Origin of the sequence: Streptomyces sp. NRRL S-244 (assembly GCF_000717915.1) — a bacterium.
GTDB lineage: Bacteria > Actinomycetota > Actinomycetes > Streptomycetales > Streptomycetaceae > Streptomyces.
Genome location: NZ_JOCX01000015.1, coordinates 1 through 56,613 on the forward strand (window position 1 = coordinate 1; position 56,613 = coordinate 56,613).

The 56,613-nt window shown below is 71.8% G+C and carries 50 protein-coding genes (1 of these 50 only partly in view); 26 read left to right on the plus strand and 24 right to left on the minus strand.

What is annotated here, in order from left to right:
- From IF02_RS0119580 to IF02_RS0119590, 3 genes are all read right to left on the minus strand, one after another.
- Positions 1–691, minus strand: a 691-nt coding sequence (locus IF02_RS0119580) for a response regulator (RefSeq protein ID WP_234318277.1), incomplete at its 3' end; no start/stop codon positions are given.
- 29 nt (positions 692–720) lie between these two features.
- Positions 721–2,241 carry a sensor histidine kinase gene (locus tag IF02_RS0119585; protein WP_078622214.1) on the minus strand — a complete coding sequence of 507 codons (1,521 nt, stop codon included), beginning with the start codon at positions 2,239–2,241 and terminating at the stop codon, positions 721–723.
- 100 nt (positions 2,242–2,341) lie between these two features.
- The gene (locus IF02_RS0119590; protein ID WP_030158701.1) at positions 2,342–3,880 is read right to left on the minus strand and encodes a hypothetical protein; all 1,539 of its coding nucleotides are present in this window, start codon (positions 3,878–3,880) and stop codon (positions 2,342–2,344) included.
- A gap of 283 nt (positions 3,881–4,163) precedes the next feature.
- Between IF02_RS0119590 and IF02_RS0119595 the strand changes: the two genes are divergently transcribed.
- A complete protein-coding gene (locus IF02_RS0119595) occupies positions 4,164–5,531 on the plus strand; it encodes a hypothetical protein (RefSeq protein WP_051696359.1) in 1,368 nt (455 codons plus the stop codon).
- Here IF02_RS0119595 and IF02_RS0119600 read toward each other — a convergent pair.
- Positions 5,528–7,639: a PIG-L family deacetylase gene (locus IF02_RS0119600; RefSeq protein WP_030158705.1), complete on the minus strand. Its 2,112-nt coding sequence runs from the start codon at positions 7,637–7,639 to the stop codon at positions 5,528–5,530. The genes IF02_RS0119595 and IF02_RS0119600 overlap by 4 nt on opposite strands.
- Before the next feature lie 213 nt (positions 7,640–7,852).
- Entirely contained in the window at positions 7,853–9,775 is a 1,923-nt protein-coding gene (locus tag IF02_RS0119610; RefSeq protein ID WP_030158707.1) for a serine/threonine-protein kinase, read from the minus strand.
- A gap of 694 nt (positions 9,776–10,469) precedes the next feature.
- Here IF02_RS0119610 and IF02_RS0119620 point away from each other — a divergent pair.
- From IF02_RS0119620 to IF02_RS0119635, 4 genes are all read left to right on the plus strand, one after another.
- On the plus strand, positions 10,470–10,976 hold the full coding sequence (locus tag IF02_RS0119620; RefSeq protein ID WP_030158711.1) for a DinB family protein: 507 nt from the start codon (positions 10,470–10,472) through the stop codon (positions 10,974–10,976).
- Between the two features lie 506 nt (positions 10,977–11,482).
- Positions 11,483–12,193 carry a hypothetical protein gene (locus tag IF02_RS0119625; RefSeq protein WP_030158713.1) on the plus strand — a complete coding sequence of 237 codons (711 nt, stop codon included), beginning with the start codon at positions 11,483–11,485 and terminating at the stop codon, positions 12,191–12,193.
- A gap of 226 nt (positions 12,194–12,419) precedes the next feature.
- Complete coding sequence (locus IF02_RS0119630; RefSeq protein WP_030158715.1) at positions 12,420–13,034, plus strand: phosphatase PAP2 family protein; 615 nt, start codon at positions 12,420–12,422, stop codon at positions 13,032–13,034.
- A 98-nt stretch (positions 13,035–13,132) separates the two neighbouring features.
- Positions 13,133–13,465 carry a MazG-like family protein gene (locus tag IF02_RS0119635; protein ID WP_030158717.1) on the plus strand — a complete coding sequence of 111 codons (333 nt, stop codon included), beginning with the start codon at positions 13,133–13,135 and terminating at the stop codon, positions 13,463–13,465.
- Between the two features lie 105 nt (positions 13,466–13,570).
- Here IF02_RS0119635 and IF02_RS0119640 read toward each other — a convergent pair whose 3' ends face one another.
- Positions 13,571–15,640, minus strand: a complete 2,070-nt coding sequence (locus tag IF02_RS0119640; protein ID WP_030158719.1) for a phosphocholine-specific phospholipase C — start codon at positions 15,638–15,640, stop codon at positions 13,571–13,573.
- Between the two features lie 279 nt (positions 15,641–15,919).
- Here IF02_RS0119640 and IF02_RS0119645 point away from each other — a divergent pair, with 279 nt between their 5' ends.
- The 4 genes from IF02_RS0119645 to IF02_RS0119660 all read left to right on the plus strand — a co-directional run bounded on the left by IF02_RS0119645 (position 15,920) and on the right by IF02_RS0119660 (position 19,072).
- A complete protein-coding gene (locus IF02_RS0119645) occupies positions 15,920–16,600 on the plus strand; it encodes a DNA alkylation repair protein (protein ID WP_030158721.1) in 681 nt (226 codons plus the stop codon).
- A 214-nt stretch (positions 16,601–16,814) separates the two neighbouring features.
- Positions 16,815–17,489 carry a GNAT family N-acetyltransferase gene (locus IF02_RS0119650; protein ID WP_078622190.1) on the plus strand — a complete coding sequence of 225 codons (675 nt, stop codon included), beginning with the start codon at positions 16,815–16,817 and terminating at the stop codon, positions 17,487–17,489.
- Positions 17,490–17,666: 177 nt separating this feature from the next.
- Positions 17,667–18,092 carry an ester cyclase gene (locus tag IF02_RS0119655; protein ID WP_030158724.1) on the plus strand — a complete coding sequence of 142 codons (426 nt, stop codon included), beginning with the start codon at positions 17,667–17,669 and terminating at the stop codon, positions 18,090–18,092.
- Between the two features lie 83 nt (positions 18,093–18,175).
- Positions 18,176–19,072 (plus strand): aminoglycoside phosphotransferase family protein, encoded by an 897-nt coding sequence (locus tag IF02_RS0119660; protein ID WP_030158726.1) that lies wholly within the window; start codon positions 18,176–18,178, stop codon positions 19,070–19,072.
- A gap of 369 nt (positions 19,073–19,441) precedes the next feature.
- On the opposite strand, the gene IF02_RS0119665 is transcribed toward IF02_RS0119660, so the two are convergent.
- On the minus strand, positions 19,442–20,344 hold the full coding sequence (locus tag IF02_RS0119665) for an AraC family transcriptional regulator (protein ID WP_324603776.1): 903 nt from the start codon (positions 20,342–20,344) through the stop codon (positions 19,442–19,444).
- An 80-nt stretch (positions 20,345–20,424) separates the two neighbouring features.
- Here IF02_RS0119665 and IF02_RS0119670 point away from each other — a divergent pair, with 80 nt between their 5' ends.
- Entirely contained in the window at positions 20,425–21,174 is a 750-nt protein-coding gene (locus IF02_RS0119670) for a dienelactone hydrolase family protein (protein ID WP_030158730.1), read from the plus strand.
- A 37-nt stretch (positions 21,175–21,211) separates the two neighbouring features.
- Here IF02_RS0119670 and IF02_RS0119675 read toward each other — a convergent pair whose 3' ends face one another.
- The 3 genes from IF02_RS0119675 to IF02_RS0119690 all read right to left on the minus strand — a co-directional run bounded on the left by IF02_RS0119675 (position 21,212) and on the right by IF02_RS0119690 (position 24,230).
- Complete coding sequence (locus IF02_RS0119675) at positions 21,212–21,409, minus strand: antitoxin (protein ID WP_030158732.1); 198 nt, start codon at positions 21,407–21,409, stop codon at positions 21,212–21,214.
- Between the two features lie 194 nt (positions 21,410–21,603).
- Positions 21,604–23,151: an AMP-binding protein gene (locus IF02_RS0119685; protein ID WP_030158734.1), complete on the minus strand. Its 1,548-nt coding sequence runs from the start codon at positions 23,149–23,151 to the stop codon at positions 21,604–21,606.
- 125 nt (positions 23,152–23,276) lie between these two features.
- The gene (locus tag IF02_RS0119690) at positions 23,277–24,230 is read right to left on the minus strand and encodes a hypothetical protein (RefSeq protein ID WP_030158736.1); all 954 of its coding nucleotides are present in this window, start codon (positions 24,228–24,230) and stop codon (positions 23,277–23,279) included.
- Positions 24,231–24,455: 225 nt separating this feature from the next.
- On the opposite strand from IF02_RS0119690, the gene IF02_RS0119695 reads away from it, so the two are divergent.
- Positions 24,456–25,541 (plus strand): hypothetical protein, encoded by a 1,086-nt coding sequence (locus IF02_RS0119695; RefSeq protein WP_234318278.1) that lies wholly within the window; start codon positions 24,456–24,458, stop codon positions 25,539–25,541.
- 47 nt (positions 25,542–25,588) lie between these two features.
- Here IF02_RS0119695 and IF02_RS0119700 read toward each other — a convergent pair whose 3' ends face one another.
- Both IF02_RS0119700 and IF02_RS0119705 read right to left on the minus strand, forming a co-directional pair.
- Positions 25,589–25,825 carry a hypothetical protein gene (locus tag IF02_RS0119700; protein WP_030158739.1) on the minus strand — a complete coding sequence of 79 codons (237 nt, stop codon included), beginning with the start codon at positions 25,823–25,825 and terminating at the stop codon, positions 25,589–25,591.
- Positions 25,826–25,967: 142 nt separating this feature from the next.
- Positions 25,968–26,582: a TetR/AcrR family transcriptional regulator gene (locus tag IF02_RS0119705; RefSeq protein WP_030158742.1), complete on the minus strand. Its 615-nt coding sequence runs from the start codon at positions 26,580–26,582 to the stop codon at positions 25,968–25,970.
- A 177-nt stretch (positions 26,583–26,759) separates the two neighbouring features.
- On the opposite strand from IF02_RS0119705, the gene IF02_RS0119710 reads away from it, so the two are divergent.
- A complete protein-coding gene (locus IF02_RS0119710) occupies positions 26,760–27,218 on the plus strand; it encodes a cupin domain-containing protein (RefSeq protein WP_030158744.1) in 459 nt (152 codons plus the stop codon).
- Between the two features lie 63 nt (positions 27,219–27,281).
- Positions 27,282–28,148 (plus strand): alpha/beta fold hydrolase, encoded by an 867-nt coding sequence (locus IF02_RS0119715; protein WP_051696361.1) that lies wholly within the window; start codon positions 27,282–27,284, stop codon positions 28,146–28,148.
- Positions 28,149–28,156: 8 nt separating this feature from the next.
- Here the strand turns inward: IF02_RS0119715 and IF02_RS0119720 are convergent, their stop codons facing one another.
- Entirely contained in the window at positions 28,157–28,393 is a 237-nt protein-coding gene (locus IF02_RS0119720; protein ID WP_158708514.1) for a hypothetical protein, read from the minus strand.
- A 420-nt stretch (positions 28,394–28,813) separates the two neighbouring features.
- On the opposite strand from IF02_RS0119720, the gene IF02_RS0119725 reads away from it, so the two are divergent.
- A complete protein-coding gene (locus tag IF02_RS0119725; RefSeq protein ID WP_051696362.1) occupies positions 28,814–30,661 on the plus strand; it encodes a multicopper oxidase family protein in 1,848 nt (615 codons plus the stop codon).
- 55 nt (positions 30,662–30,716) lie between these two features.
- On the opposite strand, the gene IF02_RS33840 is transcribed toward IF02_RS0119725, so the two are convergent.
- Both IF02_RS33840 and IF02_RS0119735 read right to left on the minus strand, forming a co-directional pair.
- Positions 30,717–31,247 carry a WhiB family transcriptional regulator gene (locus IF02_RS33840; RefSeq protein WP_234318264.1) on the minus strand — a complete coding sequence of 177 codons (531 nt, stop codon included), beginning with the start codon at positions 31,245–31,247 and terminating at the stop codon, positions 30,717–30,719.
- 112 nt (positions 31,248–31,359) lie between these two features.
- Complete coding sequence (locus IF02_RS0119735; protein WP_051696363.1) at positions 31,360–32,595, minus strand: MFS transporter; 1,236 nt, start codon at positions 32,593–32,595, stop codon at positions 31,360–31,362.
- A 203-nt stretch (positions 32,596–32,798) separates the two neighbouring features.
- Between IF02_RS0119735 and IF02_RS0119740 the strand changes: the two genes are divergently transcribed.
- Complete coding sequence (locus IF02_RS0119740) at positions 32,799–33,572, plus strand: maleylpyruvate isomerase family mycothiol-dependent enzyme (RefSeq protein ID WP_030158756.1); 774 nt, start codon at positions 32,799–32,801, stop codon at positions 33,570–33,572.
- A gap of 123 nt (positions 33,573–33,695) precedes the next feature.
- Here IF02_RS0119740 and IF02_RS0119745 read toward each other — a convergent pair whose 3' ends face one another.
- Positions 33,696–34,223, minus strand: a complete 528-nt coding sequence (locus tag IF02_RS0119745) for a GNAT family N-acetyltransferase (protein ID WP_030158758.1) — start codon at positions 34,221–34,223, stop codon at positions 33,696–33,698.
- A gap of 371 nt (positions 34,224–34,594) precedes the next feature.
- On the opposite strand from IF02_RS0119745, the gene IF02_RS0119750 reads away from it, so the two are divergent.
- The 4 genes from IF02_RS0119750 to IF02_RS0119765 all read left to right on the plus strand — a co-directional run bounded on the left by IF02_RS0119750 (position 34,595) and on the right by IF02_RS0119765 (position 39,608).
- Positions 34,595–36,532, plus strand: coding sequence for an ATP-binding cassette domain-containing protein (locus IF02_RS0119750; RefSeq protein WP_078622192.1), 1,938 nt, complete (start codon positions 34,595–34,597; stop codon positions 36,530–36,532).
- A gap of 225 nt (positions 36,533–36,757) precedes the next feature.
- The gene (locus tag IF02_RS32485) at positions 36,758–37,153 is read left to right on the plus strand and encodes a hypothetical protein (RefSeq protein ID WP_051696364.1); all 396 of its coding nucleotides are present in this window, start codon (positions 36,758–36,760) and stop codon (positions 37,151–37,153) included.
- Positions 37,154–37,309: 156 nt separating this feature from the next.
- Positions 37,310–38,230, plus strand: coding sequence for a hypothetical protein (locus IF02_RS0119760; protein WP_234318265.1), 921 nt, complete (start codon positions 37,310–37,312; stop codon positions 38,228–38,230).
- 121 nt (positions 38,231–38,351) lie between these two features.
- On the plus strand, positions 38,352–39,608 hold the full coding sequence (locus IF02_RS0119765) for a serine hydrolase domain-containing protein (RefSeq protein WP_030158766.1): 1,257 nt from the start codon (positions 38,352–38,354) through the stop codon (positions 39,606–39,608).
- 72 nt (positions 39,609–39,680) lie between these two features.
- Here IF02_RS0119765 and IF02_RS32490 read toward each other — a convergent pair whose 3' ends face one another.
- The 3 genes from IF02_RS32490 to IF02_RS0119780 all read right to left on the minus strand — a co-directional run bounded on the left by IF02_RS32490 (position 39,681) and on the right by IF02_RS0119780 (position 43,188).
- Complete coding sequence (locus tag IF02_RS32490; RefSeq protein WP_324603774.1) at positions 39,681–40,811, minus strand: carotenoid oxygenase family protein; 1,131 nt, start codon at positions 40,809–40,811, stop codon at positions 39,681–39,683.
- 165 nt (positions 40,812–40,976) lie between these two features.
- Entirely contained in the window at positions 40,977–42,488 is a 1,512-nt protein-coding gene (locus tag IF02_RS0119775; RefSeq protein ID WP_051696365.1) for an MFS transporter, read from the minus strand.
- A gap of 133 nt (positions 42,489–42,621) precedes the next feature.
- Positions 42,622–43,188, minus strand: coding sequence for a TetR/AcrR family transcriptional regulator (locus tag IF02_RS0119780; protein ID WP_030158770.1), 567 nt, complete (start codon positions 43,186–43,188; stop codon positions 42,622–42,624).
- 185 nt (positions 43,189–43,373) lie between these two features.
- Here IF02_RS0119780 and IF02_RS33200 point away from each other — a divergent pair, with 185 nt between their 5' ends.
- Together IF02_RS33200 and helR are read left to right on the plus strand one after the other, a co-directional pair.
- The gene (locus IF02_RS33200) at positions 43,374–44,738 is read left to right on the plus strand and encodes a ricin-type beta-trefoil lectin domain protein (RefSeq protein ID WP_030158772.1); all 1,365 of its coding nucleotides are present in this window, start codon (positions 43,374–43,376) and stop codon (positions 44,736–44,738) included.
- A gap of 242 nt (positions 44,739–44,980) precedes the next feature.
- Entirely contained in the window at positions 44,981–47,152 is a 2,172-nt protein-coding gene (gene helR, locus IF02_RS0119790; protein ID WP_106977314.1) for an RNA polymerase recycling motor ATPase HelR, read from the plus strand.
- Between the two features lie 70 nt (positions 47,153–47,222).
- Here the strand turns inward: helR and IF02_RS33845 are convergent, their stop codons facing one another.
- From IF02_RS33845 to IF02_RS0119810, 4 genes are all read right to left on the minus strand, one after another.
- Positions 47,223–48,836, minus strand: coding sequence for a PKD domain-containing protein (locus tag IF02_RS33845; protein ID WP_078622195.1), 1,614 nt, complete (start codon positions 48,834–48,836; stop codon positions 47,223–47,225).
- Between the two features lie 124 nt (positions 48,837–48,960).
- A complete protein-coding gene (locus IF02_RS0119800) occupies positions 48,961–49,758 on the minus strand; it encodes an ATP-grasp domain-containing protein (RefSeq protein WP_030158778.1) in 798 nt (265 codons plus the stop codon).
- Between the two features lie 63 nt (positions 49,759–49,821).
- Positions 49,822–50,943, minus strand: a complete 1,122-nt coding sequence (locus IF02_RS0119805; protein ID WP_051696366.1) for a CU044_5270 family protein — start codon at positions 50,941–50,943, stop codon at positions 49,822–49,824.
- A complete protein-coding gene (locus IF02_RS0119810) occupies positions 50,940–51,572 on the minus strand; it encodes an RNA polymerase sigma factor (RefSeq protein WP_037836672.1) in 633 nt (210 codons plus the stop codon). The genes IF02_RS0119805 and IF02_RS0119810 overlap by 4 nt, the downstream gene beginning before the upstream one ends.
- 221 nt (positions 51,573–51,793) lie before the next feature.
- Here IF02_RS0119810 and IF02_RS0119815 point away from each other — a divergent pair, with 221 nt between their 5' ends.
- The 4 genes from IF02_RS0119815 (at position 51,794) to IF02_RS0119830 (ending at position 55,050) form a co-directional block, all read left to right on the plus strand.
- Positions 51,794–52,189, plus strand: coding sequence for a hypothetical protein (locus IF02_RS0119815; protein ID WP_106977315.1), 396 nt, complete (start codon positions 51,794–51,796; stop codon positions 52,187–52,189).
- Between the two features lie 122 nt (positions 52,190–52,311).
- Positions 52,312–52,668 (plus strand): VOC family protein, encoded by a 357-nt coding sequence (locus IF02_RS0119820; RefSeq protein WP_030158786.1) that lies wholly within the window; start codon positions 52,312–52,314, stop codon positions 52,666–52,668.
- A gap of 118 nt (positions 52,669–52,786) precedes the next feature.
- Entirely contained in the window at positions 52,787–54,223 is a 1,437-nt protein-coding gene (locus tag IF02_RS0119825) for an MFS transporter (protein ID WP_158708515.1), read from the plus strand.
- A gap of 338 nt (positions 54,224–54,561) precedes the next feature.
- A complete protein-coding gene (locus IF02_RS0119830) occupies positions 54,562–55,050 on the plus strand; it encodes a lamin tail domain-containing protein (RefSeq protein ID WP_030158789.1) in 489 nt (162 codons plus the stop codon).
- Between the two features lie 110 nt (positions 55,051–55,160).
- Here IF02_RS0119830 and IF02_RS33205 read toward each other — a convergent pair whose 3' ends face one another.
- On the minus strand, positions 55,161–55,775 hold the full coding sequence (locus IF02_RS33205; protein WP_030158791.1) for a hypothetical protein: 615 nt from the start codon (positions 55,773–55,775) through the stop codon (positions 55,161–55,163).
- Between the two features lie 266 nt (positions 55,776–56,041).
- Here IF02_RS33205 and IF02_RS0119840 point away from each other — a divergent pair, with 266 nt between their 5' ends.
- Positions 56,042–56,613, plus strand: the beginning of a protein-coding gene (locus IF02_RS0119840; RefSeq protein ID WP_030158793.1) for an efflux RND transporter periplasmic adaptor subunit. The gene runs 772 nt beyond the window's last position; only the first 572 of its 1,344 coding nucleotides appear in the window; its start codon is at positions 56,042–56,044; its stop codon lies beyond the right edge, outside the window.

Below are 56,613 nucleotides of genomic sequence, written 5' to 3' on the forward strand. Positions count from 1 at the left end.
GGCTGCTTGGCCCGGCCGCGGGGGTGGGCGGGGTCGCGGGGGTGGCCGGATTCGCGGGAGAGACCGGGACGATGCCCGCCTCGTGCGCCACGACGGCGGCCGCGGCCCGGTTCTCCACGCCCAGCCGGGCCAGGATCGAACTGACGTGGGCCTTCACCGTCCCCTCCGCCAGGTGCAGCCGACGGGCGATGCGGGCGTTGGACAACCCGCCGCCGAGGAAGGCCAGTACGTCACGCTCACGGACGGTCAGCGCCTCGACCCGGGCGCGGGCGGCGCTGCGGCGGTCGGCCCCCGGGCCGGCCGCGCCGGCCGCGAGGTGGGCGACGACGCGGGCCGCGACCTTCGGTGAGAGGTAGGCGGCACCGTCGGCGACCGCGTGCACGCCCGCGATCAGTTCCTCGGGCTCCCCGGACTTGACGAGGAAGCCGGCGGCGCCGCCGCCGAGGGCGCGCAGGATGTAGTCGTCCTCGCCGAAGGTGGTCAGCATGAGCACGCCGGTTTCGGGGGTGGTACGGCGGATCTCCGCCAGGGCCTCGATGCCGCCGAGGCCGGGCATGCGGATGTCGAGTACGGCGACGTCGGGGCGGTGCCGCAGGGCGAGTTCGACGGCTTCGCGGCCGCCGCCCGCCTCCGCGACCACGCGGATCACCGGGTCGGTGGACAGCACGGCGCGTACGCCGGCCCGGACCATCGGCTCGTCGTCGGCGATGAGGATGCGGATCACAGGGCGGCCCTTCCGGTGAAGTGGTCGGCGGAGGCCAGGCGGCCGTCCAGGAAGCAGAGCCGGTAGACGTCACCGGACAGGTCGTCGAACGGGTCGGCGGTCGCCACGTAGTGCTCGCAGGCGGCCCCCGGCGGGAAGGGGGTGGGGCGGGCCGGACGGGCCGTCGTCTGCCGGTCGGGGAGGACGGGTGCGATGTCCTCGCGGAGCTGTCCGACGCGCAAGCTGGCGAAGTCATCGGCGGGGAGCACGGATTGACGGGCCGTCAGTACGTCCCAGGCACGCAGGCCGACGAACAGCAGCACGGCGGTGGCCATCGGCACGAGCACGGCGGCCACCGCGGTCCGCCCGAGCCCCTTGCGTGCGCGGCGCCGCTCGGCGGCGGACCCGGCCGCCGCCCGCCGCGCGTCCGTCCCGGCCGGCCGGGCTTCCTCCGCCTGGGTGGCGGTGGGGCCGTCGGCTCGCGGGACGGCGGCGGACGGGTGGTACGGAAGGCGGGCTCGGACGGTGAAGCCTCCGCCCCGCGGGCCCGCGGCGAAGCTTCCTCCGGCCAGCCGCACCCGCTCGTCGAGCCCCACCAGACCGGACCCGGACCCGGAACCGGATCCAGCCGCGCCAGGGTCGGAGCCAGCGCCGGAGTCGGGGCTGGTCGAGGGCGGCGGGCCGTTGGTCACCTCTACCTCCGCGACGAACATCCCGTACCGGACCGTCACCGTCGCCGCGGCGCCCTGCGCGTGTTTGACGCTGTTGGTCAGCGCCTCCTGCACGACCCGGCACACGGCCCGTTCCACGGCCGGAGGGAGGCCGTCCGGCGGCGATCCGTCCGCCAGCAGTCGTACGTCGAGCCCGGCGGCGGCCGCCCGCCGGACCAGGTCGCCGACATCCTCCGGATCGGCGAGGTGGTCGAGCCCGGCGGCAGCGACGCGATCGCCGGGGCGGCCGCCGTCACCGCCACCGCGCAGGACGCCGATGATCTCGGCGAGGCGCTCCACCGCGCCCCCGGCACCCGCCCGTATGGACCGGGCGGCCGCCCGGTGCTCCTGCGACAGCCCCGGCGCGAGTTGCAGCGCGCCGGCCGACAGGGCGATCAGGCTGAGGTCATGGCCGAGGAGGTCGTGCATGTCCTGGGCGATCCGGGTCCGTTCCCGCAGCCGCGCCTGCTCGGCGACCAGCCGCTGCTCCCGCTCCAGGCGCGCGGCGCGCTCCCAGCCCGCCTGGACCAGCTCCTGGTACTGGCGGTGGAACCGCCCCGCGAACCACGGCAGCATCCCGGCCCCGACCAGCACCACCACGAACCGCCCGCCCCACACCATCCAGGTCGGCACGGCCGCCACCACGGCCACCGCCGCAACGACCACCACGAGCAGAGCGAGCGCGGTGCCCCGCGTCCGGCCGGGCCGCGCGCCCGCGCGGAAGGCGCACGCCGCGGTCGGCAGCGCCCACCACAGGCTGACCGGGGTCAGCGCGGCCGACACCCCCGCGCCCGCGAGCAGCACCTGCGCCGGTATACGGAAATCCATGATCATTCGCCTCACGGACCCGACCCTACGCAACGGCCGCCGAGCCCGGATCTGCCGAAAGTCTCATGGCCCGGGCCGGCGTCGGCGCGGTTCGCCGCCCTCAGAGGCGGTGGATCCGGGTGATCCCGTACCACTTCGAGACACAGCCGGCGACCCAGTCCCGCTCGTAGTCGGAGGTGAAGAAGGGCTCGGCCAGGCTCCCGATGTACAGGGGCCGGTACCCCAGGTCGGTGGCGCCCTGCGCCGCCCCGCTCCGGATGCGGGAGTTCTGGGCGTCCCAGGCCACCGCGCGGGTGACCGTGACAGTGGTGAGCTGCTGGACGTTCGGGACGAGCGCGGCCAGCGCCGCCAGCGTCAGGCCGCCCGCCGCCACGACGGCGGCCGGCACCACCACCGGGGCGTTCCGCCGGCGTGCCAGGGTCCGGCCGGCCCACTCCCCCAGCAGGGCTCCGTAGGCGCACAGCGCCAGTTCCATCGGCACGAGGTAGTTCGTCCACGTACGGGCGTACGTCCACCCGCTCGGGCCGTAGCCGCTGCGCAGGCCCAGCACCACCGCGAACGACCCGAGCACCACCACCGGTACGGGGAGCAGCAGCACGGCGGCGAGCATCGGCCGCGATACGGCCCGGCGCCTTCTCCACGCCGCGGGCGCGGGTGTACGGAGCCCGGCCCCCAGGCCGAGGAGGACGCCGGCGGCGGCGGCTCCGAGGTAGGCCCACTGGCCCGTGACGGAGTCCCACATGTGCAGCCAGTCCTGGAAGGCGTCCCCGAGTTCGCCCGCGGAGAGCATCGACTCCCGCTCCGGCTGCTGGGCGCGGCGCCACCGGGCGCCGGGGGACGTGTAGAGCACGATCAGCCCGCAGACGAGTCCGGCGCACCAGAGCACGCACCAGGTGAACGTGTGCCAGGTCCGCGCCAGCCCCAGCCGGGGCAGGGCCAGCAGGCCGGCGCCGGCCGCGAGCAGACCGCTGACGAGGGCGAACGGCTCGCTCAGGGTTCCGAGCGCGAACGCGATGAGGAACGCGGCGGCGAAGCCGCCCGCGCGTGGGCCGGCCCGGGGCCGGCGCACGGTCCAGATGGCCAGCAGGAGCGCCCAGACTCCGATGACGCTGGGAATGGTGTGGGAAATGGTGGCCGGAGCCCACAGGAGTACCTGATAGCTGCGGGTGCCGGCGTAGTAGACCAGCGCCTGGACGGCCAGGGAGCAGGCGGTCAGCGTCATCACCGTCGTGACCCGCGGTCTCGTACCGAGGAGCCGGAGGAACTCGCACCCGAGCAGGACGAGGCCGACCGTGAAGGTGACGGCGATGACGGTGGGCAGGATCTTGACCCCGGTCAGGCCGTCGCCGTAGATGATGCCGCTCAGGAAAGCATTGGCGATCCGTCCGTTCTGGGTCGTGTAGAAGTCGGACGTGATGCCGAGGACTCCCAGGTCACGGGACTTCCAGGCGGCGCACCAGTCGTCCGAGGTGGGCCGTACGTAGAGCCCGAGGAAGCACCCGACGGCGATCAGGGCCCCGGCGGCCGCCACGAGCGTTGCGCCCGCGCCCGGCAGCAGGCTGCGGATGAACGGGCGGTGGCCGCTCCCCCGGTCCTCTCCCTCTCCCTCGCCCTCGCCCTTGCTCGACGCAGTGCTCATTCGCCATTCCTTCGCAGGGGCCGGTCACACCAATGTGCACGGTGTGCCGACCACCGGCATCCGGAGTCACCCGGGCGGCGGGCATGTCGTGGCGGGCTCCGCGCACCCCGTCCACGATGGGAACTCCGGGCGCCGCACGCGCGGAAGCCGGACGGAGGGAGTGATGATGCCTGCTGTCCGGCTCGTGCGCTGGGCGGCCGTCACGACGGCTGTCGCGTGTACCGCCCTGCCCGTGTGTACCGCGGGATCTGCCGGCGGCCGGCACACCGACGGACGACAGCCGGTGTTCCTCGTCAGGCCCGTGGGCCACCACGGTCTCGGCGACGCCGAGGGCAGGTACGCGCCCCTGTCGGTGCTCGCCGCCCCCACCGTCGGCCTCCTCTCCAACACGGCCGCCACCGAGGGCATCGCACCGGCCACCGCCAAGGGTGCGCGGTACATGGAGCGGAGCAACGTACTGCGGTTGCCGTCCGGCCGGTGGAAGTACGTCCCCGTCGGCAGGACGGCGTCGGCCGTGGTGGCTGCCGGTGATCCGGCGGCCCGGCAGCAGATCGCGCAGAGCGGCGCCTGGCTGGCGGCCGGCCGGGTCCCGGGCAGCTCGCCCGCGCAGCGCGCGGCGGCCGCACGGGCGCTTTTGACCATGCGCGCCCTGCTCCGGCCGAACGGCGCCATGGCGGCGGGCTGGACTCCCGGCTGGATGTACTCCTGGCCCCGCGACTCCAGCTTCGCCTGCGCCGCGTTCGCGCACACCGGCCACGAGGCCGAGGCGTACCGGATTCTGCGCTACAGCGCCGCGACCCAGCGGAAGGACGGCACCTGGGAGGCACGGACGAGACTCGACGGTTTCGGGCCGCCGGACGGCAGGCGGTGGCAGCTCGACGCCAACGGCTGGGTGCCCTGGGCCGCTTGGCAGTGGTACCAGACGGCCCCGCGGACCACCCGACACGCTCGGCTGGCCGGCCTCTACCCGATGATCCGCAAGGCGGCCGACCACGCGACGGCCTCCCTGCGGGCGGACGGGCTGCCTCCGGCTTCCCCGGACTACTGGGAGCTGACGACGACCACGACGAACATCGGTACGGCCGCGCCCCTGCTCGCGGGGCTCAACGCCGCCGCGGACCTCGCCTGGGAGCTGAACCGGCCGGGCGACGCGGTGCGCTGGGCCACTGCCGCCAAGCGGCTCTCCTCCGGGATAGCCAAGAGGTTCGCGCCCCTGGGGTACCAGCGCACCGTAGACGGGCAGCACGGGCACGACAGCGCGGCGGCTTTCATGGCGCCGCCCTTCAACACGGCTCCGGCCGACCTGCCCCGGGCCCTCGACACCACGTACAAGGCCCTGCTGCTGCCCAATGGGGGCCTCACCCCCGGAAACGATCCGACGGCGCCCTGGGGCGGGAACGCGTGGACGCCCAGTACCTCGTTCTTCGCCCTCGCGTGGGCGGGTACGGGGAGGACGGCGAAGGCGAGGCAGGTGCTGGACTGGGTCCTCTCCAAGAGGAACTCGCTCGGCGAGCTGCCCGAGAAGGTGAACCGCGCCGGTGAGCCGTCATCGGTGGCACCCCTGGCATGGACGGGCTCGATCGCCGTCCTCACCCTCGTGGCACTGGACGACAAGGGGCTCCCCACGCCGCCCCTGCGGTTCTCGTCCTAGCGGCCGCGGGCGGCCTGCGCGATCAGCGGGGGCTGGACCGCCCGGTGCCACGGGGAGGGGGTCCGGTCGCCCTGCGGCTCGGACCGGGCCGGAGGAACCGTCGTGACGATGTGCAGATCGGCGTCCAGGCCGAGGGCCGCCGCGACGGCCGTGCCGGACCGGTCGGCCACGCCCGCCGGTGCGCCCGTGTACAGCATCTGGGACTCCCGCCAGGACTCCGGACCGTCCGCGCCGCCCGCCACGCCGACCGTGCCCGAGCCCGTACGGCCCGCGAGCAGCGGGCCCGCGACACCCACCCCGCCGTAGCCGCCCGGACCGCCGGCCTCGGCGACCGGGGAGAACTCCGGCACGGCCCCGCCCATGGTCGCCAGGCTCGTACCGACGGTGCCCGTGCCGGGCCGGCGGAAGAACACGCGGACCCCGTCGCCCTCGGGGCGCACCGAGAGCACGCCCGTGGTCTGCGGCAGCCCGGTCGCGAAGGCGCCGGTCAGGGGGGCGCCCGGCGTCGGCTGGACCCAGGCCAGTACGGAGCCGGTCGTCGCCGCGTACACGTACCGCCGCCCCGACCCGTCGGTCGCGGCGACCGGATCGCCCAGGAGGCCTGCGCCGCCGAGGGCCTGCCAGGTCCCGAACGCGCCGTCCGGGGCCGTTTGGGTCCGGGCGCGCAGAGTACGGCGGGAATCGCGTACGTACACCGTGATCCGGCCCGCCGGATCCACGGCGACGGCCGGTGCGCTGATCGCCGAGGTGCCGGACCTGTCCGCGGTGTCCGGGGTTCCCAGTGACTGCCAGGGGCCGAATGCGCCGTCGGCCTCGCTCTGGACGGCGTACACGACGTCCCGGCCGTAGTCCTGAGGTGTCGTACCGAGGGTGGTGCGGGTGGCGAACACCGCGATCCGGCCGTCCGGGAGCCGGACCGCGCTCGCCCCGGCGTCGATGCCGGCACCGGGAAGGAAGGAAGGGCCCTGCCAGGGGGCCTTCGGGCCGGTGCGTGACCAGTACGCCATCCGGCCGTCCAGCATGGCGAAGGCCCACAGCCGTCCGGCGACGTCCTCGGTCATCCAGGAGGTGCCGTCGCCCCGGCTGTAGCGGATGGTCTGGTTCCATCCGGCGCCGGTGGGCCTGGTCGCGGTCTTGCGGTCGCCGCAGCCGGCGGGGCTGCCGCACCAGTCCTGGTGGTCCGTCCAGGCGTAGGTCTTCAGGTAGCCGAGCTTCTCTTCGGCGGTCTGCGGGTCGAGGGTCGGCGGCAGCGCGCTGTTCGGGTAGCTCACGTAGTTCTGGACGGAGAAGTGCGGCCGGTCCGTGCTCTGCGCGTAGCGTTCCGCGGCGGCCTGGACGAAGCGGGCGCCGTACATGTGGTCCTGGTGGTCGAGGAAGACGCCGCTCCCCGACTTGCCGGGGGTCGGGTCCTGCGTCCGTATCGTGGTCGGCTTGTACCGCGCGAACACGTCCGCGATGGCGGCCACGGCCTGGTCCTTCGTGTACGAGAACGGGTGCGTGACCGGCGTGCCGGAGGTCAGCTGGGCGCCCAGGGCGGGTATCCGGCCGTCCCACAGGCCGCGCAGGCTGTCCGGATTGTCCCCGGAGATGCTGCGGGCCTCGCGGAGCTGCATCCACACCAGGTTGACCTCGGGCCTGGCGACGAGGACGTCCACCTCGGCGCTGCCCCCGCCGGCCGTGGGTATGGACTTCCGCTCCCAGAGACTGGTGCGGTCGCCCGTGGCCATCTGGGCGTAGGCACCGCGGATGCCGTTCTGCCGGGCCTCCGCGTAGGCGGCGCGGTCGGCGGGGCCCGCGGCGTCGTCCAGGTGCGGGCTGTGGGCCTCGTTCCTGCCGTCGGACTCGCCGGAGGTCAGGTAGACGGTCGTGACCTTGATGCCCGTCGATATGGAGCGGCTCAGGTCGGGGTTCATGAAGAAGAGGTCGTCGTCGGGGTGTGCGACGACCTGGAGGGTGGAGCCCTCGGTCACGCTCGGCCTGACGACCGCGTCGACGGCCGCCGCCGGCCGCTCGCTCCCGTATCCGTAGGCCCAGGTCGTGACACCGGCCACACCGACGGAGACCGCCGCGAGCAGTGCCGCGAGGCGGGTGCGGCTGGCCAGGGACATGTACAGCGCCTTGGGGATCGGTCCGGTCCGGGAATCCGACGGGGAGGTCGGGATCGGTGTCCCGATGGCTCCATTGCTTCCGGAGACGACCGGGGCCGATTATGCCCCGCACGTTTGCGACTGACACACCCTCAAAAGGCATATGGCAGTAACTGAGTTAAATGACAGAAGTGTGCGGTTTGCCCATTTTGCCGCTTACCGCACCATTCCTCCTCAGCTCCCCTTCTTCGGCTCCTCGGCGTTGCGCCACACCGTGAGGTCGAGCGTGATGTAGCTGCTCGGGTCCTTCGCACCCGACCTGCCCCGGTACGTCGCCACCGCGATGTGGCCCGCGTCACTGAGCACGCAGATCTCCGACCCGTCCGTGAGCTGATCGAGGCCGATCTTCTCGGTGTAGCGGGTTTCGGCGCGGCAGGTCTCCAGCGAACCCTTCTGCGAGTTGTTCAGCACGACCAGCTTGCCGTTGTCGGTCCCGACCTTCGCGTCCCCGAAGAGGGTGTCGACGTAGAAGTAGAAGTCTCCGTGGTTGTACATCACGCCGCTGTTGCCGCCGGAGCCGGGGCGCGGCGGGTTGTCGGCCAGCATGAGCTGGTAGTTGGCCGTCAGATTGATGCCCTGGTACGAGGCGGGGGTGGGGTCGGTGCGCTTGCCGCCCTTGTCCTGGGAGCCGCCGCCGGGGGCAGCGCTGCCCGTGCTTCCGCCGGCGGAAGACGTGCCGCCCTTGCCCTTGTCCCCGGAGTTGTCCGGCAGCAGGGAACCGAGGACCGCGAGGCCGATCACGGCCGCCACGACGGCCCCGGCGATGACCGGTCCCTTCGCCTTGCGCTGCGGGGCGGGGGGCGGGTAGCCGGGGTGGTGGGAGGGCGACGGGGTGTGGTGGCCCGCCACGAATCCGGGAGGCGGCGTCTGGTAGCCGGGGGGAGGCGTCTGGTAACCGGGCTGGGTCGGGTAGCCGGGCGGCGGCGTCTGATACCCGGGGGGAGGCGTCTGATGGCCGGGCTGGGTCGGGTAGCCGGGCGGCGGCGTCTGGTATCCGGGCGGCACGCCCGGAGCGGCGGGACCGGTCGGTGCGTGCGTCGGAGCGGCGGGGGCGCTCTGCGTCGGCGCGGCGGCCACGCCGAGAACGGCCGGCGGGGCCGGGGGCGCGCCCTGCGCCGGAGGCTGCGGGGAGACTTCGGTCGGCGTCGGCGTCGGGGCCGCGGCGGGCTGCGGCGGCGGGGTCTTCGCCGGTTCGGGCAGCTGGAGGCGCTCGGTGATGGAACCGGCGACCGCCCGGGGCAGCCAGTCCTCGCCCTGGCGGAGCGGGGCGGGGGAAAGGTCGTGGCACATCTGGATGACCTCGGCCAGGGTGGGCCGGTCCGCCGGGTCGCGGCTGAGGCACCGCGTCACCAGGGGCCGCAACTCCTCCGGCAGCGCGCTGAGGTCGGGGTCCTCGTGCACGATGCGGTACAGCACGGCGTGCGAGGAGCCCTCGCCGTAGGCGGGCGCACCGATCGCCGCGTACGCCACGATCTGGCCGAGGGCGAAGATGTCGGTGCCCGCGGTGACCGTACCGGCCGAGGCCTGCTCGGGCGCCATGAACGCGGGCGTGCCGACGCTGACGCCGCTGCCGGTCAGGGAAGTGGCGTCCGCCGCGCGGGCGATACCGAAGTCGATCACGCGGGGGCCGTCAGCGGCGAGGAGTACGTTCGCGGGCTTCAGGTCACGGTGGACGATGCCCGCGCCGTGGATGACGTGCAGTGCCTCGGCCACCCCGACGGCGAGCAGCAGCACACTGCGCAGCGGCAGCCGCCCGTACTGGGCCACAGCGTGCGCGAGGGAGGGGCCCGGTACGTAGGCCGTGGCCAGCCAGGGCTGGGTGCCCTCGGTGTCGAAGTCGATGACGGGCGCGGTGTAGAGGCCCTGCACCCGCTGTGCCGCCCGCACTTCCTGCTGGAAGCGCCGCCGGAACTCGGGGTCCTCGCTGAACTCGGGCCGGATCACCTTGAGGGCGATGGGCCGCCCGCCGGGCGTGTAGGAGAGGTACACCTTGCCCATGCCGCCCGCGCCCAGCACTGCGGTCAGGCGGTATCCGCCGACCGTCGCCGGGTCGTCGGGCCTGAGCGGCTGGAAAAGGTCGGTAGAAGGCGCACTCATGAAAAATCCATCCCCTGTCACGGCAGTTCAGCCCGCTGAAGCCCCGAGGCCAACCGAGAGGGTACCCAACTTCGCGTGGCTCGCCCCCATCGCGGGCCACCGTACCCGTGCCCGGGTGAGGGTCCTCAACGGATCGTGTGGAAGTTCCGCATTGGTGTGTCCGCGGGGCTTCAGCCGAGCCGCCCGGCCGGTCCGACGACGAGTACTGCGCCTGCTCGCCTACGAGTTCGGCGCCGTGGGCGCGCGGGCGGGCGGGCGGCCGCGCGCGCGGGCAACGGGGTCGCTCAGCGAGCGCGTGGCGCGATCCGTCGTGTCAGTCTCCGCCGCCGCCACCGCACGACGAGCCGCCGCCACCGCACGACCAGCCGCCACCGCAGCCGTGACCGCCGCCGTCGCCTCCGCCCGATCGCCCTCGCGTCGACCCGCTGCCCTTGTTTCCCCGTATCGCCGCGATGAGCACCACGATGAGGCCGATTCCCACGATCACCAGGTATCCCATGTCCTGCACCCCGTTGCTGTCCGTTCCGGTCTGTACGAGGAGGATGCCCGGCATGATCGGCGCGACAAGCGCCTTTTGAGGAACTCCAGAGCTTCGGGGTCGGCGCGCGCTCAGGGCCTGTCCGGCGGATCTTGCCGGGCGGCCCGCCGTTAAATGCCTCGACACCGGTCGCGGTGATCGGGGACTCTTCGCGCGATGACAAGAATCGAAGACACGCCGCCCGCGTGGGACGAGCGCACCCAGCTCACCACGTTTCTCGACTACACACGTGACACCGCCCGCGCCAAGTGCGATGGCGTCTCGGCGGAGAACGCCCGCAAGGTGCTCTTGCCGGGCTCACCGCTGATGACCATGAGCGGATTGATCAACCATCTCCGCTGGGTCGAGTACTACTGGTTCCAGGTGGTCTTCCTCGGCGAGGAAGACCAGGGGCCCTGGACCGAGGAGGACCCCGACCGCGAGATGCGTATCGCCGTCGACTTCCCGCTCACGCAGTTGCTCGACGAATACGCCGCACAGAGCGCCCGTTACCGCGAACTGGTCGCCGGGAACGGCCTGGACGAGCAGGCCCAGCGAGCCATCCGCGACGGCCGCCATGTCGACCTGCGCTGGATCCTCCTCCACCTCACCGAGGAGACGGCCCGTCACAACGGCCACCTGGACATCCTGCGCGAGATGCTCGACGGCACGACCGGCAACTAGGCCGTGTCTTTCGGATCAGGCCGGATCAGCCCGCGGTGTCTGGTGCCGTGCATCGCAAGGCGGAGGAGGGAGTCGACGCGGTGGGGGCACCTCCCAGCGGTAGCTGGGGGACGTCGGCGACCGACGAGAACGCGGCGAGGTGCGGCGCCAGACACCGCGGGCCCGGCATGATCCGAAAGACACGGCCTAGATCCGGCAGGGATCACGGGCGATGCCGAGTCCGATCGGGGCGACGGTGACGGTGCCTTGGAAGACGTGGCCGCTTGTCGAACCTCGTCGCCGCCGAGATGGTCGGGCCGCGTGCACGGGTGTCCGCCGCCGGACAGGCCGTAAGGACGCGTGATCGCGTTCGGCTGCGTGTGCCGCACCGGCGAGCCGTCGCCCTGGCCGTCGGCGTCATGACGGTCACCCGATCGGCCGTACGGAGCGGTGGGCGCCGCCCAGGGGGATGCAAGGGTGGGAGGAGGCCCCCAGCCGAGGCCGGGTCGGATGAGGAGGCATTGCCGGTGCCGAGTCTGGATTCCCTGGTGTCGTTCGCGCCGTTCTTCGTGCCCGTCATCACCGGCTTGGTGGGCGGGATCAGCCTCGTCCTCAGGGATCGCCGCGAGGCGCGGAGTGCCGACCACCACTACCGCAAGAGGCTGGAGAAGGCGCAGATGGAGGTCCAGTTCATCACCGGCTGGATCGAGGCCAAGAAGCTGGCGCCGACCGGGGCCCCCGACCCCGAGCCGGGCCACTGGCTCGACGAGTGCTACGTATCGGTACGCAGCTTCGAGGCCGCGGCGCGCCGTCACCGTGGAGGGCCGGGGAGGCTGCGACGTCTGCTCCTGCTGCGCGAGCTGCACGGCGCCCCGGCGCAGGCCGTGCGGATCCTGTACTGGCTGGCCGTCCTCGCGTGCAACGCGGCCCTCGCGTGGTGGGTGAGCATGATCGTCGACGGTCCTCCCGCCTTCTTCGGGACGGATCCGGAGTCCCAGTCCGACGACGTCGACGCGGTCCTGGGGGTGGCGGGCTGCTTCCTGCTGGTGGCGGTCGTCCTGTGGGCGTGGACGGTGCACCTGGACGCGTCGGAGCCGAAGGAGGGCCACCGCTCACGGATCGACCCGGCCGCTTGGAGAGCGCGGGAGGAGGAGCGGAAGCGCGCAAAGGACGGGAAGACGGATGAGGGGGACGACAGGGACGACGGCCCGGACGGCCCGGACGGCACCGCGAAGTGACCGGCCCGTGCCGACCGCCACCTGATCCGCCCAGCATGCTGCAGAGCAGCCGCGGTTGTGGGACGTGCGGGCCGGCCGCCCGCTGGCCACTTTCGCCGGGCAGGGCGGCGCGATGCGGCGGCCACCGCCTTCGCCGCCGGGGCTGAGAGGATCATCCGGCCCGACCGGATCCGCCACTCCCCCGTGGCCGGCGACTCCTCACCGCGACCAGCCAGGAGGCCACGACGTGACCACGTCGACCACGACCACGACCACGGTCGTACAGCCCGACGAGTCCCGGGCCGCGCGCCTGATCACCGATGGGCTCGACCCGAAGACGTGGATCATCGCCGACACCCTCCTGATCGGCTGGTACACCGGCCGCCTCGCCGGGATCGGATGGGGCCTCCTCGGCTGCCTGTTCGCCGCCGTCATACCCCTGGCCTTCATCAAGTACGGCATACGCCGCGGCCGCTGGACCGACCGGCACGTCGGCCCGCGGCAGCAGCGGATCGTCGTGATGGCCTTCGTCGCCGTCTCGGTGGCCACCGGCATCACCTTGCTCTGGGCCCTCAGCGCCCCGCGAACCATGATCGCGTTGATCTCGGCCATGCTGGCCACCCTCGTGGCCCTCCTCGCCGTGACACCTGCGTGGAAGATCAGCGTGCATGCGGCCGTCTCCGCCGGGAGCGTCGCCATGCTCGCCATGGTGTACGGGCCCCGGGTGCTCCTCGCGTACCCCCTGGTCGCCGTCGTCGGGTGGTCCCGGGTAGAGCTCAAGGACCACACCGTTGCCCAGGTCCTCGCGGGCGCGGCAGTCGGCGGGGCCATCGCCACCACTACGTTCGCGCTGGTCCGGTAGGCGGCCGCGGGCGGCCCGACGGACGGGAGCATCCCGGACGTCATCCCATTCGTTCACAGGACTGAGTACGGACGACAGCCGGACGAAGGGGAACCACCGTGGAGAAGAACGCCTGGGCCGTCACCGGGGAGCTTGCCGTCTTCCTCGACGAGGCGGCCGCTCATGTCCCGGCCGAGCAGCGCCGGGTACTGCAGGTACTCAAGATCGGGGAGGAGTTCGGCGAGGCGGCCCAGGCCGTGATCGGCGCCACCGGAACCAACCCCCGCAAGGGCCTGTCCCACTCGTGGCGGGACGTGGAGGCGGAAGTGTGCGACGTACTGGTGACGGCGATGGTCGCGCTGCACCGGCTCGGTGTCGCGGACCCGGCCGCGATGTTCACCGCGCACCTGGAGAAGACCGCCGCCCGGACCCTGGCCGCCCGGGAGGCGTGAGCACGTGGATTCCCCGAGAAGAGCGGCGGTCGGGGCCGTGCTCGGGGCCGCGCCACGGGCGGCCGGCCCGCTCCGCGGAGGGTTCCGCGGAGCGGGCCGCCCGGGTCAGGAGGACTGGTTCGTCAGGATGCCCGGGTCCGACAGGCCGGCCGCGCCGGTCTCGACCTTGCCGGCGAAGCGGCGGCCGAAGTCCGGGGCTTCGGACGCGGTGACCGTCACGTCGTACCAGCGTCGCGTGCTCCGCAGGGGAACGCTGTACGTCACGGTGGCGCCCTTGGCGACCGTGAGCCGCTTCGGTCCGCCGCCGTAGGCGTTGGTCACCGTGAGCGTCGCGGTCGATGCCCCGGCGTTGGTGAGGGTGAGGTCCAGGTTCCCCGTGGTGGCGTTGTGGCGGGCGGTGACCTCGGGGCCGGGGGTGGTACCGGGGTTGCGGAAGCCGCGCAGGAAGCCGTTGGGGCCGTGGACGGTCAGGTCGGTGACGCCCGCCGAGTAGCGGGTGTTCCAGGTGTCCGAGATCGACTTGCCGGCCTCCGTGGTGTAGGTCCAGGGGGCGTCGGTCCGGTTGGCGGAGGTGATGTAGAACTGCGCACCCAGGTCCGGGCCGCCGCAGAACGTCAGCCGGAACTTGCCCTCGCCGGTGAGCGCGGCGCCGTCCACGTACGGGGCGTACTTCAGCGGACGGGTGTTGCACAGGCCCTTCTCCTGGCGCGGCATGGTCCCCACGGCCGGCGGCGTGGCCAGGAAGTTGGGGTGGCGCTCGCGGTCCTGCGGCTCCCAGGGGCCGGTGTCGGGCAGCCGGACCGTGTTGGTGTCCGTGCGCGCGAAGTCGAAGGCGGAGGTCAGGTCACCGCAGACGGCGCGGCGCCAGGGCGAGATGTTGGGCTCCTGCACGCCGAAGCGCTTCTCCATGAAGCGGATGACCGACGTGTGGTCGAAGGTCTCGGAGCAGGAGTAGCCGCCGGTGCTCCACGGCGAGACGACGAGCATCGGCACGCGCGGGCCGAGACCGTACGGGCCGGCGACGTAGCCGGCCTTGCCGGGGAAGACGTCCAGCGTGGTGGAGACGGTCGACAGGCCCTGGTTGGCGTCGGCGGGGGCGTACGGCGGGACGACGTGGTCGAAGAAGCCGTCGTTCTCGTCGTACGTGATGAACAGCGCGGTACGGGCCCACACGTCGGGGTTGGAGGTCAGCGCGTCCAGCACCTGCGCGATGTACCAGGCGCCGAAGTTGGCCGGCCAGTTGGAGTGCTCGCTGAAGGCCTCGGGAGCGGCGATCCAGGAGACCTGGGGCAGGGTGCCGGCGGTCACGTCGGCGCGCAGCTTGTCGAAGTAACCCTCACCGGTGCGGGCGTCGGTGCCGGTGCGGGCCTTTTCGTACAGCGGGTTGCCGGGCTGCGCGCCCCGGTAGTTGTTGAAGTAGAGGAGCGAGTTGTCGCCGTAGTTGCCGCGGAAGGCGTCGTCGATCCAGCCCCAGGAACCGGCGGCATCGAGTCCGTTGCCGATGTCCTGGTAGACCTTCCAGGAGATGCCGGCCGCCTCGAGGCGCTCGGGGTAGGTGGTCCAGCCGTAGCCGGCCTCGGCGTTGTTGAGGACCGGGCCGCCGCCCTTGCCGTCGTTGCCGGTGTGGCCCGACCAGAGGTAGTAGCGGTTCGGGTCGGTCGAGCCGATGAACGAGCAGTGGTAGGCGTCGCAGATGGTGAACGCGTCGGCGAGCGCGTAGTGGAACGGGATGTCCTCGCGCGTCAGGTGGGCCATGGTGGCCGGCGTCTTGGCGGGCACCCAGTTGTCGTACTTGCCCTTGTTGAAGGCGCTCTGGCCGCCCGCCCAGTCGTGGTTGAGACCCTGGAGGTACTCCATGCCCAGGTCGTCGGACGGCGGCCGGAACGGCAGCGTCTCCTTGCCCGCGTTGTCGGTCTGGTGCCAGACGGACTTGCCGCTGGGCAGGGTCACCGGGCGCGGGTCCCCGAAACCACGGATGCCGCGGAGCGCACCGAAGTAGTGGTCGAAGGAACGATTCTCCTGCATCAGGACCACGATGTGCTCGACGTCGGCGATCGTCCCCGTCGTCCCCTGCGCGGGGATGGCGGCGGCGCGCGCGATGCTCTCGTTGAGCAGGGTCAGGGCGGCGGCGCCCCCGGTGAGCTGGAGGAAGCGGCGACGGTTCAGTTCTGCCATGGCGAGAGTGACCTCTGCTTTGCATCGAGGGGTGCTGGAGCGCCCCCAGAACAGCGTGTCGGGGCTACTGGAGAGGGAGCCTGACGTGACGGTGGCGGATACACCAGACGAACGGCAGTCGGATTCCGCAGGAGTTCGGCCATTTCCCGTGGACGCCGCGGAGCCTCGGCAGACCTCCACGCACGCCAAGGCGCAGCCGAACGGCGCACGGACCGCTTCCGGGTCCCGGCCGAATTCCGCCATAGGCTGGATCCCGCCCGCGACGGACAGGAGGCCGAGATGACCGAGACGACGGTGGCCGAGGTCATGGCCGAGCTGGCCGCGCTCGAGGACCCGAAAACACGCGCGGTGAACGAGAGGCACGGTGACGATCACGGCGTGAACCTCGGCAAGCTGCGCGCCCTCGCAAAGCGGCTGAAGACGCAGCAGGAGCTCGCGCGCCGGCTCTGGAAAACGGATGACACCGCGGCGAGACTGGTGGCGATCCTGATCTGCCGCCCGAAGGCGTTCGATCGTGACGAATTGGACGTCATGCTGCGCGAGGCGCGGACGCCCAAGGTGCACGACTGGCTCGTGAACTACGTGGTGAAGAAGAGCCCGCACGCGGAAGAGCTGCGGCCCGCCTGGTCGGCAGATCCGGATCCGGTGGTCGCGAGCGCCGGCTGGGCGCTGACCACCGAACGCGTGGCGAAGAAGCCCGAGGGCCTCGACCTCGCAGGACTGCTCGACGTCATCGAGGCGGAGATGAAGGACGCCCCGGACCGCCTGCAGTGGGCGATGAACCACTGCCTGGCACGGATCGGGATCGAACACGCAGAGCACCGCGCCCGCGCGATCGCCATCGGTGAGCGTCTGGAGGTACTCAAGGACTACCCGACTCCCCCGGGTTGCACGTCTCCTTTCGCGCCCGTCTGGATCTCCGAGATGGTGCGACGACAGCAGGACAAGACGGTGGCTTGAGCGGCAGGAGCTCGTCGTCACGGGCGGGCGGATGGCCGAGCGGCCGACCCCGCTCTCGTTGCACACGTACGGCTGCCCGCAGGCGACGCCCGCCCTGCGCTCGAATCACGCCAACGAACCCCTACACTTAGGCCAGCCTAACCTAACAAGTTTGCTTGCGGGCCGGTGTGCTCATCGCCGGCCGGCCCCACCGTCACGAAGGAACCGAGACCGCATGAGACCCGAGTCCGCTGTCCTCGCCACCCCGCGCGCCGACGTCTACACCGAGACCGTCGAAGACTTCGGCACCGTCCGCTTCACTCCCGTCGACCCCGCGCCGGACTCCGCCGTGTTGCACGCCTGGGTCGTCGAGGAGCGCGCCGAATTCTGGGGCATGAACGAAGCCAGTCGGGAGCTGGTGCAGGAGATCTACGAGGACGTGGACCGCCGAGACACCCATCACGCGTACATGGTCCGGCTGGACGACGAGCCCGTGGCGCTCTTCCAGACCTACCGGCCGGAGGAGGACCGGGTCAGCGAGTGCTACGAGGTACGGGAGGGCGACATCGGCGTCCACCTCATGCTGGCGCCGATCGCCGGCCGGCCCCGCCCCGGCTTCAGCCGTACCCTCATCGGCTCGCTCATCCGCTTCGCGTTCCGCGACCCGGCCGTGCGGCGCGCGGTGGGCGAGCCCGACGCGCGCAACGAGAAGGCCATCGCCCTGCTGGGCCGTATCGGCTTCGTCAGGCAGGGCGAGATCACGCTCCCCGAGATCGACTTGCCGGAGATCCACCTCCCCGAGAAGCGGGCGGTGCTCGCGTTCCTCGACCGCCCCGAATGGCTCGCCACGGCGCAGGATGGCCCTCTCCCGTCCAGTAGGCCGGCAGGACTTCTCACGTACCGCCACTGACGCCTGTTTGACCTTGCCGCGACGGCACGGTTTCTACTGAGGGCACGCGATCCGGAGCGGGCGCCGCACCGCCGGACTTTCCCGACAGGTGGCCCGTCGGGCCCGTCGCCGGCGGTGCGGCGCTCCTCTCCCGTCGATCGCGTACGGCTCGATCGCCCGAAGGAGAGGGACACGTCCATGAGCACGACCCCGGAGAAGAACCTGGCCTTGGTACGCACCGCCTACGAGACGCTGCAGAGCGGCGATCTCGACGCGAGCGCCGAGATGCTGACGGAGAACTTCATCGCCAACGTCCCCGGCATACCGGACCCCCTGTACGGGCGGGAGGTCTGGAAGCTGGGAGCCCAGGCCATGCTCGAGGGCTTCCCCGACCTGCAGATCCAGGTCGAGGACATGTTCGGCATCGACGACAAGGTCGCGGTGCGCGTCCGCTTCCGCGGCACGCACCGGGGCGCCTTCCAAGGGATCCGGGCGACGCAACGGCCCGTGAGCTTCCGCAGCATCGAGGTCTACCGACTGGAAGGCGACAAGATCGCCGAGGAGTGGGTCGCCCCCGACATGACGAGTCTCATGCAGCAGCTCTCAGCCGACTCCGGCCACTGACCGCCGGACACACGGGCATGTACTGCATAGTCGACCTGCACGGCATGTACGACAAGCACCGACGCTGCCGAAGGACACCACACATGGCCATGGCCGACGTCGACATCGATGAGCAGTTGGTGCGATCGCTGCTGCGGGAGCAGCACCCGGACCTTGCGGGGCTGGTCCTGCGACCGGTGGACGCCGGCTGGGACAACCAACTGTGGCGCCTGGGAGATGAGTTGGCGGTGCGCCTGCCGCGCACGCCGCGCGCCCCGTCCCTCCTGCGCAACGAGCAGCGGTGGCTGCCCGTCCTGGCTCCGCAGCTGCCGCTCCCGGTGCCGACCCCCGTGCGTATCGGCGAACCGTCCCCGCACTTCCCGAGTCCGTGGACCATCGTGACCTGGGTTCCCGGGGAGCCCGGGGACCGCGCGTCGATCACGCGCGCCCCCGAGGCAGCCGACCGTCTGGCCGGCTTCCTCGGAGCGCTCCACCGAGGCGCTCCTGCCGAGGCTCCCGCCCATCCGAATCGAGGCGTTCCACTCAAAGACGTTTCGCACGAGTTCGAGCGCAAAGTGCAAGACGTCGCCGACACCCCCGTGGCCGGCGACGTCCGAGCGGCCTGGGACGATGCCGTCTCGGCTCCGGACTGGGAGGAGCCGCCGGTGTGGCTCCACGGGGACCTTCACCCGGCCAACGTCCTCGTCTCGGCCGGCACGATCTCCGGCGTGATCGACTTCGGCGACATGACCGCCGGAGACCCGGCGACGGACCTCGCGGCCGCATGGCTGCTCCTTCCCGCGGGCGCGGCCGCACGATTCTTCAGCGCGTACGGAGGCGCGGACGAGGCGTTGATCCGGCGCGCACGAGGATGGGCCGTCCTGCGCAGCATTTCCCTCATCGGTATCGGCCGGGCCTGGGAACGCGGCCTCCCCGGTGGCCGGCCGACATGGGGACGTGCGGGCTGGGCTGCTCTTGATCGTGTCCTGACATCCCGCTGAGGTCCGCCCTCGTCAGCTCACTTCAACCCGTCGCGGGCTCTCGTCGCGCGCGCCGCCCGCCTGCCCGCCCGCCTGCCCGCCCGCATGCCCGCCCGCCCGTCCGGTATCAGCGGGGGTCGGATCCACCGCCCTCCCGACGCCTGCGGCGGTTACGGCCGAGAGCCCCCGCCAAACCGATCAAGCCGCCTGAGAGCGCGCCGGCCACGAGGATGCGCAGCAGGTCTTCCATCGAGTACTCCTCCTCTGGGCCAGGTTCACCGTCGCCCGGTCCGCCCTCGGCGTCCCCCGTGCTCGGGTGCCTGATCAACTACGAACGGAGACGCTATCGACGCGCACACGGCCTGGCTTGGACAAATTTGACCTCGCCCCTCACAGGGCGAGCGCTCCCTCCGTCACGCGGGCTGCGGCCATCTGGCCGGGAGTGGTCTCGGCCAGGGCGCGGAACTCCCGGTTGAGGTGTGCCTGGTCATAGAAGCCACAGGCAGCGGACACTTCGGTCAGATTCGCGCCCTCGCGAGTCAGCAGCCCCGCGGCCCGGTGGAAGCGCAGCACGCGGGCGGACGTCTTGGGCGTCAGGCCTACCTGTTCGGTGAACCGGCGGACCAAGTGGCCCTGGCTCCAGCCCACTTCGGCCGCGATGCGGCCGACCGGGATCGCCCCGCCGGCGCGGGACAGGAGTCGCCAGGCGTGGCTCACCTCGGGTGCGGGATCCGGGCCGCGCTCGATCCGGGTCGACAACGCGATGTCCAGCAGGTCGAACCGGGCTCCCCAGTCGGTGGTGGCGGCCAGTTGCTCCGCCAGCACTCCGGCCTCGGGTCCGAGGACGTCGCACAGCCCGACCACCGTGTTGGTCAACTCGCTCATCGGCACGGCGAACAGCCGGTATGCGCCCAGCGGGGTCAACTCGAGCCGGATCGCCTCCTGGCCGCCGGGATGGTCACACACCCGGGGTCCGTCCTCCAGACCCGCGACCAGCGAGCCGGTCACCTGACCGTGCGGGCTCCGGTCGTCTCCCACGTCTCCCAGTCGGCGTACCTGGGTGAACGGCTCCCCCAGATTGATCACGACGACCGCTCGGCCCGTGGGGACCAACCGCACGCGATAGGGCGCGGCCGCCGCCTCCCAGTAGCCGGCATAGCTGTGCACGAAAGGGCGCAAGTACGGAGGCCACGGGCGGGTAACCCGCCACCGGGCGCCCACCCGGGTCATCTCGACTGCCCGACCGGCCGCGCCCGCGCTTCCGCCCACCCGCATATCCCTCCGCCCTCCCATGGCGGCGAAGCGGCGAATAGCCGGCCGTGGCGCCGCGCCCGGTGATCTACTGGCATCAATCCAAGGAAGGAAGATCCACAATGCCCACCAAGACGTTACAGATTCCCACCGCGGACGGCCAGGCCGATGCCTTCGCCGCCTTCCCGGACGGTGGCGAGCGGCACCCGGGGGTGCTGCTGTACATGGACGCCTTCGGAGTGCGGCCCGTGCTGGAGGAGATGGCCCGCGAACTGGCCGGGCACGGGTACTACGTACTCGTCCCCAACGTCTACTACCGGCAAGGCCCGACGCCGGTGGTCGAACTTCCCGGGCACATCACGGCGGAGGACCGGCCCGCGATCTTCGGCCGGCTGATGCCCTTGGTCGAGGCACACACCACCGAACGCGCCCTGCGCGACGCCGACGCCTACATCAGGTTCCTCACAGCCCAGCCCGAGGTCAGCACCGGACCGGTCGCGACGATCGGCTACTGCATGGGCGCCGTACTGGCGATGCGCACGGCAGCGGCCCACCCCGACCGGGTGGCCGCCGTCGCCGGATTCCACCCCGCCCCCCTGGTCAAGGACACGCCCGACAGCCCGCACCGCCTCGTCGCCAAGCTCACCGCCGAAGTCCACCTCGGGCTTGCCGAGACCGACATGTCGCCTGAGGCGATCAGTGAGCTGAGCCAGGCCCTCGACGCCGCGGGCGTCGACTACACCTGCGAGGTCTACCCCGGCACCGTCCACGGCTTCACCATGTCCGACACCGACGCCTTCAACCCCTCGGCACTGCAACGCCACTGGGACCGCCTGCTCCCCCTCCTGGACCGCACGCTGACCGGCAGCTGAGGTTCCGGCTCGGGAGGGGGAGTACGGCCGACCCGGGCTAAGGCTGCGGGGGGCGGTCCTGAGGAGGCTTGTCGGTTCCCAGCTGCTCGTTGATCTTCTGCTGGGCCATGTCGACCTGGCTCTGGTACTTGTTGCCGGTTTTCGCGTCGACTGCGTCGCCGGCCTTGTCAACCCCTTGTCGGGCTGTGTCCTCATGGCCCTTGATCAGGCCCTTGAGCTTGTCAAGCATCGACATCACGGCCTCCTTGGAGATGCTGGCGCATCCAGCATCCCGACATCCGCCGGGATCCGCATCCCGAGCGCCACCTCGGGCGGGGCCTTTCCCGCAGTGGGTCTCAGCTGTGCCGCAGCTCGGCCTCCAGGGGCTTGCCGCCACAGCTCGCGGAGGTCACCTCCTGGTGGTCGGCGGCGAAGAGCTGCACCACCCCGTCACGGCCGCGCCGCGGACCCTGCCGATCCGGCAGCCCGCTCCCGCAGCAACCGCTTGTCCGGCTTTCCGCGGTCGGTCAGTGGAAGGGCCTCCACCCAGAAGACGGTGGTCGGGCGGTGGGCCGGAGCCAGCGCCTCGGCCACCAGCCGGCACGCCTCCGCGGCCGCCGCACGGGTGGGAGAGTGACCCGGCGCGGGCACGAGGAAGGCGCACACCTCCTCGCCGGTGCGATCACCGGCCCTGCCCACCACCGCGGCCTCGGCCACCCCGGGGTGCCGGGTCAGGGCCGCCTCGACCGGACCGCAGTAGATGTTGACACCGTCCACCATCACCACGTCCTTCACACGGTCGTCGAGGTAGAGGTACCCGTCCGCGTCGAAGTGGCCGAGGTCCCCGGTCCTGAGCCATCCGCCCCGCATCACCTCGGCCGTCAGGTCGGGCTGGTTCCAGTAGCCGGCCATCACCATCGCGGACCGCACCCACACCTCCCCCGTACGCCCCCGCTCCGACTCCGCCCCGTCCTCATCGCGCACCTGTACGTCCACACCGGGCGCGGGGCGGCCGACGGACGCCAGGAGGTACGGCCGGTCGGTCACCCCCGCGTCGTGATCGGCCGCCGACAGCCTGCAGATCACGCCGGCCTCGTTCATCCCGTAGCCCTGCCGCCACCTCGGCCGCGCACCCCAGCGCGTCAGCGCCTGCCGCAGCCGCTCCGGATGGATGGGAGAGTTGCCGTACGACACCTGGACCAGACCCGGTACGCCGCCGGCGGTCGCCGGGTCGTCCAGCAGCCGGTACACCATCGAGGGCGTCAGGTACGTGGACACGGGCGCCAGGCGCCGGCAGGCGGCGGCGAACTCCCCCGTGTCGAAGGGGCCGAGGATCTCCACCCGTCCTCCCTCGCGCAGATGCTCCAGGCACCGGCCCCCGGAACGCTGCGCGAGCGAGGTGACCGACAGGTAGACCGACTCGCGGGGCCCGCCTCCCTTGCGTCCCTCGCGTCCCTCGCGTCCCTTGGCTCGCGTATCGGTCCGGCCCGCCATCGCGCCGAACGTCGAGGCCACCCCCTTGGGCCTGCCCGTCGTACCGCCGGTGTACGTCACACGCGCCACGTCGTCCTCACGTGCCTGCACGGGCACCGGACGGCCTTCCCGGGTGCGGGCGAGCCGCATCAACTCCGCCGGACCGATGCACGGAACCCCCGTGTCCGGCACGGGGGTGTCGTTCACCACCAGTACCGGTGCGCAGTCGCGCAGCATGAAGTCCAGGCCGTGGGTGGCCGGGCCGACGACCACCTGGGTCAGCCGTGCGCCCAGTACGTGCGCGGCCAGCCGCACCAGCAGCGCCTCGGGCCGGTTGCCGTCCGTGACGCAGGCCAGACCCGTCCCGCGCCGCACCCCCAGCTCCCCGAGGACGCCGGCCAGCCGGTACGTATCGGCCAGGACCTCGGAGAACCCCATGACGACGGACCCGGCCCCGATCGCGGGCCGCCCCGCGTTCTGCTCGAACGCACTGATCAGGTCCGCGACATACCGCGCGCCGCCCATCGCTCCACCGCCTCCACGCCCGTGTCTGCCGCATCCCGCCGTCCGAAGTCCGACGTCCGCCCTCCGCCGTCCGCCGTCCGGCATCCCGGCCAGTCTCCCGCCCGGCCGTGGCCCTCGTCCCCGATTCACCGTACGGCGCCCGACGCGTCCAGGGCCGTACGGGCGCTCAGGGCCGCGCGGAGGCGTTCGTACGTGGGCGCGAGGCGCCGCAGGACCGCGGCGGCTCCCGCGTCATCGCCGGCGACCAGCAGGAACTGCAACTCACCCACGGTCTCTGCCTGTTCCGTCGCAATGGCTGCGGCTTCGCCCAGCCCCAAAGCGGCCAGGCAGGCCGCCGCGTCGCCCAGGCGGCGGGCGCCGACACGGACGCCGAACACCGTGAGCAGGGTCCGGATGCCGGGCTCCAGGCCCCGCGACAGCCGGGCGGCCAGCTCCTCCACCGCCGCGGCGCCGCCCACCGAGCCGGGCGGCATCGGCAGGTCGTCGCGGCCGGCCAGCCACCGCACCGCCCCTGGCAGCGACCGCCGCAGCGCCTCCGCCCCGTCGACCAGGCGCTCGCGCACGAACCCGGTGCGCAGCACGTACGGCGCATCGGTGTACGAGACCGACTCGGCCTCCCAGGCGGCGAGGAACGCCCCGGTGGGCAGGGTGGCGTACGGGTGCCCGTGCGGGTCGTGGAGCCGGACCCGTTCCTCGTCCGCGGTCAGGACCACGACGTAGTGGTCGCCGCCGTCGGCGCTCGGGGTACCCGGCTGGTAGAGCAACAGGCCCATGTCCACGGGCCCGACGAGCACCGGGCCCCGCGCGCAGGCAGCGCGCAGCCGCGCCAGCGCCTCACCGGGCGTTCCGCCGTCGCTGCGCTCGCACCGCCATCCCAGGAGCCCGATCGCGGAATCGAGCCCGGTCTCCGGATGCCAGCCGTAGGGGTCGAACAACGGCAGCGCGCCCGCGATGAACTGCATGCCGAACGGCGAGCCCGTCAGCGTCTCGATCACGGCGGGCGCGGGCGCGTCCGGCCCGAGCACCATCGCGAGGGAGTTGGTGTAGCAGTACGGGCCGGAGCCCACGTAGTCGAGCACGACGCATCCCTTCTTCGAACGTGGGGACCACCCCATCGCCTCACACCGTGTGAGGGTCAAGCGTCAAGCGTTCGTGGCCCCCGGCCGCGCCCCCGGCCGCGCCCCGGCCGCCCGCGCGGCCGTTCGGGGTGCCGGGTGGGCGAGCCGCCTGGTCTCCGACCGTCCTGTGGGATCCGCTGGGTGCCTGGGCCGTCGCGGGCGCGAAGGGAGCGGGGCTTGTTGCGTGTGCTGATGGGCGTGCTCGGGGCCGCCCTCGTGTTGTCGGGCTTCTCCTCCGTCGTGAGCAACCTCGTCGTCCCGCGGCCGAGCCGGTCCCGGTTCACCCGGTTCGTCCACGACGCCGTCCGCCGGCCCTTCCAGCTCGCCGCCGACACCCGCTCCACTCCCGAGGGCAAGGACCGGGTGCTGGCGCCGATGGCGCCGCTGACCCTGGTGGCCGTACTGATCGGCTGGCTCCTGCTGTTCCTGCTCGGCTACGGCCTCCTGGAGGCCTCCGTAAGCGGTCTGCCGTTGCGCAAGGCGCTGGTGGAGGCCGGTTCCTCGCTGCTCACGCTCGGGTTCGCCAGCAGCAACCGCGAGAGCCTGAACGCCATCGACTTCTGCGCGGCGGCCACCGGCCCCGTGACCATCGGCCTCCAGGTCGGGTACCTGCCCGCGCTGTACGGGGCGTACCAGAGCCGGGAGATCGAGGTGACCCTGCTGGAGGCGCGGGCCGGTGTCCCGCCCTGGGGGCCGGAGATCCTGGCCCGCTACGCGCAGGCGGAGCTGCTGGACGGGCTCGACGAGCTGTTCCGCAACTGGGAGCGGTGGAGCGCCGCGGTGAGCGAGAGCCACACCACCTACCCGATCCTCGTCCAATTCCGCTCGCCCAAGCCGAACCGGAACTGGCTCGTGGCCCTGGTGGCGGTGATGGACGCGGCGGCGCTGCGGCTGGCGTTCAACCCCTCCCAGCCGCAGTACGCCGTACGGATGGCCCTGCGCGCGGGCTTCGTGTGCCTGCGCGACCTCGCCGACATCCGCGGCGTCAGCTACAACCACGATCCGCATCCGGAGGACCCGCTGCTGCTCACGTACGAGGACTTCCTCCAGGGCGTGGCGCGGATGTCCCAGCAGGGGTACCGCATGGAGCGCACGCCGGAGCAGGCCTGGCCGCACTTCCGCGGCTGGCGGGTCAACTACGAGGCCATCGCCCACCGTCTGGCCCGGGACATCGACGCCGTCCCGGCTCCCTGGTCCGGCGCCCGCCGCACCGGCACGCCGGTCCGCACCCCGGTCACCCCCACCGACCGCCGGCCGCCCGCGGACGCCTGACCGGGCGCCGCCGGCGGGGCGGTCAGCAGTCCGCAGGACACCCCGGCCTAGTGCGGGGTCCAGACGAATTTGCCGCCCCCGACCCACCGGACCTCGTCCAGGTCGTCGAGGTCGTGGATCGGGATTCCCGCCTCCGCGGCGACCAGCAGCACGTCCGTCATCGACATCGCCCTGCCGACGAACTCTCCGTCGACCTCCACGATGCGAAAGGGCGGGTTGCCGGGCTGGACGCCGAGTACGGTGATCCGCGCCGCGGAGAGATGAGGTGTCGATCCTTCGGTCATGCGGAAACGGTTCCATGCCGGGGCCCTTGGCGGGCGCGGCGACACGTTCCGAGGGGCCGATCGGCTTCCCGTACGGCCCCCCGTGGCACGGTACGGCGCCGCACGCCACCGGACGTCGCCGGACGCCACTGCCGCGAAGGCGCTACTCCCGTGCGGCCGCGCGGACCGCCGCCCCCGTCAGCGTCCTCGCCGTACGGGTGGCGCTGGCGATGGCCGCGTCGGGGGCGAGTCCGCACAGGTCGGTGAGGCTGAACAGGGCTTCCGCGCTGACGACCACGGCGAGGTCGCGCTTGAGCTGGGCGAAGGCCTCCGGATCCGCCACTCCCAAGGTGTCCTGGAGCGGAAGGAGCGCCTCGTCGATGAGGCCGAAGCGGATGCCGGGCCTCCCGGACGCCGCCTCCGGGCGGGTGATGGTGGCGGCGATCATCGCGCGCACCGCCCCCTGGCGGGCGACGACACCGCGCAGCAGGAATTCGCAGGCGAAGGCGACGCGTTCGACGGGGTCCCGGGAGCCCTCGACCGGTCGGAGCGCATCGGCGGGTGCGGGCCAGACGCCGGCCAGTGCCTCGCCGACCAGCGACGGGAGGTCGGGGAAGTACCGGTAGGCAGTGGCGTCGGAGACCAGTGCGGCGCGGGCGATCGCGGGCATGGTCACCTCGCCGCCGGTGGCGATGAGCTCGCGGGCGGCCTCGACGATCGCCGTACGCGTGCGCTTCTTCTGGTTGGTGCGCCCGGAGTCCGTCTCTGCCATCGCCATCCGTACGTCCGTCCCGTCCTCGTCCCGCGAGCTCTTGCACCTCTTGCCCTCGTCGGCTCGCTCTCGCCCCTTCGGCTTCACTTTACCATCACCGGCTCTCGTTATGAGAGTCCACTTGCATAACGAGAGCCACCCCCCTAATCTCATGAGAGCGAACTCTCACGAAAGGGGGCGGCCATGCCCGAGGTTTCCGTGGTCGGTCCGGACGGCGGCGAAACGATCAGCCTGGGCCGGGCCCGGATGCGCATCCTCGAAGACGGGAGCACGACCGGACACCGGCTCGGGATCGGCGAGATCACGCTCGCCCCGCACACCGAAGGGCCTCCGCAGCACCGTCACGCACAACACGACGAGGGCTTCTACGTCGTCTCCGGCACCGTGCACTTCACCGTCGGGGACACCACGCATGTGGCCCCGGCCGGCTCGCTCGCGATGATCCCGCCCGGCGCCCCGCACACCTTCGCCAACCTCGGCGACGAACCGGCGGTGATGGTCAACACCTTCACGCCCGACCTGTACGTGCAGTACTTCCGCGACCTGCGGGACATGATCGCCGCCGGCGAGGAGATGACCCCCGAGTCGACCGCCAGGGTCATGGGCCGCTACGCCACGGTTCCCGCGACCGACTTCGCCTGACCGCCCTCCTCCAGGCCCCCGATGGGCCGACACCGCCACCCCCCTGACAGCGAAGGACACCGCATGACCACCGCCACCCACACCCTCTCCCTCCCCTCCGGGGCCTTGGACGTCACCCTTGACGTCACCGTCGACGAACAGGGCGGCCACAGCGAACAGAGCCGCTCCTTCCTCCTCCTGCACGGCGGCGCCGGACCGCAGACGGTCACCCCGTTCGCGGGGCTGCTCGCCGGACAGCGCCCGGCCAGGGTGTTCACCCCGCTCCACCCCGGGTTCGGCGGCACCGCCCGGCCCGCGTGGCTGGCCGACGTCCCCACCCTCGCCCGTGTCTACGCGCGGCTGCTCGACGAGCTCGGCCTCACGGACGTCACCGTCGTCGGCAACTCCATAGGCGGCTGGATCGCCGCCGAGCTGGCCCTGCTCGGCAACGACCGCATCAGCGGCGTGATCCTCGTCAACGCCGTCGGCATCGACGTCCCGGGACACCCCGTCGCCGACGCCTCCTCGCTCACCCCCGCCGAGCTGTCGCGGCTCGCCTTCCACGACCCCGCGAAGTTCGCCGTCGACTTCACCGCCCTTCCCGAGGCCGCCCGTACGGTGATGGCCGCCAATCGCGCCGCCTTGGAGGTCTACTCCGGGCCGCACGCCATGGCCGACCCCACCCTCCGCGAACGCCTCGCCGAAATCGCGCACCCGGCGCTCGTCGCCTGGGGCGAGAGCGATCAGGTCGTGGACTGCGCGTACGGGCGTGCGTACGCGGCGGCGATCCCCCGGGCCCGGTTCGACCTCCTCCGCGGCACCGGGCACATGCCCCAGATCGAGACCCCCGAGCAGCTCCTCCCGGTGGTCTGGGACTTCGCCGACGCCCACCCCCGCGGCCGCGCCCATGCCCATGCCCACTCCCACGCCGTCAACCGGCCGAACCGCTGATTCCGATGTCAGCAGGTCACGGTCAGCGCGAACGAGCTGTCCACCGGCGTGCCCTGTAGGTCGTAGCTCTGGATTCCCATGTCACCGTCCACGCCGTCGCTCGTGGTGAAGTGACGGGGCGTCCGGAAGAAGGTGGCGTTGCGCGAACAGAACGCGATGCCGTGGTTGAACGTGAAGCCGTACTGACCGACCCCCTCGCGCCACACCCGGACCACGTCGGACGGGGCGGGCCTTCCTCGTTCCATTCGAGCGGCGTCTCGAAGAGGTGGCATTCACCGTCGAACTCGGTGAGGATCCGCACCGTCCCCGTGTACATGTTGGCGCAAGCACGAATGGCGACGGGGGCCGCCGACGGCGTCGCGGCGTGAGCGGAACAGGTGGACCCCATCAGGCCGATCAGGGCTCCGGCGAAGCAGGCGGTGGCGCGTGTTCGGGAGATTCCCGTGGAGCTGCGGCGGTACGACGTCTCGGGAATGGGCCCACTCGTGGGCGCCGATGCACGGATCACCGGGGACTGCCGAATTTCTGCCAAATCGCCTCAATGAGTGGCTTTCCCGTGCCGGAGCGGCGTGCTGAAGCAGTGCCCCGTACCCGCTCGGTATCCCTTGAGCGTCACGTGAGGCGAGGGAAGGCTGGAGTCGATGGTCGGGCGAAGAAGATTCCTCATGGCCGGCGCCATGGGGGGTGCGGTCACGCTTTCGCGGGGTGTTCTGGGTACTCCGGCGAGTGCATCGGACGGCCACGGTCACGGGTCCGCGGACACCGTGATCCCCAAAACCCCTCCGCTGGCGAAGTACGTCGACCCGCTGCCCACGCCACTGACAGCCGTCCCGGATCCGTCCGTCTATCCGGGCGCCGACTACTACGAGATCACGATGCGCCAGGGCTCGTGGCGCTTCCACCGTGATCTCGGGCCGGCGACGGTGTGGGGTTACTGGGCCACGAACCCGCACGATCCCCGCAAGGCCATCGGCATGGGGTATCTCGGGCCGACCATCAGCGTGAACAAAAACCACCCAACGGTCGTCAAGTACCGCAACAAGCTCCCGACCACGCATCTGTTCCAGTTCGTGATCGACGGTATCCGCAACGGGAATCCCCAGCTCACCCCGATCCCCCCGCCTCCCTACAAGCCCCACATGCCTTTCCCGCGGAATGTCAACGTGTGGAACGTCGTACACCAGCACGGCGGTTTCACGGCGCCGCAGTCCGACGGCATGCCGCTGCATTCGTTCAGCCCGGACGGCATCCACGCCGAGGCCTACACCACCCTGGACCCGAAGCGGGTCAAGCCCAACGAAGCGATCTGCGCCTACACCAACCACGAAGAATCGAGCATGCTGTGGTACCACGACCACGGCATGGGGATGACCAGCGTCAACGTCTATGCGGGCCTTGCCGGTCTCTACCTCGTCCGTGACCCGGCGGACGAGCGGTTCGGGCTGCCGCAAGGCGAATTCGAAGTACCCCTCATCCTCCAGGACCGGACCTTCAACGCGGACGGTTCGCTCGCCTACACCATGACCCTCCAGCAGGGCGAGGACACCCCGGTCGTCAACGGAAAGGCGTATCCGTACCTGGCCGTGGAGCGGCGCCGCTACCGGCTGCGCATTCTCAACGCTTCCAACGAACGTTTCTGGCGCCTGAACTTCACCGTTCCCACGGACGTGCTGCCCCAGCCCACACTGCCGTTCTGGCTGATCGGTACCGACGGCGGCTTCCGCGCTCCACTGCAGATGCTGAACTTCCTGATCGGGCCTGCCGAGCGGTACGACCTGATCGTCGACTTCAGCAAGGTGCCCATGGGTACGGACGTCACGTTGACGAACTACAACGCGCCGGTCCACTTCCCGGGTGGCGACGGACCGGAAATCTCGGGAATCATGCGGTTCAAGGTCACCGAGCCCTTGTCCGGGGGCGGGGACAAGACGACCCCGCCCAAGGAACTCGGACTACCGGCGGTCGAACCCATCAGGCCGAAACCGCACACCCGCCGGCGGGAATGGGTGCTGTACCAGCACAAGCTCTTCGGCACCATGACCTTCAACGCGGTGCCGTTCATGGAACCGTCAGAGGATTTCATCAAGGCGGGCTCGACCGAGATCTGGGAGTACATCAATCCCAACCACGACGCCCACCCGATGCATGTCCACCTCGTCAACTTCCAGGTGCTGAACAGGCAGCCGATCGACGCGACCGCATACCAGGAGCAGTACGAGAAGTGGATTGACGGCGGCCGCAAGCCGGAGGACAGGCCGGTGTTGGCGAACTACCTCACCGGGCCTCCGATTCCGCCGGACCCGGACGAGGCGCAGTCCAACAAGGACACGGTCAAGTCCTATCCGGAGACGGTGACCAGGATCATCATCCGGGAATTCGACCCGCCGACGGACACGATCGCGTCGATTCCGGGAAGCGGCACCGAATTCCCCGCGGAGTACGTCCACCACTGCCACATCCTCGAACACGAGGACGACGACCTGATGCGCCCCTGGACGATCGTCCGGGACTGACCCGATGGATGGGCGGCGCCCGACGTCGGCGCGATCTTCGCCGACCGGGCGCCGATCAGGTCCTGCCCTTGGGACAGTGCCGCTCCATGAAGGCGAGAAACGCCTGCGCCCTCGCCGCCATCCCCCGTGCCGTTTGGACTTGACTGGATGTCAACTTCAGTGCGTCGCCGATCCGTTCGGCGTTCCAGCCCATGCGGAACAGGCTGTGCACCACGGCGGGCCGCAGGGCTTGGACCACCTCCGGCTCCTCCCCCGACACCACGGCCCGGGCCAGCTCCGCACCCTGATCCATGCGCGCCAGCTGCACCCTCATCCGGCGCCGCTCGAGCGGCGTGGTGCCGCCCCAGATGCCGTCGCTCTCGTCCGAACGGACGGCTATGGCAAGGCACTCCTCGCGGACCGGGCAGCCGGCGCACAACTCCTTGGCGGCCGTGATCTGAGGCTCGCTCAACGGCACGCCGTACGCCGGGAAGAACAGGGCCGGGTCGGCGTTCCGGCACGCCGGCGCGGACAGCCCGGGCAAGACCGGTGTGGCGCTCGCCTCGATCGCGCTCCGACCACGCTGGACGACAACCGGACGTATCACAGTGGATCCCCTATCGGTTCGATCGCGTCAGGGAAGCTCCCTACACAGGAAACGTCGGATATCCGGCAGGAGTTCAGAACACTCGCTTTCGTGGCCGACGGCGCCGGCTTCGCTACTGAGCGTCGACGGCCGGCGGCCGGTCCGGACCGAGCCCGGAACAGGCCCGGGAAGCGAGGGTGATGGCAACGGAGACCGCCGCCAGAGCAGCGATCGCGGCGCCGGGGGTGAGGTACGTGGCGACGCCGCCACCGATGGCGGCTCCGATGCCCTGCCACGTCATCCGGCCGGCGGATTCGACACCCTGGACCTGGCCGCGGACCGGATCGGGAGTCAGCGCGAGAAGCTGCTCCTGAAGCGGCAGGGTCGCGGCGAACCCGGCGCCGGAGAAGAACACCGCCGCCATCACCACCGGCACGGGCGGATGGAAGGCGAAGAGCAGGTACGGGGTGGCGAGCAGCAGCCGCAAGGCGAAAGCGCAGCGGTGCCGCCGGGCTGCGGTGAGCAGTCGTCCGACCGCCAGGTCTCCGAGCAGCATGCCGGCCGATCCTGCGGCCAGGAAGGCGCCCGCGTGCCCGGGCGCGTAGGAGATGAACAGGGCCTCACAGCCGACGATCAGCCCGTTGGGCACCCACAGGTTCAGCAGGAGCACCCGCTGGCGCTTCCGGGAGAAGAGCGCGATGTTCGTCGTCCAGGTCTGGCGCAGTCCGGGCCGGCGGGCCAGCCGGATGGAGCGTTCCCTGATCGTCGCGGCCACGACGCCGAGGCCGAGTCCGGTCAGGGCGGCGGCGATGACGAAGACCTCCCCCGGGCTGAGGTGGCGCAGCAGTACGGCGCCGACGGCGTAGCCGAGGATGGCCGTACCGCCCGAGGTGATGTTCATCAGCGAACGTGCCAGTGCGTAGGTGGAGGCCGGCACCACTTCGGCGATCAGTCCCATCCGGGTTCCGGTGCCCAGGGATTGGAAGAAGCCCAGCACCAGGAGAAGGCCGAACCGGGCGGCCAGCGGCAACCCCGGAACCGCTTGCGCGGCAACGCCCACCAGCGAGGCGCCCTGGAGGGCGACCAGGGTCCGGCGGGGGCGGTTCCCGTCGGCGACCGACATGAGCGTCAGGGCGCCGAGCACCGTCGCGAAGGTGGCGCCGTGCATGCTCACGGCGGTCAGGAAGGGTGATGCGGTCTGCTGATCGACCAGCGTGCCGAGCGCAAAGCCCGACAGGGTGCTCGCGGCGACGGTCAGCGTGAAGCCGGCGTACAGGCCGGCGAACTCGCGGTTGCGGAGCAAGGAGCGGTATCCGGTGGCGGGTGGGGTGGTGGGCGGGGTGGCGGGTTCGGCAGTGGAAGAAGGCATGAAAAAAGCCTCCGGACACACCCGCTGGGGTGCCGAAGGCGAACGCGATCATTGTAGCAGGCGGCGTACGGGCCGATGAGGGGCGGGAAATTGACATCCGCAGGGCTCGCGAATTACCTTCGCCATTACTTCAGGGTGTCAACCATCTACATCCTTAAGCATCCTTTCCACCCGGGCAGCACCATCAGACGAAGGGCCCACCCATGAACCCCGCCCAGCACGGAGCGGCCGTGGCCGCCGAGGCCGCCGGATTCGTCGCCACGGTCAAGGCTGCGGACCTCTCCACCCCGGTGCCGACCTGCCCCGGCTGGACCCTCGCGGACCTCACCCAGCACGTCGGCAGCGTGCACCGCTGGTTCACCGAGCTGCTCCGCCGGCGCATCCAGCAGCCGCCGACCAGCCGCGAGGTGGACCTGCGCCTGCCGCAGGACCGCGACGGCCTCCCGGACTGGCTGGCCGCGAGCGCCGCGGAGGCCGCCGAGGTGTTCGCCGCCACCGACCTGGAGGCGCCGATGTGGGCCTGGGGAGTCGACCAGCACGCCCGGTTCTGGGTCCGGCGCATGCTCTTCGAGACCCTCGTCCACCGGGCCGACGCGGAGATCGCACTCGGGATCCCGCCGCACATCGACCGCGCGCTGGCGGTCGACGGCATCGACGAGTTCCTCACCAACCTGCCGTTCGCGTCCCCGTTCGCGCCGCTGACCGCCCAACTGCGCGCCCCTGACCGGACCATTCGCTTCAGCTGCACGGACGGCGAGGGGGAGGGCGACGGCGACTGGCTGGTCGGCTTGCGCCCGGACGGCTTCGCACTCGTCGCCGACCACGCCGAGACCCGTACGGCGGACGCCACCGTACGGGGAGCGGCCGCCGATCTGCTCCTGCTCCTCTACGGCCGCCTGGACCGCCAGAGTGACGCCTTCCGCCTGCTCGGCGACCAGGACCTGCTCACCCACTGGTTCACCCACTCGGCCTTCTAGCGTTTTCGTCACGCCGGTCGCGGTGACCGGCCCGCGGCTCATCCCTGAGCGCGGGCCGGGCTCCGGCCGAGTGGGTGGACCCGGCGGACCGGGTGGACCGCGTGGACCGGGTGGACTTGGTCGTCAGATCCCGAAGGGGTCCGCGTAGCGGACGGTGCCGCTCGGCAGCGGGTGGGCCTCGTCGAGCGTGAGGGCCATCATGGCCTCGTCCGGGACCTCGATGCTCAGGCCGATGCCGTGAGCGGAAGCGCGGGTGAAACCGAACCGCGGGTAGTACGCCGGGTGTCCGAGGACGGTGACGTAGCGCTCGCCCATGTCCTTGGCCGCCCGCAGAGCCGCGCGGACGGCGGCGGAGCCGGCGCCGGTCTTCTGGTACTCGGGCAGTACGGCGACGGGGGCCAGGCACAGGGCCGGGGTGTCGCCGATGTGGCAGCGGGTCAGCAGTGCGTGACCGACGGGCTCGCCGTCCCCGTCCCCGCCCGCGTCGGCGGAGACGATGGACAGGCCGTCGATCCACGAGGAGTCGGTGCGCAAGGCGTCGACGAGGTCGGCCTCGAGCGGAGTGTCGAACGCGGCGAGGTTGACGGCACGGATGGCGGGGACGTCCGCGCGGGTCTCGGCGCGGGTGATCCAGCTGCTGTGGGTACGCATGAGGGATGGATTCCGTTTCCTGGTCGGTTCGTAGGGGGATGTCCTCGCAAGCTCACGCTCTCGCGCGGGAGGCGGGCAAGCGATTTCCTCCGCCTCCCGGTCGAACCCACCGGTTCCGGCCAAACCTCCCTTCCCGGGATCCCCGGAACGCGGCCAGCGCCCGAAACGATCAGCCGTCAGGGCGGAAGCGACGGTGCCGGCAGGTCGGCCAGATCCGGCTGCTCCGCCCTCCGCGCTGCTGTGTACTCACTCCCTCCAGTTCCCCGGACAGCTGAACGGCGCCTCCCCCGACCTCGGGCGGAGGGCTGCGCCGCCATGCCTCGTACCGGGTGAACCGGGTTCCCTCACAGCCGAGTTGGAGGAGCCGCAGCATGACCCGCACGACCCGGAAGAAGAAGAACGTCCTCGCGACGGCGACAGAAACGGCGACGGACGCCGAGAAGCCGAAGGCCACCGCGCTGCCCGCGCTGCCCGCGCCGCCGGAGTTCACGTTCACCTGGGGCCAGCACAGCAAGGCCATGGAACGGCTGACGCTCGGACAGATGGCCCGCCGCGTGCCCGCCGCCCTCGTGCAGACCGCGCAGCTGGCCTGGGCGGTGAACCGCACCGCGTTCCTGTGGCTCGTATGCGCCCAGCTCCTGGGCGGGGTGTGCACCGCCGCCGCCCTCACCGCGGTGTCCCGGGCCATGGGCCCGCTCCTGGCCGGCGGCAGCGCCGGGCAGCGGATCGCCGGCGCCACCTGGCCCCTGGTCGCCGCGGCGGCCATGACGGCCCTGGGGGCGCTGGCCTCCATCGCCTCCGGAAGCGCCGCCCGGCGCCTGAACCCCGGCATGTCCACGATCGCCGACCTGGCCATGGTCGACGCCCACATGGACGTCGAGCTGGCCGCCTACGACGCACCCGACTTCACCGAGCGCTCCGAGGCTGCCGAAACCGGATCCGCCCGCTCCGCCATGCTGCTCCAGGACGCGCTCGGCTTCACCGGCGGGCTGATCGACATGGTCGCCGTGGCGTCCGTACTGTCCCTGGTCCACCCGCTGCTCCTGCCGCTCCTGCTGCTGTCGGTGATCCCCCGGGGCCTCGGCTCGGTCTTCGCCGCCCGCCTCGACTACCGCCTCCACAACGAGACGGTCGCCTCCCGCAACATCCGCCACATGATGCGCTGGCATCTCACCACCCCCAAGTTGGCCGACGAGCTCCGGGGCAACAGCATGAGGACGTACGCGCACCACTGGTACGCGGCCGTCTGCGAGCGGATCGACTCCAAGATGGTCGGCTCCGCCCCGCGCTACCTCGCCGTCTACCTCACCGCGGCCGCCGTGTCCGGCCTGTTCATCGTCCTGACCTGGATGTCCCTCGGCGCCCTGGTGATCGGCGGCTACATGGCGGTCGGCGCGGCCGGTACCGCCATCGTCGCCATGCGCACGTCCACGGCGGCCCTGTCCCAGCTCGTCGTCTACGGGGCGGCGATGTTCCAGCACGCCCTCTACCTCGGCGACTACGGCGCCTTCATCGCGCAGTCGGCCGAGCAGTCCGCACCGCGCGGGGCGCAGGTGCTGGAGGCTCCGCAGAAGATCCGGCTGGAGGGGGCCTCGTACACGTACCCGGGCAAGGACACCCCGGCACTCGGCCCGGTCGACCTCACCGTGAACCGCGGGGAGGTCATCGCCCTCGTCGGGGAGAACGGCGCAGGCAAGTCGACCTTCATCCGGCTCCTGACGGCGCTGACGACCCCGACGGCCGGGAGCGTGTCGTGGGACGGCGTGCCGACCGCCGACGCCGACCAGCGGTCGGCGTGGACCCATGTCGGGCTCGTCACCCAGTCGTACGGGTACTGGCCCTTCTCGACCCGGGAGAACATCACCCTCGGGCAGCCCGACGCGCGAGGTGAGGACGCCGTGTGGGAGGCCCTGGCCGCCGTCGGCATGAAGGAGGCGGTGGAGGAGTTCCCCGACGGTCTGGACACGCTGCTGGCCCGCTCCCTGTACGGCGGCCACGAGCCCTCCGGCGGCCAGTGGCAGCGGCTCGCCTGCGGCCGGGCCTTCCACCGGCGGCCCGCACTCCTCGTCATGGACGAGCCCACCTCGGCGATGGATCCGCGCGGGGAGCACATGGTCTTCTCCGGGCTGCGGGACATGAAGGACGGACGGATCACGGTGATCGTCACGCACCGGATGGAGAACTGCCGCCTCGCCGACCGGATCATCGTCCTCGACGCCGGCCTGATCACGGAGCAGGGCACGTACGAGGAACTGGTCCGGCTGGACGGCTCGTTCGCCGAGCTCGTACGTCTCTCCCAGGACCGGTAAACCGTACGGGCGGCCGCAATGGCCGGCTCATGGCACGCGGCACGCGGGAGACGCCGCCGGCCGAGCCGCATGCGGCCGCCCTCGCCGGGCGGCCGGTTCTCCCGGTTGCATGCCATCTGACCTGGCGTTTCTCTTGATCAAGTCGCCCGTTCGGGCGAGGCGCCGCTAGCATCGGATCCGTTCGAGCCACGTGGGGGAATCCGTTCCAGACGGGAGTCCGACCTGATGGCCACACCACGTCGTATCGCTCGTGTCCTCGCCGCCGGCGCCCTGTCCGCAGTGCTGCTCTCCGGCGGGGGTGTCGCCGCGGCCACGTCCGCCGCCGCGGCGACACCGACTCCGTCGGCTGCCGGGGAGATCACCCTCACGGCCAAGCCGACCGAGGTGAAGGCCGGCGAGAAGGTCACGTTCACCGGCCGCACCAAGGGCCTGCCGATCGGCACGAAGGTGGTGCTGCAACACAAGAACGGCTCCAAGTGGACCACCCTCCACGCCAACACCCTGGTCAAGCAGGGCTCCAGCTTCTCGTTCGACAACACCTTCAAGAACAAGGGCAAGGAAGAACTGCGCGTGACGGCCGGCAACTGGACCTCGCCCTCCACGACCGTCATCATCCGCTGACGGTCGTACCGAGGCGCCAGGCCCTCGCTCCTTCGCGCTCCCTCCATATGGCGTAACGGTCGTTGAGCAGCACTGACCATGATCAATAGCCTGCCTTCCGGCGCGTGACATCGCGTCTGTCGGAGGGAAGGCGAACGATCCCCAGTGAAGCTCCCGATGTTGAAGCGCGCGGCCTGGCCCGCCGCGGCGACCGCCCTGATGACGCTGCTCGGCACCACCACACCGGCCGGTGCGGCCGACGCATGGCAGAAGGTGGGCGACGACGCCCGCGGCGGTGTCAGCGGCATCGCGTTCGAAAGCCGTACCGCCGACGGATCCGGGGTGCACGCGCTGGTCGTGCACGACAACAAGCGGACCGGGCAGAAGCACCTGTCCCGGATCACGCACGGGGAGGGCGCCGACGGCATCTCCCCGATCACCTGGGACGGGCCGGAGCCTTCCGACCTGGAGGCGATCGAAGCCATCCCGCAGATGCCCGCCGAGTACCTGGCGCTGGCCAGTCGCGGCATCGTCTACCGCCTGAAGGTCGTCGGCAGCACGGCGACGGTCGTCGACTACGCGCCGCTGCCGGCGATCGGGGAGGGCGACGACTTCGAGAGCTTCGCGCTCGTGGCCCAGAACGGGAACCTCGCCGCCCTGTGGGCGGACCGTGGAGCGGGTGCGGATCGTCCTGCCACCCTGTACGCGGCTCCGCTCTCGTTCGCCTCATGGGGGCAGCCGCAGTTCGGCAGCGTGACCCGTCGCGCCTACCGGGCGACGTATCCCAACGACGCCGCCGCGCGGCACATCTCCGACATCTCGGTGACCGACTCCGGGCGGATCATCGTGAGTTCGGCGGCGGACGCGGGCGACGACGGCCCGTTCGACTCGGCGGTGAGCGAGGCCGGTCGCGTGACCGTGTCGGCGACCGGCCGGGTACGGGTCACGCTCGCGCCGTCCCCGGCCGTGCTCGAGAGGTTCCCGCAGTACAAGATCGAGGGGTTGGAGTGCCTGGCAGGTTCCACCGACGCCCTCCTCGGCACCGACGACGAGAACCTCGGCGGGTACGTACGGACCATGCCGTTCTGCGAGGCCTGACCACCTGTCGGGGACCCGAGGGGCGAGCCGTGCCACGGGCACGGCTCGCCGCGCGACCGGCCTGGCGCGGGCCTACCCTGGTGATGGTTGTCTGGGCCCTCGGACGGCAGGAGAGCATGCCGTGAAGCCGACCCACATCCGGCTGCGCCGGACCTGCGTGGCTGCCGCCGCCGCGGGCATGCTCATCGGACCGGCCGCCACGGGCTGCGCCGCGTACGGGGCGAAGCCCGCGGCGGCAAACGCTCCGGCGGAGTCCGCCCCCTCGCCCGCCCCCTCGTCCTCCCCCGGCACCGACGCGGAGTTCCCGCAGCTCACGCCCGCCATCGCAGCGCGACTCGACGCGGCGGTGCGTCAGGTCATGCGCGAGACGCAGGTGCCGGGTGTGACCGTGGGGCTGTGGGCTCCCGGCAAGGGGAGCTACGTGAAGACCTTCGGCGTGGCCGACAAGGCGACGCGCGCGCCCATGGCGACCGGCCTCCACGTCCGCATCGGCAGCGAGACCAAGACGTTCACGGTCACCGCCCTCCTCCAGCTGGTCGACCAGAAGAAGACCGGCCTCGACGACCCCGTCGGCACGTACGTCAAGGGGGTTCCGAACGGGGACCGCATCACCCTGCGCCAGCTCGCCGGCATGCGCAGCGGGCTCTTCAACTACAGCTTGGACGGGGACTTCATCAAGAAGCTCCAGGCCGATCCGCAGCAGAGCTTCACACCCCGGCAGTTGCTCGACTACGCCTTCAAGCACCCCGTGCAGTTCCCGCCGGGCGCACGGTTCGACTACTCCAACACCAACCTGATCCTGCTCGGCCTGGTGGTGGAGAAGGTCACCGGCCGGCCGCTCCACGAGGTCATCACGGAGAAGGTCCTGGCACCGGCCGGGCTCCGCCACACGGTCTTCCCCACGAGTGCGGCCGTGCCGGACCCGTACGCGCACGGCTACACCGACCAGACGGCCTCGGGCAAGATCGAGGACGCGACCCACTGGAACCCCTCCTGGGCCTGGGCCGCCGGAGCGATGATCTCCGACCTGCAGGACCTGCGCAGCTGGGCCCGCACCCTCGCCACCGGCAGGCTGCTGACGCCCGCGACCCAGGCCGAGCGGCTGAAGACCACCCCGATGGACCTTCCGGGTGACGGATACGGGCTGGGCATCTTCAACGTCCAGGGCTGGATCGGCCACAACGGTTCGATCCCCGGGTACGAGGTCCTGCCGGTCTACCTGCCGCAGGCCCAGGCGACCATGGTCATCCTCCTCAACACCGATGACCGGTACGAGAACCAGGAGCCGAGCACGCTCTTCGGCCAGGCGGTCACCTCCATCGTGACCCCCGGTCACGTGTACCCCGGCCACAAACCGCCCGCTCCCGGAACCGGCTGACTGGCTGGCTGACTGGCCGACTGACCGCACCCGGCGGACGGCTCGCGCGCGTCCCCCGGGTGCGGTGGGGTGTCAGCTCCTGTCGGCGTCGAGGGCGGTGTCCGGGATCCAGGAGCCGTGGATGCCGGCGGTGACGCGGCGCGGCAGATGGACCGCGGCGACCCGGCCGAGGTCCGAGGCGTCGAGGACGAGCAGCCGGGAGGAATTCTGCTTGAGGTCCGAGACCACGGTGAGCAGGTAGCCGTCGTCCTCGCGGGTGCCGTCGGCGGCCGGTACGAAGACGGCCTCACTGGGCAGCCGGGCGTCGCCGACCTCGTGGACCCGGCGGCTCCCCCTGGTGCGGTCGTACTTCACGATTCCGTACCCTCCGAGGCCGTCCTGGTCGGGGAAGGAGACGGCGTACTGGTAGCGGTTCTCGGCGCCCAGGTACGCCTCGTTGAGGGTGGGGAACTCGACGGCCAGGTCGTCGATGATCTGCTCGCCGACGCGGCCGGCCGCCAGGTCGATGACCCAACGACGTGTGTACGAGCGGGCGTTGGGCTCCGCACCACGCCCCGGGGCACCGACCCACCAATTCCAGGAGAGGTGGAAGCCCTCGCGGTCGACGGTGGGGCCCTCCAGGACGATGCGGCCCTGGTCGTCCTCGTAGGCGTTGGCGGCGTGGAGCATGTTGCCGGGCTCGATGGAGAACCAGCGGATGTGCGCCGCGCCGTCCGCGCCCCGCGGCATGACGCCGATCCGGGCCGGCTGGTCGTCGTTCCAGGCGTAGGGGATGCCGGAGTGTTCGTTCGGATCGAAGGTGACCGTGCCTTCGATGAAGACGACGTGCCGACGGGTGAGGGCGAAATCGTGCTTGAGGGAGGCAGTGGCCCCGGGGATCTCCGCGCTGTGCGTGATCTCGCCCTTCGCGTCGGCGACGTGGTACGTCAGGTACGGCGGGACGGGCGAGGAGCCGAAGAAGTGCAGCTCTCCGGTGACGGGGTCGGTCTTGGGGTGCGCGGTCATGGCGCTGCGCAGCTTGCCGTTGAAGTCGTGGGCGCCGACGGTGTCCAGGTCCCGGGTGAGTTCGAAGGGGAAGTTGGCCTCGCACAGGGCGAGGAGGCGTCCGGCGTGTTCGATGACGTGGGTGCCGGCGGTGCTGGCGGTCAGGTCGGGGCCGTGCTCGGTCATGTAGGGGGCGCCGTCGAGGGCGGGGGTGTGCACCCAGCGGTTGCGGTACCACTCGGCGCGGCCGCCGCTCTGCGGAGCAGCCGGCCGGTCAGCTCCGGGGGCAGGCTGCCCTCGACGGTGAGCTCGGTGGCGGTGATCTCGTCGACTGCGGGCTCGTAGTGTCCGGTCAGGTACGGCTTGCGGGTCATGGCAGGAACCTCACTTCTCGGTGTGCGGTGCGATGGGCAGTGGGTGGTGCGCTGTGGTGGTCGGTGCGGGTGGGCCGGGGTGTGCCTGGGCGTCCCGTACGCTGCTCGGCCCGGTTCGCGGGCCGCCGCGGCGGACGAGGGCCGGCGCGAGGAGGGCGGTCGCGGCGAGGACCGCGGCCGCGATGCCGAAGGCGGTGCGGTAGCCGGCGGTGAGTGCCTCCAGGTGAGGCTGCCGGGTCGCGGCGTCGGCGGTGACGGAGCCGGCGAGCGTGGCCAGTACGGCAAGACCGATCGCTCCGCCGACCTGGCGCGTGGTGTTCACCAGTCCCCCGGCCAGGCCCGCGTCGGCGCGCGGGACGCCCTCGACGGAGAGGGCGGTGAGCTGGACGAAGGCGATGCTCAGGCCCAGGCCGATCAGAAGGCTCGGACCGAGTACGTCGGCGGGGTAGCTGCCGTGGGCGCTGATCCGCGCGAGCCACAGCAGTCCACCGGCCTCGGTGAGCAGGGCCGTCGTCACGGTCGCCGTGGACCCGATCCGGCGGGAGATGCGCGGTGCGAGCGTCGAGCCGAGCATGTTGGCCGCGGCGAGCGGAAGTTGGCCGAGGCCGGTGATCAACGGGCTGGATCCGAGTACCTGCTGCTGGTAGAGCGGCAGGAAGAAGAACACGGCGATCCACACCGACCCGAGCAACGCCATGAGTACGTTTCCGGCCACGACCCGGGCACCCGCCGTGAACAGCCGCGGTGGCAGCAGCGGATTCGGGTGCCTCCGTTCGACCAGGGCGAACACCGCCAGGAGCACGGCGGCGAGGGCGAAGGCCCCGAGCACCCGGGCGTCCGTCCATCCGGAGCGGCGGGCGGAGGTCAGGCCCCATACGAGGGCGGTCAGCGCGAGCGTCACGGCCGCGGTGCCCGGCAGGTCGAACCGCCCGCCGTCCGCAGCGGGTGCCGGAGGTACGAAGGCTGCCACTGCGGCCAGTACGACGGAGGCGCCGACGGCGACGGCGTGGAAGATCCAGGACCAGCCCCAGGCCTGCGTGAGGACGCCGCCCAGGAGGACCCCGGCCGCGCCGCCGGCTCCGGAGACCGCGCCCCACACCCCCAGCGCCCTGCCGCGCCCGGGGCCGGCCGGAAACAGGTCCATCGTCAGCGCGAGCGCGGCCGGGGCGATGGCGGCTGCGCCGAGGCCCTGCGCGGCGCGGGCGGCGATGAGGGCGGCGGGGGTGGTCGCGAGGCCCGCCGCCAGGGACGCGGCCGCGAAGAGCCCGAGGCCGGCGAGCAGGACGCGGCGGCGGCCCAGGAGGTCCGCCGCGCGGCCGCCCGCCAGCAGCAGTGCTCCGAAGGCGAGACCGTAGGCGTTGACCACCCAGGTCGTGCCGCCGTCCGACAGGCCGACGCCGGACCGGATCTGGGGCAGGGCCACGTTCACGATCGACGTGGCGAGCATGACGGTGAACTGGGCCGCTGCCAGTGCCGCGAGTGCGGCCCATGGGCGGGTGGTGGTTCCGGGATGCTTCTGCACGACAGACTCCATCTATGTGTGGTTGACCACTCACACTCGGGCCGAAAGAAAAGGCGGGACCCGAACGCCCCGCCGACGCGCAGCCGGGCGGACAGACTGCCCGCCCGGCTGCCCGGCTGCCCGGCCGCCCGGCTCAGTAGTGCCTGATGCCGGCCGACAGGGTCCGGCTCCAGGGGGCATCCACCTCGTCCGCCCCCGTCGACGCGATCAGATGACACAGCATGCCGCGGGCGAAGAACTCCTGGACCTGCTGCTCGCTGCCGCCCGAGGCACCACGCACGTACTCCACCAGCCGGGCATAGCCCTGGCGCACCACCTCTCGCACGGCCGGCTCGGATGCCGCGGCCGCCTGCGCCTGGAGCTGAATCAGCATCAGGTCGTTGTCGCCGATCAGCTTGGCGTACGAGCCCCCCATGGCCGCCAGCACCACGTCGGGACCACTCCCCTGCGCCTCGGCCGCCGCGCGCTCCAGACTGGCCCGCACCTGCACGAAGCAGTGCTCGACGACGGCGACGAACAGGGACTCCTTGCTCGGGAAGAGCCGGTAGACGTACGCCTGCGAGATGCCCGCCGCCTTGGCGACCTCGGTCGTGGTGGTGCCGAAGTAGCCGCGGGCGGCGAAGGCGCCGATGGCGGTGCGCAGCACCGTCGCCCGGCGCTCCTCGGCGGTGGACAGCTGACGGGGGCGTTCCGGCTTCATGTGAGTACTTAACCACTCACACTTTCGGTGCGTCAAGTGGGCCGGGCCACCGGCCCGAAACGGGTAACTCCCCCGGAAGTTCCCGCCCTTGGCCCGTTTCCTATCATCTGTTCGGTCCCGGCTGCCGGTGGCGACGGCGTGTCACCGCGGGCAGCGGGAGTGAACACGATGAAAGGCAACAGGACTTGGGATTCACCGCTAAGTATCGAATACCTCTGGTCGCGGCGTGTGCCGTGGTGGCCGCCGCGGGCGGTCTGCTGGCCCCCGCCGCTTTCGGCACCGAGGACACCGGCGCCGGCGCCGGCCCCGTAGCCGCCGCCGACGCCTCCGCCGATCCGTCCGCCACACCGGACGAAGCGGCGCCGCCGGAGGGCGAGGCGCCCGACGCGGCGGACGGCGACGCCGTCGTCTCCGCCAGCGACCACACCCCCTTCAGCAACGGCGTCATGAGCATCGGCGGGACTCGCGCGGCCGCGGCCCCCCGGGCCGCCGCGGCCGCCGCGGCCACTCCCCCGCAGGGCGAGGGATGGAAGCTCTCGGGGGCCACCAAGTGGCTGGCCACCGGCTATACGATCAAGTTCCCCGACCAGAAGTCCGCCGACTGGCTGGCCCCGTACATCAAGGCGACGGCCGCCGACCTCCAGCGCATCACGAACCTCCCCGTCACCGTCGACACCCACCCCGTGGGCTGGGACTACGTCCGTCCGAGGGGCGAGGTGGTCATCAGCGTGCTGCACCGGCCCTGCGTGCCGCCGGCGGGCGAGGGCAGTATGGGCAGCACCGGCTGGAAGGTGGTCCGCGACGGATCCGGGACCGCGAACCTGAGCTGCGGCTTCACCTCCTCCTCCCTCGCGGACACGGTGACCAGCGGCCACGCCTACATCGACGACGAGTTCTTCACCACGGCCGGCAAGCCCACCGCGGCCATGGGCGAAGCCATCATGCGCAACCACATCAGCCACGAGATCGGGCACACGCTGGGCCTGACCCACGCGAACCGGAGCCTGACCAAGGGCGATTGCGTCAAGGGCACGGACTCGGGCGAGTTCCCCGTCATGTGCACGCCGACGTACGCGTACAAGGACAAGCGGGCGGGCACGTACGTCCAGCAGTTCGACGTGCAGGGGCTCCGCCTTCTCGCGGCCGGCGCCGGTGCGACGCTCTCCCCGCAGGGCAAGGTCTCCGGTCTCGGCGGCAAGTGCCTCGACGTCAAGGGGGGCAAGGCGGACAACGGCACCCAAATCCAGCTGTACACGTGCAACGGCACCGTCGCGCAGTCCTGGATCCTGGGGAAGGACGGTACGTTCCGCGCGCTCGGAAAGTGCCTCGACAACGCCCGGAACCTGAGCACCAACGGCAACAAGATCGCGCTCCACGACTGCAACGGCACCGCCGCCCAACGGTGGTCGGTCAACGCCAAGGGGCAGATCGTGCACACCGCCTCGGGGAAGGTCCTCGATGTCACCGGCGGCGCGACCGCCAACGGCACCGCGGTCCAGCTCTACACGGCGAACACCAACAAGCGGCAGGTCTGGGTGACCCCCAAGTAGCCCGTCCCCAGGGATGAGCCGGCGGGGACGCGCGCGTCGATCGATGTATGCGTCCCCGCCGCACGCAAGCTCTTCTGGGCGGCCGCTTCGGGAGGGGGAGAGTTGCGGTAGGGGGAGTACCCACCCCTTTCCACTCTCAACTTATAGCGCACAGGGGGGCTTGCGGCAAGGCCCCCGTGGTACCGCAAAATCGCTCCTCGTAGCCAGAAGCAGCGAAATAGGAGATGCACGGGGTGCCTGTGTTGACAACGAAGACCACCAGCGCGTTCGACCTCCCCGACCACCTCTCCCCCAAGGCCGACCCGACCCTGATCGCCCGCGACGAGCAGCACTTCGCCGCTCTCGCCCACAGCCTCGAACAGGCCGTCACCGAGCTGTCCGGCCGCCTCGACGAGCTGCGCAAGGCGCCCGGCGGCCTGGGCCGGGAGGCGATGGAACGGGACAGCGAGATCCACCGGCTGACCTCCCGACTGCGCGCCCTGCGCCGGTTCGGAATGGACCTGTGCCTCGGGCGCATCGTCTCCGTGGACGACCCCGAGCCCGTCTACATCGGCCGGCTCGGCCTCACCGACGGCGCCGGGCGCCGGCTCCTGATCGACTGGCGCTCCCCCGCCGCCGAGCCGTTCTTCGCCGCGACCCACGCCGACCCGATGGGTCTGGCGAGCCGCCGCCGGTACCGCTGGACCCGCGGCCGGATCGGCGACTACTGGGACGAGGTGTTCACGGCCGACGGGTTCGAAGGACACGCCGCGCTCGACGACCAGTCCGCGTTCATCGCCAGCCTGGGCAGCACCCGCTCGCCCCGGATGCGCGACGTACTCGGCACCATCCAGGCCGACCAGGACGCCATCATCCGCGCGGGTTCCCGCGGCGCCCTCGTCGTCGACGGCGGTCCGGGCACGGGCAAGACCGTCGTCGCCCTGCACCGCACCGCCCACCTCCTCTACTCCGACCCCCGCCTCGGGCACCGTCGGGGCGGCGTGCTGTTCGTCGGTCCGCACCAGCCGTACCTGAACTACGTCGCCGACGTCCTCCCCAGCCTCGGCGAGGAGGGAGTACAGACCTGCACCGTGCGCGACCTCCTCCCCGAGGGAGCCGGAGCCCCGGTCGAGACCGACCCCGACGTGGCCTTCCTGAAGTCGTCCGCGGACATGGTGAAGGCGATCGAGAAGGCCGTCAGGATCTACGAGGAGCCGCCCGCCGAGGGGATGACGGTGTCCACCCCCTGGGCCGACCTGTGGCTGAGCGCCGCCGACTGGACGGAGGCGTTCGAAGAGGCGGCCGGCGTCCCGCACAACGAGGCGCGCGAGCAGATCTGGGACGGGCTGCTCACGATCGTGATGGACAAGCTCGACGACGATGAGGTCGAGGTGTCGCCCGACCAGCTCCGCAGGGCGCTGTTGCAGGACGAGGAGCTGGTCACGACCCTCAACCGCGCGTGGCCGCTGCTCGATGCGGCCGACCTCGTCGGAGACCTGTGGTCGGTTCCCGCCTACCTGCGGCTGTGCGCTCCTTGGCTCGGCCGCGAGGACGTACGGAAGCTGCAGCGCGCGGACGCGCAGGCCTGGACCGTGTCCGACCTGCCGCTCCTCGACGCGGCGCGGCAGCGGCTCGGAGACCCGGAGGCGGCCCGGCGCAAGTTCCGGCACGACGCGGCCGTCGCCGCCGAACGCGAGCGCATGGCCGGCGTCATCGACGACATCCTGGCGGCAGCCGACTTCAACTCGGCCGGCGACGACAGCGAGGGCGCGGTGCGGATGCTGCGCGGCCGGGACCTCCAGGACAGCCTGATCGACGAGAGCGCCCTGCCGGGCGCCGATCCGGACCGGCTCGCCGGCCCGTTCGCGCACATCGTCGTGGACGAGGCGCAGGAACTGACCGACGCGGAGTGGCAGATGCTGCTGCTGCGCTGCCCGTCCCGGAGCTTCACGATCGTCGGGGACCGGGCGCAGGCCAGGCACGGGTTCACGGAGTCGTGGCGGGAGCGGCTGGAGCGGGTCGGGCTCGACCGGATCGACGTGGCTTCCCTGAGCATCAACTACCGGACGCCGGAGGAGGTCATGGCGCAGGCGGAGCCGGTCATCCGCGCCGCACTCCCCGACGCCAACGTGCCGACTTCCGTCCGCGGCAGCGGTATTCCCGTCGTGCACGGTTCCGTCGCGGATCTGGACTCCGTCCTCGACTCGTGGCTCGCCGCGCACGCCGACGGGATCGCCTGTGTCATCGGCGATCCCTCCTTCCGGGCGACGTCCCGGGTCCGGTCGCTGACCCCGCAGCTGTCGAAGGGCCTGGAGTTCGACCTGGTCGTCCTCGTCGACCCGGAGGCGTTCGGCGAGGGCATCGAAGGAGCGGTCGACCGCTACGTCGCGATGACCCGGGCGACCCAGCGGCTCGTCGTCCTCACGAGCCCCTGAGGCCGGCGGGCGGCCCCTGCCGTACGACGCGGGGCAGGGGCCGCCTGCGGGCAGCGGGTGGGACGGTGGATCAGTAGGCGTCGTACTGGCCGAACCAGTCGACGATGTAGTGGGCTTCTCGGCTGCTCTGGTTCCAGAGGTCGATGACCTCGTGCGGGCCCGGCTTCGCCTGGACCAGGTTCGGAACGTCCTTGCCGGCCGTCCAGTTCAGCGTGGAGGACACGGGCCTCGGCGGCGGGGTCGGGCTCCCGTTCCGGTACGCGTCCATCGCGTACGGGTCGGGGGCCACCGAGAGGAAGCCGGGACCGGAGGTGCCGGTCACGGTGACGTTCAGTACGTACGCCTCGACGGGAAGGCGGTCGCGGTTCCCGGAATCCATGTCCATGGGCATGTAGCCGCCGGCGAGACACGGCCAGGTGCCGGCGCCGCCCCAGCGGCGCGAGTCCAGGAGCCGCCACGGGCCGCCCGTCGGGATGCCGGGCGTCGTGCTCGTGAAGGCCGCCTTGCTGCCGGCGCCGTAGTAGCCGACGACATCGACGATGACGTCGGTACCCGCCCAGGCCCCGTTGCGGACGGTGATCTTCCCGTCGGCGCCGACGGGCACGATGACGGAGTTCGCGATCGTCTGGCCGGCCGTGAAGTTCAGGTTGGACGTGGTCGGCGCCGTCTGCCCGCTCGGGAAGACCGTCAGGTGGCCGGCCTCCCGCGGATTGGTGACGGTCACGTTCAGCGCCACGGCGCTCACCCCGGCGGGGATCCCGCTCTTGCCGGTGATCTGCACGCCGAACGTGCCCTGCCCGGCGACCTGGCCGCGCGCCGCGCCGAGACCCTCACGGGTGTCGACGAAACGGACCGGGTTCAGCGAGGTGTAGCCGTCGTTCGCGGAACGGTCGAAGTAGCCGGTCACGTCCGCGATCAGGTCGACCGCGTTCCAGCCGCCGTTGTACAGCTCGACGTACCCGTCCTTGCCGACCGGCACGATCACCTGGTTCGGAACGGTCTGCCCGGCGACGTAGTTCATGTTCGAGGACTCGGGCCGCTGCTTGCCCGCGGGGTAGACGGACACGTGTCCGCCGGCGGTGGTGTTGGTGACGGTGACGTTGAGGACGACCGCGGCGGCCCCGGCCGGGACCTTCCCCTTGCCCGCGACCTTCATCCAGACCGACGAGTAGGCGCCGACCTTGGCCTTGGCCGCGCCGACGCCGGACCGGGTGTCGAGGAGCCGGGTGGGGGTGTGCGGGACGAAGAACGAACCGGCCGTCGAGAACGCGAGCCGGTTCACGGCCTGCACCTTGTTGACGCTGTCCGTGGCGGTCACGGTGATCGTGTAGTCGCCGGGCCTCGGATAGGTGTGCTTGTTGTGCCCGCGCGCTTCCCCACCGTTCATGGTGATGGTGTCCGTCGTACCGTCGCCCCAGGCGATGGTGACCTCGTGCGCCACGGGCACGCCGTTGTAGAGGTTGACGTTCAGGGAAATGCCGCGAGCGGTCGTGATGTCGGCCGACATCACGACTTCGAGGTTCGAGGCGGCGGCGGAGGCGGCGGCCTTGTCCCCCTCGCTGCCCGGCAGGGCCGTTCGCACCGTACGGTCGCCCGGGCTCTGGAACGCCCCGGCCTCATCGGCGGCAACCTCGGCCGGCGGCACGGAAACCCCGGCCGTGCCCGGGCCGTCGGCCTGCGCCACACCCGGTATGAGACCCACACTCGCCGCGATGGCGGCAGCTGAAACCACGAGTCGGCGACTACGCACCGGCCCCCCCATTTTTCTGTTACGGCTTGAACAAGTTCGAAAGCCCGCCCAGAGTACGTCAGCAGACGCCCGGGTACACCGGCTCCTTCGGCCGGGTCTTGGTCGCGCGGACGAACGGGCGGTCCCGGTCGGTCACGTGGGGCAGCGGGCCCGCGGCGCGGAGTACGACGTCGAGGACCGCGTCGGGCTCGGCCGCGTAGCAGTGCGCGAACCACGGCATGTTGGCCTCGACGATCGCCCAGCCGCCGTCGGTGAGCCGGCCGACATCGACGCACACGGCGCTGGGCAGCCCTTCGGCCGTGGCTTCGAGGACCTCGCGGGCGAAGGCCCGGGCGGGCGCGTCCAGTGGTGCGGGATCGGGGTGCCCGTACACGGCGTAGCGGCTGCCGGCGGCGACCTCCCCGTCGAGCACGAACAGCCTGTACTCGGCCGCGAACTCCACGACGCCGCTGACGAGGACCGGTGTGGCCGCGTCGAGGGCGGCCGGCAGTGCGCTTCCGTCCTCGTACACCGCGGCCGGGAGCAGGTCGATCTTCGCGGAGGGCGGTTTGACGAAGGCGGGTTCCCGCAGGGACCGGGCCTCGGCGAGCGTCGTGAGCCGTACGGAACGCCGCAGGAGGGGATGCTCCACCGTGGCCAGCCAGTCGTCGGCGGGTTCGAGGAGCCCGAGGCCGAGCCGGCCGGACAGGACGTCGGCGGCGAGCGGGCCCCCATACCAGTACGTCTCGCGGCCCTCGGCCTGCCTGACGTGGGCGACGACGTCATGGCCGCGCCACGCCGCTGCCTGCGCGAGGAGTTCCGCCGTGGTGGTGCGGGGCGGGTTCAGGAGCAGGGTGGGCGTGGCGCGGTCGTCCATGGCGGCGAGCCTACAAGGGGGCCCCGGGGGCCCCGGGGGCCGGCTCGGCCCCGTGGGCCGGAGTCAGGCAGCGCGCCGGCCGGCCGGGCGCTCCTTCTGCCCGTTCACCACGCCCCGCTCCAGGACGGCCGTCCGCTCGACCACCGTTCCGGGCTTGGTCCCGCCCTCCTGCCTGATCTGTACGCCACGGCTGCCGAGGTACGCGTACGTCGAGCGGTCGAAGACCAACTCGGTGCGTGCGCCGCGCCGTTCGTCGACGCGGGCCAGCGCGATCCCGTCGCGTCCGGCGGCGTCCCGGGAATGCTGGACGACGACGACGCCCGGGATCCTGGCCGCCGCCTGGTAGAGCGCCGCGGCGATGCGCGACGGTACGAGCTGCTCGCCGATGATCGAGCCGATCTCCTCGAAGGCCTCCTGGTCCCGGTCGCGTCCGCTGCCGCCCGCCGCGCGGATGGCCGTCAGCAGGGCGTCCGGGTCCGCGGGCTGCGCCTTGAGCCAGTCGTACGAGAAGTTGACGGCCTCTCCGGGGATGTCCCGGCCGTTCACGGGCTTGGACAGGGGTGCGTCCTTGTCCAGGGTGATGCCGCCCTTGGGCTGCTGTCCGGGCTCGTCGAGCCAGCCCTTCGCCCCGTCGGGCGACTTCCACACCTCGCGGGTGTGCAGCGGCTGCACCCAGGTCCCGGTCCGGTCGGCGTCCACGTCGACGGACGTGGTCTGGTACGAGACCTGGCTCTTGATGTAGACGTACTGGCCGGGACCCGGGTCCGGCAGGCCGGTCTTGGCGGCGGCCGCGGCGATCTGCTCGACGGTGGAGGCGAGTTGTGCGGAGCTTCCCGTCTCTATGGACACGACGGGCGCCTCGACCGCGGCGGTGCGGGCGGACGCACCGGCGCCGGCCGGGCCCTGGGCGGCGTTGAGCGCGATCACGCCCGCGAGCGCGGCGGCGGTGACCGGGATGCCGATGAGCAGGGGCCGTCGTACGGACCGGCGGGACGGGGGCCGGTCCGCGGCCGGAGCCGGGGCCGTGGCGGTGGCGGTGGCGGTCTGCCGGATCTCGTTCATCAGGTGCTCCTCAAGCAGGCTCTGACGGTCGAGCGGCAGGTCCGGGCTTCCCGGGGGCGGCAGCAGCCGTCCCAGTTCCGCGTGGTCCAGCGGTTCGTCTCGCCGCCACTTCTTGCGGATCATCGGGATTCCTCCTCGTAGGACTGCGACTCTTGTGACCGGGCCGCGGCAGTGCGGCCGCCCTGTACTTGTCCGGAGCGGGGAAGCGGTTCCCCGGATCTTGCCAACTCCTTCTCGGAGAGCCCCCGCAGCCGGGTACGGGCGCGGGACAGGCGGGAACGGACGGTGCCGACCGGGACGCCGAGCGCGGCCGCGGCCTCGGCGTAGCCCAGCCCGGACCAGACGCACAGGGTGAAGACCTCCCGCTCGCCGCGCCGCAGTGCGCGCAGCGCGCGCTGGGCGGCGGCGAGCTGATCGGCGTCGGCGAGGCGGGCCACGAGCTCGTCGGCGAAGTCGGGCACCGTGTCCCTGACCGGCAGTCGGCCGAGCGCGCGCTGGTGGCGCCGGGCGGCGCGCGTGGTGTTGCGCAGTACGTTCACGGCGATGCCCATCAGCCAGGGGCGCGGGCTGTCGCCCTCGTCCCGCAGCTTCTCGCGCAGCCGCCAGGCCTCCAGGTACGTCAGCGAGACGACGTCCTCGGCGAGCGTCCGGTCCCCGGTCGCCCGTACGGCGTGCCGGTGCACCAGCTGGGCGTGGTCGCGGAAGAGCTCCCGGAAGGCCTCCGGGTCCCCGGCTCGTATCCGGGCGTGCATTGAGTAGTCCACGTCGGGTTCTTGTCTGCCGGACGCGGGCGGTTCCCGTGTCCTGGGTCACATCACGGCGCCGGGTTCCTCGCGCGGGGCCGGCGGATACCGTATCCGCGGATCCTCAGCCTCCTCACCGCATGTTCACCGTTGCCGCATGCCGCGGCGGAACCGAACGTGACACGGTGGATACGTCGTGCAGTCGGCCAGCGCAGCTCGGAGGGGTTCCCATGTACTTCGTACGCCAGAAGACGGTCCGGACGGTGACGCCCGCGCGGCGCCGAGTGGCGACGGTGGCGGCGGCCCTGACCGCGGCCTCCGCCATGGCGCTGGTGACCGCGGCACCGGCGAGCGCCGAGGTCAAGGCCACGTGCGGGACCTACATCTGCGTGGCCACCGCCTACCAGGGGCGGGACTACGTCCAGGACATCACCGTCACGACCCGGGACGGACTGCCCGGGACGCTGCGGGCCTTCGTCGGCGATTACCGGAACAGCAGGGCCGGCGTCTCGCAGGCCCGGTTCGTGGTCAACCGCGAGATCAGGGCGTACCCGCGGCTGGCCATCTGCGGTGGCCTGGATCGCAGTGGCAGGGTGATCGAGAACCACTGCGTGCTGATCCCCTGACGGATCCCGGTGGCGGGGCCGGCACCACGCGGCACCACGCGGCACCACGCGGCACCACACGGCACGACGCCGCGCCGTGTGGTGCCGGCCCGCCCCGACGGCCGTGCTGGGAAGATGGCGGCATGGAACGTGTGACGGGAATCGGCGGGTACTTCATGCGGGCGGCCGATCCGGCGGCCCTGAGCGCCTGGTATCGCGAGTGCCTGGGCCTGGATGCCGATGAGCACGGCCTGTGGCAGCAGGGAGCCGGGCCGACGGTGTTCGCGACGTTCGAGTCCGGGACCGACTACTTCGGGTCCCCCGCCCAGCAGACCATGCTCAACTTCCGGGTCCGCGATCTGGACGCGATGCTCGCGCAACTGCGCGCCAGGGGCGCGGACGTGGCCGAGGAGACGCAGGACATGGAGGGTGTCGGCCGGTTCGGCTGGGTCACCGACCCCGAGGGCAACCGGGTCGAGTTGTGGGAGCCCCCGGCCTAGGGGGCCCGCCCAGGGTGCACGCCCAGGGGGTTTCCCGGCCCGGGTGCCCGGCGGGGCGGGCGGGCGCATGCTGGTGGGAGGGGGCGCCGGGGGCTGTGGACGGGACGTGTTCATGGGCGTGGGCAACGTGCGAACCGGGTCGCCCCGCCGACGGCTGTTCTCGGGCCGGGACCGGGCGGTCATCGCCGCGGCCTCGCTGTCGATGCTCCTCGTCCAGATGGACTGGTTCGCCCTCAACCTGATGCTGCCCGTGATCGCCCGGGACTTCTCCACACCGACCACCAATCTGCAGTGGCTGGTCAGCGGCTACATGCTGACGCTGGGCGCACTGATGATCACGGGCGGCAGGGCGGCCGACGTCCACGGGCGGCGCACCGTCATCGTCTGGGGCCTGGTCGGCTTCGCCGTGGTGTCCGTCGTGTGCGCCGCCGCGCAGAACGAGGTCTGGCTGGTCGTGGGCCGGGTGGTCCAGGGGGCCACGGCCGCGATGGTCTTCCCCGTGGCCGTGGCGGTCGTCACCGCCTACTTCCGTGACGACCGGCAGGGCCGCGCGGTGGGTACGGTGCTGGCCTTCAGCGCGATCGGCACCGCACTCGGTCCGTTCGTGGGCGGTGCGTTCGCCGAGCACGTCAGCTGGCGGGCGGTGTTCCTGCTGAACGTGCCCTTCTGCGCCGTCGCGGCCTTCCTGATGCTGCGGTTCGTCAGCGACACCCGCGACGAGGAGGCCGGTCACGGCCTGGACCTCCCCGGGGCCGTCACCGTGGCGGGCGGTCTCACCGCCGTCATGATCGCGATCGACCAGGGTGGCCACTGGGGCTGGGCCTCCGCGGCGACGCTGTCGTGTCTCGCCGCCGGAGCGCTCCTGCTGGTCCTTTTCGTGCTGATCGAGCGGCGGACCGCCGAGCCGCTGCTGGACCTGTCCCTGCTGCGCAACGGGCCGTTCGTGACGGTCACGCTGGCCGGCTCCGTGTCCAACATCGTGTACTGCCTGGTGGCGGTGCTCTCCGCGCTCTACCTCCAGCAGGTCCGCGGGCTCTCCCCGCTGGACGCGGGGCTGGTCTTCCTCGCGCTGTCCGTCGGCGCCGGGGCGGCCAGCTACTGGTCCGGCCACCTCGCCCAGCACCGGCGGCCGGAAACCCTGATGGCGGGCGGAATGCTGCTGAGCGGCGTGGGCCTGCTGGCGCTGACCTGGACGGACCCGCTCCCGCTGTACACGGCCGTCTTCGCGGTCGTGGGCTTCGGAATCGGCCTCGGCTGGGCGCTGACGAACGTGGCCACCCAGTCGTACGTCCCCTCGAGCCGTCTCGCCGCCGCCTCCGGGCTGGTGCTGACGTCGCTGGTCCTGCTGGGCGCGATGGCCGTGGCGGTGGCGGCGACCGTGCTGGAGGTCCTGAGCGGCTCGGAGCAGCAGGCGGCTTCGGACGGACCGGCCATCGAAAGCGTGCTGCGCGTCGCGGCGCTGCTCTCGCTCGCGGGCGCGGCCGTCCTGGTCCCGCTGATCCGCAGGCAGCGGGCACCGGGCCCGGCCCCGACCGTCAACCTGCCGTCGCTCTGACGCCCCGCCGAACGCCCGTTACAAACCCTGAACCCATTCGGCGCAAGGCGGGAAGAGCGCCACGCGCGGCGGGCGTCCACGCGGGAAGGCTCCGTCTCCAGGCCTCCCTTGGCCTGCTCCGCGCCCTCCCGCAGTCCGCGTCAGCACGGCCTTGACAGATGCCCGATACAAGCAAGAGTCACGGGTATGTCTGCATTGGGCAACACGCCCCGCGTTGGTGGCGTTTGGTGGCGAATGGGGACCAGAGTGTGCCTCCTCGGCAGGACGCCGGGAACTGTTCGGAGCCCACCCGCCCTCACGGCCGGGCAGGGCCGCTGTCTGTTGAAGGGGTCATCTCCATGTCTGCTTCTCTCGCCACCCGCCGGGTCCTCTCCGCGTTCCTGGCCGCAGGCGCCCTGGTCGGCGCCGCCGCCCTCCCGGCGGCCGCCGCCGACAACCACGGGCGCGGTCACCGGGGCACGCAGTCCTCGATCGTCATCGGCGACGTCCAGTACGACAGCCCCGGTCGCAACGACCGCTCCGCCCGCGCCCTGAACGGCGAGTGGGTCGAGGTGAAGAACACCGGCCGCCACAGCGTCAACCTGCGCGGCTTCACCCTCACCGACCGGCAGGGCAACCGCTACCAGTTCAGGGACTTCCGCCTCGACGGCCGCTCCAGCGTCAAGGTCCACACCGGCCAGGGCCGCGACACCCGCCACGACGTCTACCAGGACCGCCACCAGCAGGTGTGGGACGAGCGCGACAGCGCCACGCTCCGCGACAACCGCGGCAACGTCCTCGACTCCGACTCCTGGGACGGCCGCCGCCACCACCACCGCAACGGCTGACCGGTCCCGCCCCTGACGGGGTGACCGGGCCGGCGGCCACACCGAAGAGCGTGTGAACCGCCGGCCCGCCGCGAGCGGCGTGTCACGGCCATCCGGCCGCGGCGCGCCGCTCAGGTCTGTGCGGAGGCCGACGGGCTCACGCCCGGCTCGGGGGTGTTCCGGCCGCGCTGCGGCAGCAGGGCCTTGCAGGTTTCGAAGGCCTGCGCCGACTGCGGGTCGGTGGTGGGGAAGCCCCTCGTGCCCGGCGCGTTCGGGGTGGCCGAGGGCAGCACCACGCCGTGGTCCTTGAGGCAGCTGGTGAACGCCTTCATGGCGCTGCCGTCGCCGCCGGGGCCGCCACCGGGGCCGCCGCTTCGCCCGTTGAACTGGGGGCGCAGATTCGCGCATGCCCGGGTTGCCTCGTTGCGCTGCGGGTCGGCCGACGCCCGGCGGCCGGGGCCTCCTGACGCACCGCCCCAGCCACCGCCACCGGCACCGGCACCCGGCCCTCGCGTGCCGGTCGGGCGCGGGGCCATCGTGACACCGTGCTGGGCCAGGCACTGGCGGTACGCGTCCATGGCCTTGGCGTCCGGTGACGGTGCCGCGGAGGCGGAGGCGGAGGCGGAGGCGGAGGCCGCCGTGCGTGCGGCGCCCGCGCCGGAGGAGCAGGCCGCGAGCAGCAGCCCGCACGCCGCGAGGGCCACGGCGGACAGCGCGGCAGTCGGCCGGGGCGTGGTCCAGGGCATGTCCGTTGTCTCCTCGGGGCGTCGGTCCGCCGGCGGCACGGGCGCGTCGGCGACCGCGACTGAACCGCACGGAGATGGGGGCGACCGGGGCATCCGCTGGGAGTTTCCTGACAGTGCGCGGGCCGACTCGGCCCGGGGGCGGACGGAGCCCGCACCGTACGCACCGGATCGGGCGCTATGCCCGCTCCAGCCGGGCGTGGCGTTCCCAGGGAACTCCCAGGAAGCTCCCAGACCCTCCAAAGTGCGGGCGGCCAGGATCCCGCCCCATGAAGGTGCTCCCACGGCGGCGCAGGGCCGTCCTGATCAACTCGGTGCTCTCGGTGGCGGTCCTCGCGGGCGCCGGCGGCGCGTACGCGGCCGTGACCAGTGACAGCGGTGGTCCGGCGCGCGGCGGCGCGCGGACCGTCGCGGTCACCAAGGGCACCGTCCTCGCGACCGTTTCCGGCTCGGGGTCCCTGAGCTCGCCGAGCGATGCCGGGGTGAACTTCGCCACCGGCGGGCGGCTCACCGAGGTCGACGTCAAGCCGGGGGACAAGGTCACCAAGGGACAGCTGCTCGGGAAGGTCGACGCGACCGCGGCGACGGAGACGCTCGCCCAGGCTCGGGCCGCGCTGACAGCGGCCCAGGCGAACGTCACCAAGGCCGAGGCGGGGCAGGTGGGTTCGGCGTCGAGCGGTGGCGCCTCGTCCTCGCGGGGCGGTTCCGCACCGGCCCCGACCCCGACCCCGACCGTGGACCCGGCGCAGGTCGCCCAGGCCCGCGCCCAGCTCACCCAGGCGCAGAACGCCGTGGACGCCGCGCAGCGCGCCGTCGACGGAACCGTGCTGAAGGCACCGGC

What these genes read in the sequence shown, in the direction of transcription:
- IF02_RS0119830 (WP_030158789.1), top strand. Translation starts at nt 54,562, where the DNA reads ATGTCTGCTTCTCTCGCCACCCGCCGGGTCCTCTCCGCGTTCCTGGCC.
- IF02_RS0119815 (WP_106977315.1), top strand. Translation starts at nt 51,794, where the DNA reads ATGTACTTCGTACGCCAGAAGACGGTCCGGACGGTGACGCCCGCGCGG.
- IF02_RS0119700 (WP_030158739.1), bottom strand. Translation starts at nt 25,825, where the DNA reads ATGACCGAAGGATCGACACCTCATCTCTCCGCGGCGCGGATCACCGTA.
- IF02_RS0119660 (WP_030158726.1), top strand. Translation starts at nt 18,176, where the DNA reads ATGGCCATGGCCGACGTCGACATCGATGAGCAGTTGGTGCGATCGCTG.
- IF02_RS0119735 (WP_051696363.1), bottom strand. Translation starts at nt 32,595, where the DNA reads ATGCCTTCTTCCACTGCCGAACCCGCCACCCCGCCCACCACCCCACCC.
- IF02_RS0119810 (WP_037836672.1), bottom strand. Translation starts at nt 51,572, where the DNA reads ATGCACGCCCGGATACGAGCCGGGGACCCGGAGGCCTTCCGGGAGCTC.
- IF02_RS0119805 (WP_051696366.1), bottom strand. Translation starts at nt 50,943, where the DNA reads ATGATCCGCAAGAAGTGGCGGCGAGACGAACCGCTGGACCACGCGGAA.
- IF02_RS0119820 (WP_030158786.1), top strand. Translation starts at nt 52,312, where the DNA reads ATGGAACGTGTGACGGGAATCGGCGGGTACTTCATGCGGGCGGCCGAT.
- IF02_RS0119725 (WP_051696362.1), top strand. Translation starts at nt 28,814, where the DNA reads ATGGCCGGCGCCATGGGGGGTGCGGTCACGCTTTCGCGGGGTGTTCTG.
- IF02_RS32485 (WP_051696364.1), top strand. Translation starts at nt 36,758, where the DNA reads ATGGCCACACCACGTCGTATCGCTCGTGTCCTCGCCGCCGGCGCCCTG.
- IF02_RS0119745 (WP_030158758.1), bottom strand. Translation starts at nt 34,223, where the DNA reads ATGCGTACCCACAGCAGCTGGATCACCCGCGCCGAGACCCGCGCGGAC.
- IF02_RS0119705 (WP_030158742.1), bottom strand. Translation starts at nt 26,582, where the DNA reads ATGGCGATGGCAGAGACGGACTCCGGGCGCACCAACCAGAAGAAGCGC.
- IF02_RS0119675 (WP_030158732.1), bottom strand. Translation starts at nt 21,409, where the DNA reads ATGTCGATGCTTGACAAGCTCAAGGGCCTGATCAAGGGCCATGAGGAC.
- IF02_RS0119720 (WP_158708514.1), bottom strand. Translation starts at nt 28,393, where the DNA reads ATGGAACGAGGAAGGCCCGCCCCGTCCGACGTGGTCCGGGTGTGGCGC.
- IF02_RS0119655 (WP_030158724.1), top strand. Translation starts at nt 17,667, where the DNA reads ATGAGCACGACCCCGGAGAAGAACCTGGCCTTGGTACGCACCGCCTAC.
- IF02_RS0119670 (WP_030158730.1), top strand. Translation starts at nt 20,425, where the DNA reads ATGCCCACCAAGACGTTACAGATTCCCACCGCGGACGGCCAGGCCGAT.
- IF02_RS0119760 (WP_234318265.1), top strand. Translation starts at nt 37,310, where the DNA reads ATGTTGAAGCGCGCGGCCTGGCCCGCCGCGGCGACCGCCCTGATGACG.
- IF02_RS0119710 (WP_030158744.1), top strand. Translation starts at nt 26,760, where the DNA reads ATGCCCGAGGTTTCCGTGGTCGGTCCGGACGGCGGCGAAACGATCAGC.
- IF02_RS0119645 (WP_030158721.1), top strand. Translation starts at nt 15,920, where the DNA reads ATGACCGAGACGACGGTGGCCGAGGTCATGGCCGAGCTGGCCGCGCTC.
- IF02_RS0119665 (WP_324603776.1), bottom strand. Translation starts at nt 20,344, where the DNA reads ATGGGAGGGCGGAGGGATATGCGGGTGGGCGGAAGCGCGGGCGCGGCC.
- IF02_RS0119585 (WP_078622214.1), bottom strand. Translation starts at nt 2,241, where the DNA reads ATGGATTTCCGTATACCGGCGCAGGTGCTGCTCGCGGGCGCGGGGGTG.
- IF02_RS0119800 (WP_030158778.1), bottom strand. Translation starts at nt 49,758, where the DNA reads ATGGACGACCGCGCCACGCCCACCCTGCTCCTGAACCCGCCCCGCACC.
- IF02_RS0119750 (WP_078622192.1), top strand. Translation starts at nt 34,595, where the DNA reads ATGACCCGCACGACCCGGAAGAAGAAGAACGTCCTCGCGACGGCGACA.
- IF02_RS0119685 (WP_030158734.1), bottom strand. Translation starts at nt 23,151, where the DNA reads ATGGGCGGCGCGCGGTATGTCGCGGACCTGATCAGTGCGTTCGAGCAG.
- IF02_RS0119600 (WP_030158705.1), bottom strand. Translation starts at nt 7,639, where the DNA reads ATGTCCCTGGCCAGCCGCACCCGCCTCGCGGCACTGCTCGCGGCGGTC.
- IF02_RS0119640 (WP_030158719.1), bottom strand. Translation starts at nt 15,640, where the DNA reads ATGGCAGAACTGAACCGTCGCCGCTTCCTCCAGCTCACCGGGGGCGCC.
- IF02_RS0119590 (WP_030158701.1), bottom strand. Translation starts at nt 3,880, where the DNA reads ATGAGCACTGCGTCGAGCAAGGGCGAGGGCGAGGGAGAGGGAGAGGAC.
- IF02_RS0119650 (WP_078622190.1), top strand. Translation starts at nt 16,815, where the DNA reads ATGAGACCCGAGTCCGCTGTCCTCGCCACCCCGCGCGCCGACGTCTAC.
- IF02_RS0119740 (WP_030158756.1), top strand. Translation starts at nt 32,799, where the DNA reads ATGAACCCCGCCCAGCACGGAGCGGCCGTGGCCGCCGAGGCCGCCGGA.
- IF02_RS33205 (WP_030158791.1), bottom strand. Translation starts at nt 55,775, where the DNA reads ATGCCCTGGACCACGCCCCGGCCGACTGCCGCGCTGTCCGCCGTGGCC.
- IF02_RS0119620 (WP_030158711.1), top strand. Translation starts at nt 10,470, where the DNA reads ATGACAAGAATCGAAGACACGCCGCCCGCGTGGGACGAGCGCACCCAG.
- IF02_RS0119715 (WP_051696361.1), top strand. Translation starts at nt 27,282, where the DNA reads ATGACCACCGCCACCCACACCCTCTCCCTCCCCTCCGGGGCCTTGGAC.
- IF02_RS0119780 (WP_030158770.1), bottom strand. Translation starts at nt 43,188, where the DNA reads ATGAAGCCGGAACGCCCCCGTCAGCTGTCCACCGCCGAGGAGCGCCGG.
- IF02_RS0119610 (WP_030158707.1), bottom strand. Translation starts at nt 9,775, where the DNA reads ATGAGTGCGCCTTCTACCGACCTTTTCCAGCCGCTCAGGCCCGACGAC.